Annotated in this window: 45 protein-coding genes (1 of these 45 running past the window's edge); 24 read left to right on the top strand and 21 right to left on the bottom strand. The window is 36.3% G+C overall.

The genetic code is table 11. The annotated features are described in order from the left end of the window. Positions 1-2,379, top strand: the 3' portion of a protein-coding gene (locus ACLMCG_RS19115; protein WP_413960866.1) for a methylmalonyl-CoA mutase family protein. The gene continues 969 nt to the left of window position 1, outside the view; only the last 2,379 of its 3,348 coding nucleotides appear in the window; the start codon falls outside the window, past its left edge; the stop codon is at positions 2,377-2,379. 51 nt (positions 2,380-2,430) lie between these two features. Here ACLMCG_RS19115 and ACLMCG_RS19110 read toward each other — a convergent pair whose 3' ends face one another. Both ACLMCG_RS19110 and ACLMCG_RS19105 read right to left on the bottom strand, forming a co-directional pair. After that, positions 2,431-3,360, bottom strand: coding sequence for a hypothetical protein (locus tag ACLMCG_RS19110; protein WP_413960867.1), 930 nt, complete (start codon positions 3,358-3,360; stop codon positions 2,431-2,433). 282 nt (positions 3,361-3,642) lie between these two features. Beyond that, positions 3,643-4,017 carry a hypothetical protein gene (locus ACLMCG_RS19105; protein WP_413960868.1) on the bottom strand — a complete coding sequence of 125 codons (375 nt, stop codon included), beginning with the start codon at positions 4,015-4,017 and terminating at the stop codon, positions 3,643-3,645. A gap of 243 nt (positions 4,018-4,260) precedes the next feature. On the opposite strand from ACLMCG_RS19105, the gene ACLMCG_RS19100 reads away from it, so the two are divergent. After that, on the top strand, positions 4,261-4,971 hold the full coding sequence (locus tag ACLMCG_RS19100) for a diphthine--ammonia ligase (protein ID WP_413960869.1): 711 nt from the start codon (positions 4,261-4,263) through the stop codon (positions 4,969-4,971). A 36-nt stretch (positions 4,972-5,007) separates the two neighbouring features. Here ACLMCG_RS19100 and ACLMCG_RS19095 read toward each other — a convergent pair whose 3' ends face one another. After that, on the bottom strand, positions 5,008-6,417 hold the full coding sequence (locus ACLMCG_RS19095; protein WP_413960870.1) for a pyridoxal phosphate-dependent decarboxylase family protein: 1,410 nt from the start codon (positions 6,415-6,417) through the stop codon (positions 5,008-5,010). 172 nt (positions 6,418-6,589) lie between these two features. Between ACLMCG_RS19095 and ACLMCG_RS19090 the strand changes: the two genes are divergently transcribed. Next, positions 6,590-7,702: a serine hydrolase domain-containing protein gene (locus tag ACLMCG_RS19090; protein WP_413960871.1), complete on the top strand. Its 1,113-nt coding sequence runs from the start codon at positions 6,590-6,592 to the stop codon at positions 7,700-7,702. Between the two features lie 16 nt (positions 7,703-7,718). On the opposite strand, the gene ACLMCG_RS19085 is transcribed toward ACLMCG_RS19090, so the two are convergent. Both ACLMCG_RS19085 and ACLMCG_RS19080 read right to left on the bottom strand, forming a co-directional pair. Further along, a complete protein-coding gene (locus tag ACLMCG_RS19085; protein ID WP_413960872.1) occupies positions 7,719-8,438 on the bottom strand; it encodes a hypothetical protein in 720 nt (239 codons plus the stop codon). Beyond that, positions 8,435-8,758, bottom strand: a complete 324-nt coding sequence (locus tag ACLMCG_RS19080) for a PadR family transcriptional regulator (protein ID WP_142719194.1) — start codon at positions 8,756-8,758, stop codon at positions 8,435-8,437. The genes ACLMCG_RS19085 and ACLMCG_RS19080 overlap by 4 nt, the downstream gene beginning before the upstream one ends. A 78-nt stretch (positions 8,759-8,836) precedes the next feature. Between ACLMCG_RS19080 and ACLMCG_RS19075 the strand changes: the two genes are divergently transcribed. Then, the gene (locus ACLMCG_RS19075; protein WP_413960873.1) at positions 8,837-9,361 is read left to right on the top strand and encodes a 2'-5' RNA ligase family protein; all 525 of its coding nucleotides are present in this window, start codon (positions 8,837-8,839) and stop codon (positions 9,359-9,361) included. Positions 9,362-9,388: 27 nt separating this feature from the next. Here the strand turns inward: ACLMCG_RS19075 and ACLMCG_RS19070 are convergent, their stop codons facing one another. Together ACLMCG_RS19070 and ACLMCG_RS19065 are read right to left on the bottom strand one after the other, a co-directional pair. Further along, positions 9,389-10,747 carry a M64 family metallopeptidase gene (locus ACLMCG_RS19070; RefSeq protein ID WP_223601551.1) on the bottom strand — a complete coding sequence of 453 codons (1,359 nt, stop codon included), beginning with the start codon at positions 10,745-10,747 and terminating at the stop codon, positions 9,389-9,391. A gap of 2 nt (positions 10,748-10,749) precedes the next feature. Further along, positions 10,750-11,241 (bottom strand): hypothetical protein, encoded by a 492-nt coding sequence (locus ACLMCG_RS19065; protein ID WP_413960874.1) that lies wholly within the window; start codon positions 11,239-11,241, stop codon positions 10,750-10,752. 102 nt (positions 11,242-11,343) lie between these two features. Between ACLMCG_RS19065 and ruvC the strand changes: the two genes are divergently transcribed. From ruvC to ACLMCG_RS19040, 5 genes are all read left to right on the top strand, one after another. After that, on the top strand, positions 11,344-11,898 hold the full coding sequence (ruvC, locus tag ACLMCG_RS19060; RefSeq protein ID WP_047424950.1) for a crossover junction endodeoxyribonuclease RuvC: 555 nt from the start codon (positions 11,344-11,346) through the stop codon (positions 11,896-11,898). A gap of 151 nt (positions 11,899-12,049) precedes the next feature. Next, positions 12,050-13,120: a DUF4407 domain-containing protein gene (locus ACLMCG_RS19055; RefSeq protein WP_223601553.1), complete on the top strand. Its 1,071-nt coding sequence runs from the start codon at positions 12,050-12,052 to the stop codon at positions 13,118-13,120. A 173-nt stretch (positions 13,121-13,293) separates the two neighbouring features. Then, positions 13,294-13,887 (top strand): phage tail protein, encoded by a 594-nt coding sequence (locus ACLMCG_RS19050; protein WP_223601554.1) that lies wholly within the window; start codon positions 13,294-13,296, stop codon positions 13,885-13,887. Between the two features lie 5 nt (positions 13,888-13,892). Then, on the top strand, positions 13,893-14,585 hold the full coding sequence (locus ACLMCG_RS19045; RefSeq protein ID WP_413960875.1) for a T9SS type A sorting domain-containing protein: 693 nt from the start codon (positions 13,893-13,895) through the stop codon (positions 14,583-14,585). A gap of 85 nt (positions 14,586-14,670) precedes the next feature. Beyond that, positions 14,671-14,880, top strand: coding sequence for a KTSC domain-containing protein (locus ACLMCG_RS19040; RefSeq protein WP_414136886.1), 210 nt, complete (start codon positions 14,671-14,673; stop codon positions 14,878-14,880). A gap of 53 nt (positions 14,881-14,933) precedes the next feature. On the opposite strand, the gene ACLMCG_RS19035 is transcribed toward ACLMCG_RS19040, so the two are convergent. The 9 genes from ACLMCG_RS19035 to ACLMCG_RS18995 form a co-directional block, all read right to left on the bottom strand. Continuing rightward, a complete protein-coding gene (locus ACLMCG_RS19035) occupies positions 14,934-16,802 on the bottom strand; it encodes a GEVED domain-containing protein (RefSeq protein ID WP_223601556.1) in 1,869 nt (622 codons plus the stop codon). A gap of 346 nt (positions 16,803-17,148) precedes the next feature. Beyond that, positions 17,149-18,609 (bottom strand): IMP dehydrogenase, encoded by a 1,461-nt coding sequence (guaB, locus tag ACLMCG_RS19030; RefSeq protein ID WP_223601557.1) that lies wholly within the window; start codon positions 18,607-18,609, stop codon positions 17,149-17,151. 188 nt (positions 18,610-18,797) lie between these two features. After that, positions 18,798-19,502 (bottom strand): hypothetical protein, encoded by a 705-nt coding sequence (locus ACLMCG_RS19025; protein WP_413960876.1) that lies wholly within the window; start codon positions 19,500-19,502, stop codon positions 18,798-18,800. A gap of 25 nt (positions 19,503-19,527) precedes the next feature. Further along, entirely contained in the window at positions 19,528-20,031 is a 504-nt protein-coding gene (locus ACLMCG_RS19020) for a DUF4252 domain-containing protein (protein ID WP_413960877.1), read from the bottom strand. Between the two features lie 12 nt (positions 20,032-20,043). Beyond that, the gene (locus ACLMCG_RS19015; RefSeq protein ID WP_223601560.1) at positions 20,044-21,330 is read right to left on the bottom strand and encodes a DUF4252 domain-containing protein; all 1,287 of its coding nucleotides are present in this window, start codon (positions 21,328-21,330) and stop codon (positions 20,044-20,046) included. Between the two features lie 16 nt (positions 21,331-21,346). Continuing rightward, the gene (locus ACLMCG_RS19010) at positions 21,347-22,024 is read right to left on the bottom strand and encodes a hypothetical protein (protein WP_413960878.1); all 678 of its coding nucleotides are present in this window, start codon (positions 22,022-22,024) and stop codon (positions 21,347-21,349) included. Further along, the gene (locus tag ACLMCG_RS19005; RefSeq protein WP_124536645.1) at positions 21,999-22,508 is read right to left on the bottom strand and encodes an RNA polymerase sigma factor; all 510 of its coding nucleotides are present in this window, start codon (positions 22,506-22,508) and stop codon (positions 21,999-22,001) included. The genes ACLMCG_RS19010 and ACLMCG_RS19005 overlap by 26 nt, the downstream gene beginning before the upstream one ends. Positions 22,509-22,608: 100 nt before the next feature. Continuing rightward, the gene (locus ACLMCG_RS19000; protein ID WP_413960879.1) at positions 22,609-23,769 is read right to left on the bottom strand and encodes a GlmU family protein; all 1,161 of its coding nucleotides are present in this window, start codon (positions 23,767-23,769) and stop codon (positions 22,609-22,611) included. A gap of 105 nt (positions 23,770-23,874) precedes the next feature. Next, positions 23,875-24,126 (bottom strand): type B 50S ribosomal protein L31, encoded by a 252-nt coding sequence (locus ACLMCG_RS18995; RefSeq protein ID WP_027375398.1) that lies wholly within the window; start codon positions 24,124-24,126, stop codon positions 23,875-23,877. Positions 24,127-24,310: 184 nt separating this feature from the next. On the opposite strand from ACLMCG_RS18995, the gene ACLMCG_RS18990 reads away from it, so the two are divergent. The 5 genes from ACLMCG_RS18990 (at position 24,311) to ACLMCG_RS18970 (ending at position 29,409) form a co-directional block, all read left to right on the top strand. Then, complete coding sequence (locus ACLMCG_RS18990; RefSeq protein ID WP_413960880.1) at positions 24,311-25,720, top strand: hypothetical protein; 1,410 nt, start codon at positions 24,311-24,313, stop codon at positions 25,718-25,720. Beyond that, the gene (locus ACLMCG_RS18985) at positions 25,720-26,046 is read left to right on the top strand and encodes a nucleotide pyrophosphohydrolase (RefSeq protein ID WP_047424924.1); all 327 of its coding nucleotides are present in this window, start codon (positions 25,720-25,722) and stop codon (positions 26,044-26,046) included. The genes ACLMCG_RS18990 and ACLMCG_RS18985 overlap by 1 nt, the downstream gene beginning before the upstream one ends. 70 nt (positions 26,047-26,116) lie before the next feature. Then, positions 26,117-27,337, top strand: a complete 1,221-nt coding sequence (locus ACLMCG_RS18980) for a 3-phosphoshikimate 1-carboxyvinyltransferase (RefSeq protein WP_413960881.1) — start codon at positions 26,117-26,119, stop codon at positions 27,335-27,337. A gap of 75 nt (positions 27,338-27,412) precedes the next feature. Continuing rightward, positions 27,413-28,093 (top strand): hypothetical protein, encoded by a 681-nt coding sequence (locus ACLMCG_RS18975; RefSeq protein ID WP_413960882.1) that lies wholly within the window; start codon positions 27,413-27,415, stop codon positions 28,091-28,093. A 317-nt stretch (positions 28,094-28,410) separates the two neighbouring features. Then, a complete protein-coding gene (locus ACLMCG_RS18970) occupies positions 28,411-29,409 on the top strand; it encodes a phosphatidylinositol-specific phospholipase C (RefSeq protein WP_223601567.1) in 999 nt (332 codons plus the stop codon). Positions 29,410-29,567: 158 nt separating this feature from the next. Here ACLMCG_RS18970 and ACLMCG_RS18965 read toward each other — a convergent pair whose 3' ends face one another. The 3 genes from ACLMCG_RS18965 to ACLMCG_RS18955 form a co-directional block, all read right to left on the bottom strand. Further along, on the bottom strand, positions 29,568-31,400 hold the full coding sequence (locus tag ACLMCG_RS18965; protein ID WP_413960884.1) for an alkaline phosphatase: 1,833 nt from the start codon (positions 31,398-31,400) through the stop codon (positions 29,568-29,570). 74 nt (positions 31,401-31,474) lie between these two features. After that, positions 31,475-32,983 (bottom strand): RagB/SusD family nutrient uptake outer membrane protein, encoded by a 1,509-nt coding sequence (locus ACLMCG_RS18960; protein ID WP_413960885.1) that lies wholly within the window; start codon positions 32,981-32,983, stop codon positions 31,475-31,477. Positions 32,984-33,008: 25 nt separating this feature from the next. Next, positions 33,009-35,897, bottom strand: a complete 2,889-nt coding sequence (locus ACLMCG_RS18955; protein ID WP_413960886.1) for a SusC/RagA family TonB-linked outer membrane protein — start codon at positions 35,895-35,897, stop codon at positions 33,009-33,011. Positions 35,898-36,292: 395 nt separating this feature from the next. Between ACLMCG_RS18955 and ACLMCG_RS18950 the strand changes: the two genes are divergently transcribed. The 10 genes from ACLMCG_RS18950 (at position 36,293) to ACLMCG_RS18905 (ending at position 51,777) form a co-directional block, all read left to right on the top strand. Further along, on the top strand, positions 36,293-37,081 hold the full coding sequence (locus ACLMCG_RS18950) for an SDR family oxidoreductase (RefSeq protein WP_413960887.1): 789 nt from the start codon (positions 36,293-36,295) through the stop codon (positions 37,079-37,081). Positions 37,082-37,231: 150 nt separating this feature from the next. Next, positions 37,232-38,836, top strand: coding sequence for a hypothetical protein (locus ACLMCG_RS18945; RefSeq protein ID WP_413960888.1), 1,605 nt, complete (start codon positions 37,232-37,234; stop codon positions 38,834-38,836). A gap of 308 nt (positions 38,837-39,144) precedes the next feature. After that, complete coding sequence (locus tag ACLMCG_RS18940) at positions 39,145-42,303, top strand: SusC/RagA family TonB-linked outer membrane protein (RefSeq protein ID WP_413960889.1); 3,159 nt, start codon at positions 39,145-39,147, stop codon at positions 42,301-42,303. Positions 42,304-42,321: 18 nt separating this feature from the next. After that, positions 42,322-43,842 carry a SusD/RagB family nutrient-binding outer membrane lipoprotein gene (locus ACLMCG_RS18935; protein WP_413960890.1) on the top strand — a complete coding sequence of 507 codons (1,521 nt, stop codon included), beginning with the start codon at positions 42,322-42,324 and terminating at the stop codon, positions 43,840-43,842. Between the two features lie 82 nt (positions 43,843-43,924). After that, positions 43,925-46,270, top strand: coding sequence for a phosphocholine-specific phospholipase C (locus tag ACLMCG_RS18930; RefSeq protein ID WP_413960891.1), 2,346 nt, complete (start codon positions 43,925-43,927; stop codon positions 46,268-46,270). 176 nt (positions 46,271-46,446) lie between these two features. Next, the gene (locus tag ACLMCG_RS18925) at positions 46,447-47,025 is read left to right on the top strand and encodes a hypothetical protein (RefSeq protein ID WP_413960892.1); all 579 of its coding nucleotides are present in this window, start codon (positions 46,447-46,449) and stop codon (positions 47,023-47,025) included. A 105-nt stretch (positions 47,026-47,130) separates the two neighbouring features. Then, positions 47,131-47,931 carry a WxL protein host-binding domain-containing protein gene (locus ACLMCG_RS18920; RefSeq protein ID WP_413960893.1) on the top strand — a complete coding sequence of 267 codons (801 nt, stop codon included), beginning with the start codon at positions 47,131-47,133 and terminating at the stop codon, positions 47,929-47,931. Continuing rightward, positions 47,924-50,677: a hypothetical protein gene (locus ACLMCG_RS18915; RefSeq protein ID WP_413960894.1), complete on the top strand. Its 2,754-nt coding sequence runs from the start codon at positions 47,924-47,926 to the stop codon at positions 50,675-50,677. Before ACLMCG_RS18920 ends, ACLMCG_RS18915 begins: the two co-directional genes overlap by 8 nt. Then, the gene (locus ACLMCG_RS18910; protein ID WP_223601578.1) at positions 50,674-51,198 is read left to right on the top strand and encodes a hypothetical protein; all 525 of its coding nucleotides are present in this window, start codon (positions 50,674-50,676) and stop codon (positions 51,196-51,198) included. Before ACLMCG_RS18915 ends, ACLMCG_RS18910 begins: the two co-directional genes overlap by 4 nt. A gap of 9 nt (positions 51,199-51,207) precedes the next feature. After that, positions 51,208-51,777, top strand: coding sequence for a hypothetical protein (locus ACLMCG_RS18905; protein WP_223601579.1), 570 nt, complete (start codon positions 51,208-51,210; stop codon positions 51,775-51,777). Positions 51,778-51,917: 140 nt separating this feature from the next. On the opposite strand, the gene ACLMCG_RS18900 is transcribed toward ACLMCG_RS18905, so the two are convergent. Both ACLMCG_RS18900 and ACLMCG_RS18895 read right to left on the bottom strand, forming a co-directional pair. Further along, positions 51,918-53,813 carry a SusD/RagB family nutrient-binding outer membrane lipoprotein gene (locus tag ACLMCG_RS18900; RefSeq protein WP_413960895.1) on the bottom strand — a complete coding sequence of 632 codons (1,896 nt, stop codon included), beginning with the start codon at positions 53,811-53,813 and terminating at the stop codon, positions 51,918-51,920. Between the two features lie 15 nt (positions 53,814-53,828). Further along, positions 53,829-56,726, bottom strand: a complete 2,898-nt coding sequence (locus tag ACLMCG_RS18895) for a SusC/RagA family TonB-linked outer membrane protein (protein WP_413960896.1) — start codon at positions 56,724-56,726, stop codon at positions 53,829-53,831. Between the last annotated feature and the right edge of the window lie 945 nt (positions 56,727-57,671).

Raw genomic sequence — 57,671 nt, 5'->3', positions numbered from 1 at the left:
GCGTCTACACAGCTGGAAAAAATCGACATGTTAGACTACGCGGATCTCGTAGCATTAAACAAATCTGACAAAAGAGGTGCTCTTGATGCTCTTCAGGCAGTAAGAAAACAGTTCCAGAGAAACCACCTTCTATGGGAAAGTCCATTGGAAGACATGCCTGTATATGCTACAAAAGCATCTCAGTTTAATGACCACGGAACAACAGAACTATACAACAGATTAGTTTCTAAAGTAAACGAAAAATTTGCTGATTTAAAACTAAACGCTTTCGTAGAACAGGAAATTACAGACGAAGTAACAATTATCCCTCCGAAAAGAGTTCGTTACCTTTCTGAAATCGTTGAAAACAATAAACAATATGATATCAATATTGAAAAGCAGGCTGAACTGGCCAGAACAATGTATCATATTGAAGGCGTAAAAAAAATAATTTCCAATGAGGTTTTGGATGCTGAATATCAAAAGGCAGAAAAACATCTTCAACAGGAAAATATAGATTTCCTGAATACCTGGGATGATACGAAAAAAGCTTTCCAGGCAGAATTCTACTCTTATTTTGTAAGAGGAAAAGAGATCAAGGTGGAAACTTCCACAGAATCTTTATCCCATTTGAGAATTCCAAAAATTGCATTACCAAAATACACTGACTGGGGTGATCTGATCAAATGGAAAGGACAGGAAAACCTTCCGGGAAGCTTCCCTTACACTGCAGGAATTTATCCGTTCAAGAGAACCGGTGAAGATCCGACAAGGATGTTTGCAGGAGAAGGAGGTCCTGAAAGAACGAACAGAAGATTCCATTATGTTTCTGCAGAAATGCCTGCAAAACGTTTATCTACGGCTTTTGACTCTGTAACGTTATACGGACAGGATCCTGCTTTACCGCCGGATATTTACGGTAAAATCGGAAATGCAGGGGTTTCTATTGCAACCTTGGATGATGCTAAAAAACTGTATTCCGGATTTGATCTGGTGAATGCACTGACTTCAGTTTCTATGACCATCAATGGTCCTGCACCGATGCTACTGGCTTTCTTTATGAATGCAGCCATAGATCAGAATGTTGAAAAATATATCAAAGAAAATGGTTTAGAAGCTAAAGTAGAGGCTAAACTTAAAGAGAAATTTGATGACAAAGGTTTAGAAAGACCAAAATACAAAGGTGAACTTCCTCCATCCAATAATGGTTTAGGATTACAGCTTTTAGGATTAACGGGTGATGAAGTAATTCCTGCAGATGTATATGCAGAAATTAAAGCTAAAACGATTGCTACCGTTCGTGGTACCGTTCAGGCTGACATCTTAAAAGAAGACCAGGCTCAGAATACCTGTATTTTCTCTACTGAATTTGCCCTTAGACTAATGGGTGACGTTCAGGAATATTTCATCAGAGAGAAGGTAAGAAACTTCTATTCTGTGTCCATTTCAGGATATCATATTGCTGAAGCAGGAGCAAACCCTGTTTCTCAATTAGCATTTACACTGGCCAACGGCTTCACTTATGTGGAATATTACTTAAGCCGTGGAATGGACATCAATGATTTTGCACCAAACTTATCTTTCTTCTTCTCCAACGGTATCGACCCTGAGTATTCAGTAATCGGACGTGTAGCAAGAAGAATCTGGGCAAAAGCTATGAAATTAAAATACGGAGCTGACGAAAGAAGCCAGATGTTGAAATACCACATCCAGACTTCCGGACGTTCTCTTCACGCTCAGGAAATTGATTTCAATGACATCAGAACAACTCTTCAGGCACTTTATGCAATCTATGATAACTGTAACTCACTTCATACCAATGCCTATGACGAGGCAATCACGACTCCTACTGAGCAATCGGTAAGAAGAGCGATGGCAATCCAGTTAATCATCAATAAAGAATTAGGATTAGCTAAAAATGAGAATCCGCTTCAGGGATCATTTATCATTGAAGAATTAACGGATCTTGTGGAAGAAGCTGTATATACGGAATTTGACAGAATCACTGAAAGAGGTGGTGTTCTTGGAGCAATGGAAACAATGTACCAACGCTCAAAAATCCAGGAAGAATCTATGCATTACGAATGGCTGAAACATACAGGTGAATATCCGATCATCGGGGTAAATACTTTCTTAGGAAAAGATGGCTCACCAACTGTTTTACCAGGAGAAGTTATCCGTTCTACAGAAGAGGAAAAACAAGCACAGATTGAATCTCTGCACAATTTCCAAAAAGCGAATGACAGCAGATCTGAAGAAGCTCTGAAACAACTTCAACATGCAGCCATCAACCAGCAAAACTTATTTGAAGTGATGATGGATGCTGTAAAATACTGTTCTTTAGGACAAATTACCAATGCTTTATTTGAAGTGGGTGGTAAGTACAGAAGAAACATGTAATATGAAACACATAGAAAAAAAGGCTGTTCAGGTGAACAGCCTTTTTTCATTTTATGAAATTTCTAAAATTAGTTTAATTGATATTTCAACAAATTTCCCTAAAGGAATTTCTCCTCTTAAACTTTCATTATCGAGCATAGATGTAATGTCAATTTCCGACCTAATCTTTGACTTATCCTTCACATAAAATGTTTTAGTAACCTTATCAAGATAAAATGTAAATGAAACTTCATCATAAAAATTCCCGTCAATTTCAACTTGTTCATCACCTGTATAATTTTTATTGTAAATATTATACAAAACTTGTTTAAAATTATCCTTTACCGCTATTTTATTAAACTTCAATTGAGTAATAGTTGTTCCTAAATTAGAATCATTTTCACCTTCGAAAAGCCCTGTAAAACTATCCGGTATAACATTTCTTTCAAGATTTATTTCCTTCAATTCCCCTGCATCCATCATTCTTTTCATTAATTTTACATTGGGGGCATGTGAAAGCTTAATATTGATTCTATTCTCACCTTCAAAACCTTTCCTAACTAAAAAACTATTAAAACAGTCTTCTAAACTCTTTTGAATACTATGGGTGGATTTTCTTTGCAGTATAATAAACCCTTCTTGTCTGTTTTTGGGAACTTTAATATAAAAATTTAAAATTCTCGATTGAAGTTCATCAGAACTCACAGAATAATTAGTTTCATTAGTTTCTGGGTCATTAATATTTACTGGGTCACCTGTAGTCCCTGCATCAAATTTCCCAAAGATTTGTCTATTATCTTTATCAAATCTGTGAGGTTCTCTCAAAGTAAGACTTTTGTCTTTTCCATTCTCATTAAACTTTTTAGGATTTGAAAAGATTTCTTTACAAAACTCGTCAAATAAATCTTGAAAATCAATGTTCCCAGGTAGATTAGCTAAAAAGTGTTTTTCTCCATTTTTATTTAAGATGGAGAATTTAAAAGTTGATACTTTATAATTCATAGTTTTTGTTTCTTTTTTTTAAGTTAAATTCTGTATTAAATAATATTATTCTCATTTTTTAATATTATAATTACTCTAACGCTTGTGAGTGTTAAAACGAATTTTATTCTTGGAAAAAAGAAACAGTTATTGTACTTTTGCACAATAAAAGGAGATGAGCTAATCTCATTATCCTTAAGTTTAAAATTTCTTTAAAAACCACTTCCCCAAGTATTTTTAAGAAAACTTATAAATTTCCAATGGCTGTTTATTCAGCCTTTTTTATTTTCTCTTCTCTATATATTATTTTTTTCTTTTAGTTAAAACAAAAAATTCTGTTGTTTCAGAATTCTCTTTCTTTATATCATATATATAACTTTTATTTTTATAGTCAATTCCTCGTTTATCAAAAACATTTTTCAAATTTATATAATAATACATTCCTGCTTTTGACACTTTAAAAGCATTATTTTCATCGTCAGATTTAACCATATATATACTATCATCTGTAGTATCAGTATTATTAAATCCGACCATAAAATATGACTCTTCTTTAATACCCATAAAATCTTCAGCTCCAGAAGAAAATCCAAGCTTACCGGTTTTGTGTATAGTTGCTTTAATAGAACCACCAACTTTATTCGGGTCTTCGAATGAAATAAAATCTAAAACACCCATGTTAATATTTTTTTACAAATATATAAATTTCAATCAATATATCAAAATACATAAAATTATTTATTAGATTCACATCTTCAAAATTACGGTTTCCCATAAATCAAATCTTATCACTTGTATAATTTCTTACACGGTTACTTAAACAATCACCCTTATGAAATCATATGAGAAATAATGCAATATTGAAATTTAACATATGTTATTATTTATAAAGTATTTATTTTTGACAGATTTATTTTTACAATGAAACCAAAAGCTTTATTCAACTGGAGCAGCGGAAAGGATTCTGCGCTTGCCCTTTATAAAATACTACAGGAAGATCAATATGAGATTTCTACACTGCTTACAAGTATTAATGAAGAATTCCAAAGGATTTCCATGCATGGAGTTCATGTTTCTCTGTTGGAAAAACAGGCCGAAAGTCTCGGAATTCCATTGATTAAAATGGAGCTTCCTAAAGAACCGTCAATGGAAGAATACCAGCAAATCATGAGTACAACAATGGCCGGAATTCAAGCTCAGGGTATTACCCATTCTGTTTTCGGTGATATTTTCCTGGAAGATCTGCGAAAATACAGGGAAGACCAATTAAATGCGATTGGTATGAAAGCCATATTTCCCCTGTGGAAACAAAATACATCCAACCTCATCCATGAATTTTTAGATCTTGGTTTTAAAACCATTGTAACCTGTGTGAACGGAACTTATCTTGATAAAAGTTTTGCAGGACGGATTATTGATCAGAAATTTATTGATGATCTTCCTGAGAATGTAGATCCATGTGGAGAAAACGGAGAATTTCACACCTTTACTTTTGATGGGCCTATTTTCAAAAATCCGGTTCAATTTGGAATCGGGGAAACCGTCAAAAAGACTTATCCTAAACCTAAAACAACTCCTGAAGAAGAAGACAGCGAATATGTTTTCTGGTTTTGTGATCTGCTGATAAAATAAGCCTGTGAATATTAATCCACAGGCTTTTTCAATATATTATTTTATTTCAGCAATGATTTCATTCATGAGATCAAATACCTGTCTGATATCTTTTTCACTGGTCATCCAGTTTACAAAAGCAGCTCTTATTCCTTTATGCTGATTATAAAAAGTAGGCGTCATAAAGACTTTTCCTGTGTCATTAAGTTTTTCAAGAAATTGTTCTACCTCATTCTGTCTTGTATCATCTTTTAATGTAAAACAGACCGTATTCAATCTTACCGGAGCCAGCAGTTTAAAATCATGACTGTTCTCAATCAGCAGACCAAACTGTTGTGCCCATGCTATATTATTATCTACAATCTCCTGGTAACCTTTCTTCCCATAAGCCATGAGAGAAAACCATGCCGGAAGAGCCTTTAATCTCCTTGAGTTTTCTGGAAGGAAATTTAAATAGCTGAAATTTTCCAACGGATCGCCCAGATAAGGAGCATTGGAGTTCTGAAAAGTTTCTACCTGTAAAACTTTATATTGCTCTTTAATAAGAAACACTGCACTTTCATAAGGTACATTCAGCCATTTGTGGCAATCCACTGTAATACTGTCGGCATATTCCCAGCCTTCCACAAGATGTTGATGCGTTTCCGAACAAGCTGCAAAACCACCGAAAGCGGCATCAATGTGCCACCAGAAATTGTATTTCTCCTTTAATCTGCTGATCTCTTTAAAATCATCGAAATCCACCGTATTTACCGTTCCTCCACTTGAAATCAATATAAATGGCTCACCATTAAGCTTCAGAATATTTTCTTCCAGATCTTTGATATGAATTGCTTCCCGGTTGCCTTCTTCCGTCTTAATCTTAACGATATTACCGCTGCCAAGTCCCAATAGTGACAAGGATTTTATAGAAGATGAGTGAGGTGTAGCCGTAAGTACCTTTACTGTTCCCGAAACGCCTTCTTTCGCAATATCTCTCCCCTGCTCTTTTCCCAGCCATTGACGACCAACAGCCAAACAGGTAAAATTAGACATCGTAGCTCCCGATACAAAACCGCCCAGAAAACTTTCCGGAAGCTGAAGAAGTTTCAGTAAAAGCTGTATGGTTTCCATCTCTATTTTTGCGGAAGCATCTCCCTGCTCTGTTACTGACTGGGGATTCTGATCATAAACCGTCGTCAGCCAATCCCCAGCTATTGATGCCGGTGTAGCGCCCCCCGTTACAAATCCCCAATATCTCGGCCCGCCGGAACCAACCATGATGGGCTCAAATTTTTCATTAAAAATCCTTAAAGCTTCTTCTGTTCCGAAGCCCAATTCCGGAAGCTCCTGCTTTTCCGATATATTATTATTGATTACTGATGTTGATCTTTCTTCAATAGAGCTCAGGTAATCTGTTCCCTGTTCTTTGATGATATTCAGCAGATTTCTGATGTTTGCTGAATCATTTTTCAAGTGTTCATTCATATTTTGTGATACATTTTCTATATCAAATGTATTAAATGTGTATTAAAGAATCCATTAAATCCAGATAAAATTGATTCAAAACCCTTCCTAGCACGCAATTTGCATCCCTTAATGCTCTTGGATATTTTAGTATCTTTAAGAGTAACAACCATCATTTAAAAATACAACACCTGTGATCAAAAATTTAGTATTCCTGGCCCTATTCTGCTTTTTATTTTCCTGTACAACTACTGAAGCTCCAAAAGCCTCTCCCGTTGATAAAAAAGCAATTGTTGATTCTACTATTGCAGCTTTTCAGAAAACAATTTTAGAACAACAGATTGATTCTACTTTTAAAAAGTACCATTTCAATGGAAGCATTGCCGTTTTTAAGGACACCATTCCTCTTTACAGAAGAGAAAACGGATATTCTGATTTTAAAAAGAAAACTAAAATTGACAGCAATACTATTTTTGCCATAGGTTCGGTAAGCAAGCAGTTTACAGCTGTTTTGGTCTTACTCCAAATGGAACAGGGAAAACTGAATGTGACAGATAAAGTTTCAAAATACCTGAAGGAATTCCAGGGTAAAGAATATGAAAACATTACGATTCATCAGTTATTAAATCATACTTCAGGATTGAATATGGTGGGAGGAAAGCTGATGTTCAAGAGCGGTTCTGATTTCTTCTACTCTAACGATGGGTTTAATACTCTTGGAAAGATTGTGGAAAAAGTTTCCGGAAAGTCCTATGCTGAAAATGTTCAGGAACTCTTTAAAAAAGCAGGAATGCTACATTCTTCAACGGGAGAAACTTTTAAAGGAAATAATTTTGCCAGTGCTTATTTGGGTACTCCTGCTAAATTTCAGGAAGTTCCCAACATGCCGAAAAGATTAGGCGGTGGAGAAATAGGAACTCCGGCTGGCGGAATATTATCTACCATTCAGGATCTTCACTCGTGGAACAACGCTTTGTATGGCGGAAAAATTTTAAAGCCGGAAACCCTGAAGCTATTCATGGCAAAAAGTGCAGAAAGACGTCATGCAATCTTTGGAAAAATGGGCTACGCTTATGGTATCATGCTTAATATCGGGAAACCCAACTCTTATTTCCACAGCGGCTATATAAAAGGTTCTCCTTCATTAAATATCTATTATCCGGACACGAAAACATCCGTGATTATCCTGTCTAATATTGCCGATGAAGAAAAAGGGAAAGGAGTAATCTTCAGACCTCATATTGAAGTAAAAAAGATCACCGATCATCTGGAGAATACTCTTATACAGCTTAGATCACAACACTAGTTGAATGGTGTATTATTTATGCGGGTTTAAGGAATTCCTGCATTTTCATCAAACTCTTTTTGTGTTCCATAAAATTGAATACAGCAAAAACAAGTGCCGTCTGTAATATAAACGGCAAAATCAAGGTCACTAAAGTAAGAAACACTTCAGAATGGTTGTGTTCTCTGAAAAACTGATAAGCATAATCTCCGTTTTTCATAACAACCTGAGCCATTGAAGAAGCGCACACAACCATCAATCCAATATTCTGCTGATACATTGTATAAAGGCTTTTTCCCCTGTATTTAAAATCTGCTTTGAGGTATTTCCAGATCTTATAATTAAAAACCAATATCAATACCGAACCCAATAAAAAAGATCCGTTAAGCAGTTTGAAAAACAGATTATAATCGTCCTGATTTTTTGATATAAAAATCAACAATAAATTAATTATTAAAGCCAGCAGCCCTATCATTAGAGATTTTCTGAAAAGTCCGGCATATTTTTCCTGTATAATCCTTTTGGCAATCAAAGGAATTGCTGTTGGGTAGAATAGCAGATAATTAACTAACTTAAATTCTCCGTTCCAAGATTCTTTTGTCTTTAAAAAAGCATCCTCGAAACTTATATTCTCCTTATTCTGAAGATCTGAAATCTGACTGATCATATGATCCCTGATTTCTACCAGAATATCCAATGAAAGCTGCTGGGCGATCAGATAATCTGTAATTTTACTTTCCTGTTCTCCGGTTATCATAAATTGAATATGGTTTGTAGGTTTAATAAGTAACTTTTCATCTCAGTTTCTTTTTCTGCCTGTTGTGTTTTTCCTTTTTCAGTCAGCAGATAATATTTACGGTCTCTTCCGTTGATCTTTTGAATTTCAGAAATAATCATCCCATCACTCTCCAGTTTGTGCAGCAATGGATAAAGTGCTCCTTCCGTCATTTCAAGTTCACCTTCCGTGAGTTCTTTCGCCCTTTGGGTAATCTGATATCCATACATTTTAACTTCTTTGGAAAGAAGTTTCAAAATAATATTCTGCAGGGTGCCTTTATAAAGACTATTCTTTTTCATTGAATGATTTATACCTTACAAACATATGCATAATTTTCTTATGTATATAAGTTTAATATAAAAATTTTAATTTGCTTTATGAAAAAAATGTACTTCATAGCGATTTATCCTTCTCAGGAGATTATTGAAGAAATAAAAATATTTAAAGAAGACCTGGCAACGAATTATGCCAATTCAAAAGCTCTGAAAAATGAAGCCCATATTACATTATTTCCTCCCTTTTCCAGAGAAATAGAACTGGAGAATGATATTCATGTTGCTTTTCAGAAGATCAATACGGAAATCATGCCTTTTGAAGTAGAACTGGATGGCTTTGGAAGCTTTGCTAATCCTAAAAACCCTGTACTCTATATTCAGCCAAAAGAAAACATTCATTTAACTGAGCTTTATTATAAGGTAAAAGAGTACTTTAATTTTGCTCCGTATTCTTTTAGTCCTCATGTGACTGTAGGATTCAGAGATCTGAATTGGGAAAATTACCTTAAAGCCTGGGAAAAATATGAAACAAAGGAATACAAAACTAAATTCTTAGTTGATAAAATAATCCTTCTCCGTCACGATGGACAATGGGTACCTATAGCAGAGAAAAAACTGGAAAAATAAAACCGGCTGCTGGAGCCGGTTTTCAATTTATTCTTTTATGATCTTCTGAGAGAGAATCAGATTTTTATTTTCTTTCACATTCAACAGATACGTGCCTGTCGGAAAGTTTTTAATATCAATCTTAATTCCGGCATCTTTTAATTCAAATCTGGATGGGATCAGTTTTCCGGAAGTATCATAGATTTCTACTTTTACATCTTTTGAAAAATCCTGTTTCCCTTTAATGAAAAATTCTCCGTCTGTAGGGTTCGGATAAACACTGAAACGTCTTTCTTCAGCTTTTACTTCTGAAAGTTTAAGAGTAGATTTACTCAGAGTCCATGAAACAGTAGTAACATGCAGAGTACTGTGGTTATCAACTTTCAAAAGCGGATTATTATCTACTACAGACAATGTTAAGGTATTATTTCCATTATTCAGCTGCGCAGGAGTAATGGTAACACTGCTGCCTGTTGAGCCAAGTGTTGTTCCATTCAATATCCAGGTGTTGACTAAAGTATTAGGATTGGGAAGAATTTCAGTAGCTGTAAAAGTGACATTAGATGTAGCATCTACCGTAGTATTATTGGCAGGTGTATAGGAATCTATAGGGGATACTAAACTATGGATCTTTTCGATAATTGCCTCTTTACATACGGAGCAGAACTGCTGGTTAAGATACCTCATCTCACAACTCTGATGCGGACGGAACCAGCTAGGGCTTTCAGCATGAGCATATACCCCTACCCCATTTAATCCTACCCAATTTTTCCATTTGATCGTTGCAGGATTAGAATTCTGTGTTTTATTGGGAGATTCCAGTGAACCTGAGAACCAATATTCATCTGCTAATTTTCCAAAGGAATGCCCTAGCTCATGTACCACAATTTCATTTGAAGATCCATTTAATGAAGCAAAGGCATAAGTTCCTCCACAGCCTCCATATTCCGTAGAATTTCCCAAGATATAAGTAATATCGTAATCAGGAATATTAGCAGCCAGCACTTGTCCTACTTTATTGGTTGTATTACTGTATATACATCTGTGAACTCCTACATCAAAAGTAGAGCCCAGATAGTTGTTCGGATTGGTAACCGGGATTACAGGCTCAGTAACATCTGTTGCTGTTCCTGGATGCTTCACTCCTGATTCTGTGGAAATTACTTTTACAGCATAAGCATTAAAGTAATTTTTATATTCTGTATAGGGGCTTTTTGTAAAAAGATAATTGACCGTATTCTGAGCTGATGTTGTAAAAGCTGCTTGCTGTGCAGCGGTAAATCCGTCTCCTAAAACAGCAATAATAATCCTTTTGCTGTTGTCTCCGTTCTGTAAAAGCGGAACTGTATCGAATGTCTGGGCAAAGCAGCTGCTTCCAACTAAAAGGGATAATAAAACTTTTTTCATAATTATAGTTTTTTGGTGAATAATAGCTGTACTCCATCATCAGTTGCCTTTTCAACCTTTACCGTCTGAACATTTTCAGAATAGGAAAAGCGGGCACTGAATTCTGTGCTTTGAAGAGAGGCTTTATGTCTGGAAATCCCTTCTTTCTCGTATACTTCCAATTCAGGGTTAAAAGGATCTCTTACAAGCTGTCTGGCAACTTCTTTCCCACTAGACTCTGTGAGCGTAATAATAAAGTCTCCTTTATGAGCTTCATTTCTTTCAAAAGAAGAGATCTGCTTCAATCTTCCATCTGTAATTTTACTGCTCTGAAGGGCAACTTTTGCATTTCCGGATTGATCTTTATCTGCCTTGAAAAACAAATAAATAATACGATCGCTTTTTTTTGTCAAAGTTTCAGAAAGCGATTGCCTTTTTTGTGTTAATCCATTTTCTTTCTGAAAGCTACAGAACAGAAAAACAGGAACAATGAGTACATTAAATACATTTTTCATAATCATTTTTGTTTAAAGGTACTAAAGTTTTAAATATAAATGAAAGTCATTTCCAATACTTTTCACTCTTAAAAAAACTTAGAAAGTCCTATCTTTGAGGCAATGATTTCAGAGAAAATAATTTTAGGTATTGACCCGGGAACAACTGTGATGGGGTTTGGCATTATCTCCGTAAAAAAAGGAAAAATGGAGATGGTTTCTATTCATGAACTGATCTTAAAAAAATATCCCAATCACGAAACTAAGCTCAAATATATTTTTGAAAGAACACTGTCTCTTATCGATGAGTTTCATCCTGATGAAGTTGCTCTTGAAGCTCCTTTCTTTGGAAAAAATGTACAGAGTATGCTTAAACTGGGCCGTGCACAGGGAGTAGCCATGGCTGCCAGCCTTTACAGAAATATTCCTATCACCGAATATTCTCCGAAAAAAATCAAAATGGCCATCACCGGAAACGGAAATGCCAGTAAAGAACAGGTAGCAGGGATGCTTCAGAATCTTCTTAATTTAAAAGAATTCCCTACCAAATATTTGGATGCCTCCGATGGACTTGCCGTTGCGGTATGTCATCATTTTAATTCCGGAACTATAACGGATACAAAATCGTATTCCGGATGGGAAAGCTTTTTGAAGCAGAATCCGGATCGATTGAAATAATTTTGATCTTTTCTTACATTCTTTCAAAGTACTGTTTTAACCCTCTAAAAAACAATATTTTACAAAAACACGTACAATTACTTGGTAAAACATAATACTATCTTTTACATTGGTATGATTTTTAGTACTACCTTTGTATAAATTTTCAGTTATGAAAACAAACCAACAAACTATAAATCAAGGGACTCATAAAATAAACTGGTTCCAAAAATTTCTGATGGTGTGTTCCGGCGGGAACATCCATATCTTAAGAAAGACCCCAAGCGAATGGAATAAATTTTCAGGGATTGGGGGGATTGTACTTTTTACTGCAGTATTCGCTACTTTATCTGCAGGCTATGCCATGTATACGGTATTCGACAATATCTGGGCTTCCATAGGATTTGGAATTCTTTGGGGGCTGATGATCTTTAATCTTGACCGTTATATTGTTTCTTCTATTAAAAAAACAGGAACCTGGTGGAATCAGATTCTGATGGCTATTCCCCGTCTTATCCTTGCTACATTTTTAGGGATTATTATTTCAAAACCATTAGAGCTTAAAATTTTCGAGAAAGAGGTAAATAAGCAGTTGAATACAATTATTCAAAGGAATAAAAAACAACTTCAGGGTGAAATGAGTGGAAGGATTCTTCAACAGAGCGGCCCCTTTGAAACTGAAAAACAACAGATTTCAGGAAAAGTAGCACAGTATCAGAAAGCCTATGATTCCGCATCAGTAGAACTTGAAAAGGAAATTCTGGGAAAACAGTCGGGTTTAACCAGCGGAAAAGAAGGTTACGGACCGAATGCTAAACGTAAACAGGAATTAAAAGAGCAGCGCAGACAAGATCTTGAGAATTATCAAAAACAAGCCGCTCCCAGACTGGAATATCTGGATAAAGAAATATCCAAGGTATATACGAACCTTGAAACTGAAAGAAAATCTACAGAAACTTTTGAGGATAAATTCAATGGATTTGCAGCAAGGCTTCAGGCATTGGATGAACTGGGTAAAAATTCGGCAATTATAGGATTGGCAGCAGCTTTTATCATGGGATTGTTTATATGTCTTGAGATATCTCCGGTTCTTGTAAAATTAATTTCTCATATAGGGCCGTATGATTATCTTTTAGAAAAAACAGAAAATGATTTCAGATTGTATTCCAAGGAGAAAATAGAAAAGGGAAATGCTCTGACAGATTTCAGGATTGAAGATTTTAAGGATAATTTGAAAAATTAATGATCCTCTGCATTGACTATTAAGCGATTTAAACATTAGAGAAAAAATCTATAAAAAACTAATATTTAATTAATAAAATCTACCTTTCGTTAAATTAACGAAAGGTTTTTGCTTTTATCATTGATTATATATTAAATATTTTCTAATTTTATATTACTTAAAACCTTGTCATCATGAAAAATTTATTTCTTGCATGTACACTGCTGATCTGCAGTGCATTTGCCCCTGCCTTAAAAGCACAGGCATCAGAACCTTTTTTAGGGCAAATAGCCTTTGTACCTTATAATTTTGCACCAAAATACTGGGCAGAATGTAATGGGCAGATCCTGCCTATCGCTCAAAATCAAGCACTTTTTTCATTGCTAGGAACCACTTACGGAGGGAATGGAACAACCACATTTGCTTTACCTGATATGAGAGGAAGAGTACTTGTTCATAACGGACAGGCTCCGGGAGGCCCTACTACGTATAGCATGGGAGAAACCGGAGGAGCTGAAAGTGTAACACTATTGATAACACAAATGCCAGCCCATAACCACACGGTAAATGCCGTAACAGCGGAAGGAAATCAGAATTCTCCAACAAATAATCTTCCGGCAGACACCAAAGTTCTTGATAAGGAATATTCCGATGCAGCCGCTAACACCATAATGAAAAGCACAATGGTAGGAAACACAGGAGGAAATCAGCCTCATGAAAACAGACCTCCCTTCATCACGTTGAAATGTATCATTGCATTGGCAGGAGTATTTCCATCACAAAATTAATAGTTATGAAAATTCTTTACGTTCTATGTCTTGCTATGGGAAGCTCAGCTTTTACGCAGACAATAACTTTCAGCGGATGTCCTAATCTGTTTGATAGCCCGCCTAATACTTATGTCTTTAACAAAACGGGAGTGGACGCTTTTAGTAAGAACATTTATATGACTACTCCTATTGATGGAGGGCAAGATTGTAGTGGATTAGGCACCTGTGAATTTAAAATCCAATGGAACAACACCCTTACCAGATGGGAATTTCTTGGTGATGAAGGAAATGGAACTTTTACGACTCCTTATCTGATTTATTATAATTCAACGGGAAACAATTCTGTTCCGATACCTCCAGGCAACAGCGTTGGAACATGGGTTGAGAATACTGTAATGACTAACGGGCAATGCGGTGGAAATCTTACTGCAGTAAATTCTACCATGACGGGTGACGTACAGACTACAACATTGGGAACTTCAGATCTCTCTAAAAATAAAATCCAGATTTTTCCAAATCCTGTAACAGATTTCATTCGTATTTCCGGTATTGATGACGGGCTGTCTGTTCAAATTTACAACATGGATGGACGCCTTATAAAATCTGAAATGTTTGATTCAAAAATTGATGTCTCACAACTTATTTCAGGCGGTTATATATTAAAGATAAATACCCGGAATTTTCAAACTCATCAATTTAAATTCGTGAAAAAATAACAGATCATTTTAACAAGAAAAAAACTTTGAAGCTTTCGGAATTTCCGGAAGCTTCTATTCTTTTCTGACAAGGAACATTTTTTGTATGAACTGTAGTATGCCTTCAAGTGTTGTACATCATTTCATTTATTTCCCGGATACTGAAATATTACGAATTATATATCAGTCAGGAGCTGTTTATGATTATCTTAAAGTTCCGTCCGACATTATTGAAAAGTTTAAGGAGGCAAGATCCAAAGGGCAATTTTTAAATAAAGTCATTAAACCAAGATTTAAATATATTAGAATTAAATAAAAAATGTCTCCATCGAAATGGAGACATTTATAATATATTAAACTTTGATCAATTTATTTGATGATCAATTTTGAAGTTTTAGAATCTTTTCCGTTAGAAACCTGAATCATATATACTCCTTTTTCTAATTGCTGCTCTACTTTGAAAATACCATTTCCTTCTTCAGTTGCGGATGGACTTGCGATCAATCTTCCTGCCATATCAGAAATAGAAACTTTCAGGTTTTTACCATTTTTAGCTTTAATGAAGATCTTATCTCCGGTTGCAACCGGGTTAGGATAAACAGTTAAATCATTATTATCCGCTTTCACCTCGTTTGTTCCTAAGTTCGTAACAAATTTTACAGTATAGTCTTCAACCTGTCCGTACATTAATTGTCCACAAGGAGTCATGTTAGGATTCTCATCATCTACAAGAACTCTCATTCTTAGCGGAGTGTTAAGTACCACTGAAGCAGGTGCCGTAATAGTAGTATTGTAAGTACCTATTTCTGTAACCGGATCTGCTGCAATATTATCAGCAGTACCCACAAGTTCAGAGGCTTCAAATGTTCCATTATTATTATAGTCAATCCAAACTCTCACATCGTTATTTGAACCTGATAAATTTACCTGAAGGTTATGTGTTCCTGTGGAAGAAAGCTCAGTAGCTGTAGCTTTCAGACAGTTTGCTCCTGTATAGTCTTCATAAAAACTAGTATTATTATGCCAGTATCCTGTAGTTGCATTATTAATACTTCCTAATTTCACAAGAGTTGGGCCAACAAAATAATCATCTGGTGTAGAGATCCCTGATGGATTACATGTTGCAGCAATAGGCGTTCCAATCGCAGCAGCATTAGAAGGGGCTGTTCCACCTAATGAAGTACTCAAAGATCCTCTCATTAAAAAGAAATAAAGAGCTGCTCTGTCATGCTGTCCATTGGTAAATTTGAATGCTATTGGGTTGGTATAGTTCATCATGTTATACTGTACTCCCTGATAGTTTGCTCCTGTACAATAATTCATATCATTGTTAGTAGGTGCAGGATCATTCAGCAAGCTTCTTGATCTTTCTGTATCGCACACCTGGTCATCATCCTTATTACAATCATTATTAGTCATCGCTGGACAGTAAGTAGTAGAAGTAGTCCCTTGCGGCGGTTGAGCGTTAGCATTTCCAAAAGTATGAAGTAATCCCATACTATGTCCAAACTCATGAGCCAAAGTAATATCATCCTGTAGTGTAACCACAAAAGATTTCATAAAGGATTCGTAGTTAGCATCAGCATTTTGAGGCAGTCCAGCCCAGCCCATAATACCATAGGTTCCACCTCCATCTACTTTGTTCATAATATAAATGTTAAAGTAAGAAGCTTCTGGCCAGTGCGGAGCAATTGTCTTAACCTGATCTGTACTAACACCAGATGTCCCACTACGGTTTATCCCATTTGCATCATATCCTGGAAGAGTACCACCATTATATCGAACAATCCCAGTAGTTGCATTACAGTTAGGGTCTCTTTTCGCCAATACCAACTTAATCGGCATTGTAGCAGCTGTACCAAAATCTGCAGGAATTCCCTGAGCCCACTGATAAGTACCTGCATACATTTGATTACAATGATCCAGCCAAGCCTGAATTTGAGCATCACTCTTATTGTAAGCAGTACCAATAGCAGCTCCTGTAGGTGCTATTATGTGTACTACTACAGGAATTTCATAAACTCCATTTACAATTTTGTATGCACTTCCTCCTTTAGCAGTAGTATTTTGATTACCGCTAATAATTTTGTTACGCATATTGCGAACCATTTCATCAATTTCCGCATTTTGTTTTTGGTGTACTCTCTGTTCATTATCAAAGTCACACCAATCTTTTTTTTGCTGTGCTGATACTGAAAGGGATAGTAGCAATGCCCCACAAAGGATAGTTTTCTTCATTACAATATTTAAAAAAATTAATAGATTTAAAATTTATAATTTCAAGCATCAATTAACAGTATTTATTATCAATAATCAGCACAAAATTTAAAATTTTATTACAGTTAGTAGAAAAACATTTATAATTGTTACATTTTAAACCAAAAATAAAATTAACGTAATTACAAACAGCATTCGATTAATTTATATTATTCCTAATAAAAAGCAATAAAAATAACAAAACAATAAATTAATAAAAATAAAATACAAAACTAACCCACTACTAATCAATACATTAATCTAAAATTATAAAATAAAAAAACCGCACTAATTGTGCAGTTTTTAAAATATAAATCCAATAATGATTTTATAAAGAATAATTTGGAGCTTCTTGTGTGATAATTACATCATGCGGGTGAGATTCTTTCAATCCGCTTCCTGTAATCATTACCAGTTTAGAATCTTTTTGAAGTGTTTCAATATCCTTAGATCCACAATATCCCATACCAGCTCTTAAACCTCCTGTCAATTGGAAAATTACATCTTCCAATTTTCCTTTATGTGGAACTCTTCCTTCAATTCCTTCCGGAACGAATTTTTTAGCTTCACTCTGGAAATATCTTTCTTTACCACCTCTCTTCATAGCAGAAAGACTTCCCATACCTTGGTAAGACTTAAATTTTCTTCCCTGGAAAATAATTTCTTCTCCCGGAGCTTCATCTGTACCCGCTAAAAGAGAACCAAGCATTACGGCTCCTGCTCCACTTGCAATAGCTTTAACGATATCTCCTGAAAGTTTGATTCCACCATCAGCAATTACTGTTACATTTTGTGACTTAGCATATTCGTAAACGTTATAGATTGCAGATAACTGAGGAACTCCCACACCTGCAACGACTCTTGTTGTACAGATAGAACCTGGACCCACTCCAACTTTAAGTACGTTGGCTCCGGCTTCAATAAGGTCTTTTGCAGCTTCTGCGGTTACGATATTTCCACCTACAACATCAAGGTTCGGATATGCTTTTCTGATTTCTGAGATTTTGTCTAAAACTCCTTTAGAATGACCGTGTGCTGAATCGATTGCTACGATATCAACTCCTGCCTGTACCAAAGCCTCAATTCTAGCCAATGTATCTTCTCCTACTCCAACTCCAGCCCCTACGATAAGACGACCGTTCTCATCTTTATTAGCGTTTGGATATTCCAATTGATTATCAATATCCTTGATAGTAATTAATCCTACAAGTTTATTATCTTTATCTACAATCGGAAGTTTTTCAACTCTGTTTTTAAGAAGGATTTCTTTTGCCTTTTCAAGATTGGTATCTTTGTCTGAAGTGATCAGATTTTCTTTGGTCATGATCTCTTCTACTTTCATATCAAGGTTTTCCTGATATTTTACATCTCTGTTGGTAATAATTCCAATCAGAACATTATCAGCATCTACTACCGGAAGACCTGAAATCTTATATCTTGACATAAGGCTTTTCGCCTCTCCCAAAGTATGATCTTTAGATAAAGTTACCGGATCAGAGATCATTCCGTTTTCGGAACGCTTTACGCGGTTCACCTGAGCAGCCTGCTCAGCGATTGTCATGTTTTTGTGAATAAAACCTAATCCTCCAACTCTTGCTAGGGCAATAGCCAGATCAGCTTCAGTAACTGTGTCCATCGCAGCGGAAACTATCGGAACATTCAGCGTGATTTTGTCGGTAAGTCTTGATTTTAATGAAACCTGGTTAGGTAAAACTTCTGAATAAGAAGGGACTAGAAGAACGTCATCGAAAGTGATGGCTGTCTCTACAATTTTGTTATGAATAGACATCTTTACTTTCTTTGCAAAATTAGGTTATTTTAGTGAGATATGAAAATCCTTTTTAATAGTTTAAATAAAATTTAATAATCAATAACTTAAATCGAAAAAACCGCTCTTTTATCAGAACGGTTACGGTACAAAATAATTGAATATGTAGAAACTACTTGTTAAGTTTAATCAATATTGCCGCTAGTAGGTTATTTTACCGGGTTTCCATTTTCATCCAATTTCTCAATATGGGTCTGATTATTTTTATCGATGTATACTTTTAATCTTACTTTCCCTTTTGTATCACGGATAAAAATCCCTACATCTCCATTCGCTGTCTTGCCGGCAAAAAATCGTTCATTTCCCAGCTTACCCTTTTCCCGTAGCTGTGCAAATGCTTTTTTTGAATCTTCCGGATTATTAATTTTTTTGATTGAATCTCCAGCCTTAATAATATCTTCCAGCAGAAAATCATCCGGTCTGTCCCAAAGTTTTAAACCATATACTCTTTTTTTATCATTCCCTATTGATTCAGAATATTGCAGCTGCATAATCTGATCTGTATTTCTTTGATCTACAGAATATACCATTCCGGACCCTTCTTCATCAGCATCATATACAAGCCCTCCACATTCGTCACCCATAGAATTGAAGAAAATAAGTCCTGCTTCTCTTTCACGGGGTTTCATTTCTTTGTGATTCACCAATCCGGGGTGTTGGCGCTCCTTATTACTGATAACCATTTTTAAAGTCCCGTCCTTCTCAATGATATTGATGCGTTCTACATCTATTTCTTTAAAACGTTCGTTAGAAGATTGGTTTTTAAATGCGAGAAAGAAAAACATCGCACAGAGTATGGTGAGTACAACGGCATAGATTTTAAGGATACGGACTTCTCTTATCAGTTTTTCCATGCTGTGAATTCTTGGGGATTAATGGTTATTTAACGGAAACAGAATTAATCATTTTTGAGATATCATCAGGAGTAAAATTTCCTTTCACATCTACAAACACCATATCCTTACTATTGGAACCTACAGTGATCAGCATATTTTTAATAGCGTCACCGTCTTGTTTCACCCTTATATTGACATTATTGCCGTCATGCTTTATGGTAGCCCATTCTTCATAATGATTATCATTCAGATATTGAGTATAATCATTCAGCATTTCTTTACTTCCGTTTGTTACGGTAAGAACTTTTATTTTTGAAGCTTTCTTGACCAGATTAATTGTTTCCTCACTTTCTCCGTCTTCTCTTAAAGCCTTCTTAATATATGATTTAGCAAGAACCATCGGTACATTAATACTTGCAAACTGAGCTCCTTTGAAATCATATTTTGAATTCTGGAAAAAGTCAATATTCGGTTTTTCTGAAACGATGCACGATTGAAGCATGCCCAGCACCAAAATAGCGAGAAAAAAATGTTTAAGAGTCTTCATAGGTTAGTTTTCTTATTTGATTTGTCTGAAGCTTCCGCCCGAAATTTTATCTACTTTGGCATCCAATTCAGGATTTCCTCTCAACTTTACGGCTGCTCCGGATGAAACACTTACTTTCAATTTATCTGTTACCAGTAAAGAAAGACTTGCTCCAGAGGTAGATTCTACTACTGCTGTTGAGATCTTAAGATCATCAGCTTTACAAGACGCTCCGCTGCTGATATCAATTACAGCAGATGCTGCCTCTCCTGATAAGCTAATACTTGCTCCGCTGGAAGTATCTAATGCCAGCTTTGGTGTTTTAATATCAATATCTATTACTGAACCTGAGCTTACTTCTACTGCTGCAGACTCTTTTACATTGAATGTTCCTTTAATAATAGAACCAGATTCTGCTTCTATTGCAAGGCTGCTTTCTGTAACAGGGTTCACTGCTGTAAAGACACTTCCTGACGATGTTTTTATAGCACTAATGCTGGGAGCTGAAACATTGACGTTAAGATTTTTAAATCTCAGATTTCGAACACCTTTATTGTCAACATATATCTTTAAAACTCCGTTTTCTACTTTTGTAATCACATACTGAAGCTTATCTGCATCTGCAATAACTTTTACACTTCTTGTATTTTCCTGTTTGTAAGTAACATTTACTCCTACGCTGGCATCTATCTTTGAGAATTCACCCACGTTTCTGTTATCTCCGTTCAGGTAAGATGATGTATTCCCTGAAGTGAGGTCATTTCTCACGGAAGTTGTCACAGAAGAAGTAGTTGTTTCACCGGAATTAATGATCTTGTTTACATCGGATAGCTTCATTTTTCCATTAAGAATAAAAATAATATTCTCTTCTTTGGAATCAACGTTGAAAACAAGATTTTCGAGATAGTTATCTTTCTCATCTTCAGCCAGAAATTTCATAGAAGTTCCATCACTGCTCATAGACATTAATTCATTGAAGTTTAATGAGTTCAATGCATCATTTATTCTCGCCGTTTTATCTTCATTCATTTTTATATTGGCAAGATTCTCATCTTTTAAACGATCTGGAAAGGTAATTTTAGGAATAATTAAAATTTTAAGTCCATCCACATCGTTCAGGATCGGTTTTATTTTTCCGACATAGGCATCATCAACATCAATGGTATTCAATAGCTTGAACATCGGCTTTTTAATATTGATAGATGTCACTCTTCCCTTTTTTTCAAAATCCTGAAAAAGCTTGTCTAATTTCTCAGTCTGTGCAGAATAAGTTGCAAAGCTGCTTAGCATTACGGCTATTATAAAAAATATTTTTTTCATGGGATTGTTCTGATTTTTAGTATTCGCTGTCAAGATTTTCATTTTTTTGAGAGGATGCTACTGTTTTTTTAAACTCGTTTCCTAATTTCATAAAGGAATATTTGGCAACATCTATGGCTTCTTTTTCACTGCTGATTCTTTTGCCGTTTACAATTACATAAGAGTCATTGTACGCAGATGCAGAATCACTTAAATTTTTATTGTTTGAGGCATTGCTTACGTATCTAGGTCTTGTTTCCTTTTTAAGCCTTCCTCTTTTTGGCAGGATTTCATCCATTACATCTTTTTCCGCCACCTGATTGTCCTGAAAAACAGAATCTTTTTTCACACCGGAAATAGAGTCTGTATGATTTACGGCAACCTGTTCCTGGTGATCACTGTTTTCTTCAATGAATCCGGATTTCTGTTTTAAGATTTCATCTTTTACCAGCTTTTCTTTATCCTGCGCATTCTTATTATTGTTATTCAGGAAGAATCCGATGCTGAGGACCAGCATTATACTGGCGGCCATCCAAAACCATTTAGGAAAGGAGGGTTTCTTCTTTTCTTCCAGTGGAATAACAGGCACAATATGCTGTTCAGGCTCCGCACCTTCTGCAGTCTGAAGAAAGTCTTCAAAACTCCAGTCCATTTTTTCTTCCTTAAGATCCTGGAAGACTTCGTTGTATTTATCTTGTAATTGATCTTTTTTCATAGCTCATCAGTTGTGAGATTTGTTCTTTTACTTTTTGTCTCGCACGCATCAGGTTTACCCTTACTGCATTTTCCTCCATTTCCAGCATTTCAGAAATTTCGGAAACATCATACTCTTCTACATCTTTCAAGTGGATGACCATCTTCTGTTTTTCGGGGAGCTGATTGATAAATCCTATAATATGTTCCTTAAGGTTATCAACTTCCATACTGTAAAGCTCCGACCGGTGAAGCTGCATATCCGCAAAGCCGATCTTTACATCGTGATGCTTCAATCTGTTGAGGCATTCGTTCCGGACAGACTTCAGCGCATAGGATTTAAAATTCCCGAACTGCTCAAGCTCATCCCTCTTCTGCCAAAACTTCATCATGAGATCCTGTACTACATCTTCTGCTTCATCACTGCTCATGACAAACCGCTTCGCAAAACGATACATCTCGTCTTTGAGAATAAACACCGTATTCTTGAAAGTTTCTTGGGTCATGAGTTTTGTTTCTTATAGGTAAGACAATTGCCGTTACAGATCTATTACATCAAAAATAAAAAAACTTCAAAAAAAATTGAAGTTTTTTATTATCATCGAATTAATACGTATCAAAAATATGTTTCAAGATTGCTTTATCCTCTTCTGTTAAAGGGATTTTTCTCCTCGCCATAGCTCTTTCTGCTACTTCATATACTTTATCCAGCCTGAATCTTTCATCATCTTTCAATCCACCCCATGAAAAATTTTCCACAAGATTGGGTGGAAAACCTGGTTTGAATATATTGGAGGCCACGCCAATTACTGTTCCGGTATTCAATTGGGTATTGATTGCCGTTTTGGAATGATCTCCCATAATTAATCCTGCGAACTGTAAGCCTGTATCTTCAAAGGCTTTTGTTCTGTAGTTCCACAGTTTTACATGGCTGTAATTATTTTTAAGATTGGAAGAATTGGTATCAGCACCGAAGTTACACCATTCCCCGATTACAGAGTTTCCGACAAAACCTTCATGCCCCTTGCTTGTATAGCCGAAAATAATAATATTATTCACTTCCCCTCCTACTTTACAATGTGGACCGATAGTCGTTGCTCCGTATATTTTAGCACCAAGGTTAAACTTAGAATCTTCCCCAAGAGTGATCGGTCCGCGAAGATGACAGCCTTCCATTACCTCAGCATTTTTACCGATATAAATTTTCCCTGTCTTAGTGTTCAAAGTAGAAAATTCAATTTCAGCACCTTCTTCGATAAAGAGGTCTTTTTTATCTCCTAAAAACCCATTGGTTGAAGATAGTTCCTGTGAAGTTCTTCCTTTGGTAAGCAGATCAAAGTCAAAATCAATTGCGTGATGGTTATAGGTAAACAGATCTTTTGGTCTTTTAAAGAAAATAAGATCTTCCTTGATATCCGTCATTTTTTCAATCTGATGGAGAGAAAAATCTTTCATATTGATTTTAGCGGCGATCAATTCGTCTTCATAAACCAATGCTTCTCCCTGCTTAAGATCTTTAATCTGTTGAATTACGGTTTCTGTAGGAATGAAATTCGGAACTAAAAAAAGGCTTTCTTTTTCCTCCGGACTTTTAAATTTATCCTGAAGGTACGTTTCTGTGAAGTAAGAGATCTCTGTGTTTTCCAGGATTTTCTGCCATCTTTCGGAGAAGGTAAGAATTCCGCATCGCATTGCAGCAACCGGGCGGGTAAAAGTAAGCGGAAGAAAGTCTTCCCAATATTGTGCGTCTGAAAATACTATCTGCATCATTCAGTTTTTTAAGTTTAAAGTTTAAAATTCAAGGTTAACAAATTTACAATAAAAAAAGTCTCCCAAAAATTGGAAGACTTTATTATTTTAAGTGTACAAAAATTACTTAGCGAATTTTTTGTATTTGTTCATGAACTTATCAACTCTACCTGCAGTGTCAACTAGTTTTACTTTACCAGTGTAGAAAGGGTGAGAAGTTGAAGAGATTTCCATTTTGATTAATGGGTATTCTTGTCCTTCAAACTCGATAGTGTCTTTTGTTTCTGCAGTAGACTTGCAAAGAAACACCTCGTCGTTACTCATATCTTTGAAAACAACAAGTCTATAATTTTCTGGGTGGATTCCGTTTTTCATAATACTATTTTTAAAAAAATTAAGTTTGCTTTCGAAATAGTAATGGATATTTCTCTGCTAAATTTTAGGTTGCAAAAATACAACATTTTTTTTAATTTCCAAATACTCGATTCAATATTTTTTTATTGATAAGAAATTCAAAGTATTTTCGTTAAATTTGGAACTTACTTAAACTTTAATTTCAATGAAATTCAAATTATTACTGGCTTTTTCCTTCTGGATGTTACTTGTAGCAGTATCATGTAATAAGGATGATATTACGTTTGACAGTCCTACCCAGCAGCTAAGTTTCTCAAGAGACACTGTATTCTGTGACACGGTATATCACCAGGTACGTTCAGAAACCTATGTAGTAAAAGTATATAATAATGAAGATAAGGATATCATGATCCCAAGGGTGAATCTTGAAAAAGGCGCTGCTTCATTATATAGAATCAATGTAGATGGAAAGCCGGGATATGATTTTAAAAATGTTCCTTTAAGAAAGAAAGACAGTCTTTATATTTTTGTTGAAATTGCCCCGGAAGCTACCGGACCGGAAGCGATTGCTGAGGACAAAGTTCTTTTTACCAGCCCAACCGGACAACAGCATGTCACTTTATTTTCTGTGGTTCAGGATGCTGAATTTTTTATTCAGACTCCCGGCAACCCGAATATCATTACCAATTCCACAACATGGAATAACAATAAAGCAAAGATCATCTACGGAAATCTTACCATCAATCCAAGTGTAACATTGGATATTAATCCTGGAACTAAGGTATACTTCCACAAAAACAGCGGAATGAAAGTTTCTTCCGGAGCTATTTTAAATATTAACGGAACGCAAACCGACCAGGTTATTCTTCGTGGAGACAGAAATGATCCTTATTATGATACCATTCCTAAAAATTGGAATTCTATTAAAATGGAAGCAAATTCTACACTTAAGATGAACCATGCAAGGCTTTTCGGAGGAACAAGAGGTCTTGATATGAAACAAACCAATGCGACTATCACCAATTCATTCATCCATACTTTCTTTGAATATGGAATTTACGCTGTAGGTTCTACTGTGAATGCCAATAATCTTGTGATGAACAATTGCGGTTTATCATGTGTCGGTATTTTCAGAGGAGGAAAACACAGCTATACCCACGCAACGATTGCCAACTATTCAAGAACGATGAGCTCTTTTGACAGAAGCGGAATTTTTGCAGCCAATGAATGGAAGAATGATGCAGGACAATCAGAACAGGGCGCTTTACAGCTGCTTGATATCAAAAACAGTATTGTATATTCTGACAGGGATGATGCTGTTCATTTTGAACAAACGCCAGGGCAGCAGTTTGAATTCTTACTTCAAAATTCATTAATCAAATATACGAGTGCAACAGGATCTGGCTTCACTTTTGACAATAATCCGAATGTGATACAAACAACAAAGAATACCGATCCACAGTTTGTCAATTATTTTATGGCTAAAATGAATTTAAGAGTAAAGCCCGGTTCACCAGCTCTTGGAAAAGGAAATGCAGCTGTTGCAGCAACCGTTCCTTTTGATATTGTGAATGTATCCAGAACCACAAACCCAACTTTAGGAGCTTATCAATAATGGAAATTACTCAGTTACAGAAGCAGGTAGATGAATGGATCAAAACCATTGGCGTAAGATACTTTAATGAACTTACCAACATGGCGATGCTGACAGAAGAAGTAGGTGAAGTGGCAAGAATCATTGCCAGACGATACGGTGAACAAAGCGAAAAGGAAAGTGATAAAACGAAAGACCTTGGTGAAGAGCTGGCAGATGTACTTTTTGTTACGCTATGCCTTGCCAATCAGACCGGAGTGAACCTGCAGGATGCTTTTGACCGAAAAATGAAAATCAAGACGGACCGGGATAAAGACCGGCATCAGAACAACGAAAAATTGAAATAATTATAAATGATGAGTTATAAATAATACATAAATTTGTAACTCATTATTTTTTAAGATAATGCAGATCATAATGAAGCTAGAAAAATCAAAATTATCAGGAGGAAAAACAGTACAGATCAGCGGTTCGAAAAGTATTTCGAATCGTTTATTGATTCTGGAAAGCCTGTTCAGTAATATAAAAATCGGAAATCTATCCAATTCTCAGGATACTCAATTGCTGAAAAAAGCATTATCTGAGGATACCGAAGTGGTAGACATTCATCATGCAGGAACGGCTATGCGTTTTCTTACTTCTTATTATTCTATTCAGGAAGGTAAAACGACAATTCTTACCGGTTCCGGGAGAATGAAAGAAAGGCCTATCAAAAATCTGGTAAGTGCTTTGAGGGATCTTGGAGTAGAAATTGAATATATGGAGAACGAAGGTTTCCCCCCTTTAAAAATTACAGGGAAAAAGATCACTCAGACTTCTGTGAATGTTCCGGCTAATATTTCAAGCCAGTTTATCACCTCTCTGCTTCTTGTTGCAGGAAAACTTGAAAACGGATTAGAGATCAATCTTGTAGGAGAAGTGACTTCAAGATCTTATATTGAAATGACCCTTGATATTCTGACAAAATTTGGCATTGAAAGCAGCTTTGTGGGAAATACAATTAAAGTAAAGCCTTTCACTCCAGACAATAATGAAGTAGTACATTATGAAGTGGAAAGCGACTGGAGCTCTGCTTCTTACTTCTACTCTATCTGTGCGTTGGGAAGAGAAACCATTCATCTGAAAAGTTTTTACAAGGAATCAACACAGGGAGATTCTGCAATTGCCAGCATCTATGAAAAATTCTTCGGGATCAAAACAACGTTCTCTGAAGATGAGCATAAACTAACATTGGAACCTCAGCCAGATTTTTCTTTCCCGGAAAAGATTGTCCTGGATATGAATGACTGTCCTGATATTGCGCAAACCCTTTGCGTAACGGCAGCTACCTTAAAAATACCTTTCGATATTTCAGGATTGGGAACTTTAAGAGTAAAGGAAACCGACAGACTTCTTGCTTTATATAATGAACTGCAAAAACTAGGCACTGCAACAGAAATTACAGATCTGACGATTAAATCCATCAGCTTTGGAGAGCCACAAGACCATATTTCTATTAAGACCTATCAGGATCACAGAATGGCCATGAGTTTTGCACCATTTTGTCTGATCGGAGAACTCAATATTGAAGATGAAGATGTAGTAGAAAAGTCTTATCCAATGTTCTGGAAAGATCTTGAAAGCATACTGACTCATTAATAAAAACTATAAAATGTGGTAATTTGAAGATGATTATTTTTTGGGATTACCACATTTTTAATTATACTGATCATCATGAAATCTGTCTTTCACTTTTTGATATTCTTATCTGTGACGAACTTATCTGCTCAGAAGCTGAAAAATTTTTCGGTTCCGAAAGGTTATACTCAGATTGCAGAAGCCAAAGGCGATCTTGACAAAGATGGAAAAGATGAAACTGTTCTGGTATTTAATACGAATATAAAAGCATCATACGAGCAAAACCCGGAAGGTACAAGTGACTATAAAAGGGTTTTCTATATTCTGAAAAAGGAAAACAACGGCCTGAAAGTATGGAAAGAAAATTCTGACATCATTTTTTCAAGCGGATTCGGATTTTATCCTTCTGACAATACTCTTACAGTCAATATAAAAAATAACTGTCTTATTATTGGACAGCTGTTTTTTACCAATTCAAGGCATACCCAGCAATATAAACATACCTTCAGATTTCAGAACGGAGATTTTTATCTGATAGGTGTGTACGATCATTTTGAAGACACCTGTGATTTCAGTTTTACGAATGAAATCAATTTTTCTACAGGCCAAGTGATTGTTGACAGAGAATATTCATCCTGTGATGATGACAGCAAAGTACCCGAAAACTCACACAAAGAGTTTACTCATAAGTTCCCGGCTCTTATTAAAATGAATGATTTCTTTATCGGAGACCACAAGTTCAGGATTCCCGGTTTGAAGGAGGATTTTGTGTTTTAAGATGGAAATCTTTTCGCTCAATTTTAAACACAAAGTAAAAACAATACTACTGCGTATTAAAGTGAGCAAAAAGGCTGACATCTATCGTTGACGAAGCTTGATTTATACATCCGCTTAGAAAGAATCAATTTCATTGATTACATCTTTGCTCCCTCTCTATTTCCGGAACTAAAAATAAACTTTGCGTTAATAAAAATCTGTCTTCGCTCATCCAACTTCCTGACTTTATAGCAACTTAATTATCTCTTAAAGTTAAATTAACTCCTCATGTTTTGATATATTCTTATTTTTAAGCTGCATTAAAAAATAAAAAAACTATGTTCAAACAAAACATGAAACGCTTTACAGCCATTACTCTTGGAGTTGTTACTGCGTCGATCTTTTTTTCCTGTTCAAACGACAGCATTCTGGAAAGGGATTCCAACGAAAACAGTGTAGCCTCTTTAGCAAAAACAACTGGTAAAGCTTCATTATTACCTATTGCCATGAATAGCTGGATGTCTGGTCTTCAGGATAATATTTCCCTTTCAAAAATCTCAATTCCCGGAACTCATGATTCAGGAGCACGTGTAGATACCCCTGTGGTATCAGGTACGGCTAAAACTCAAGACCTCAGCATTGCAGAACAACTTAATGCAGGAGTCCGTTTTCTGGATATACGTTGCAGACATATTGACAATGCTTTCGCTATTCATCACGGAGCGATTTACCAAAATCTGAATTTTGATGATGTGCTTAATGCTTGCTATGCATTCCTTAACAGCCATCCATCAGAAACAATTATCATGTCTGTAAAGGAAGAATATGATGCTTCCAACACGACCAGAAGTTTTGAGCAGACCTTTGATTCTTATGTACAGAAAAATCCTTCTAAATGGGATCTTGGAGCAAATATTCCTACCTTAGGTTCTGTAAGAGGAAAGATCAAATTGCTGAGAAGATTTTCTTCAGGAACAACTAAGGGAATCAATGCTTCTCCATGGGCGGATAATACAACGTTTGATATCAATAATTCCGGTGTACAATTGAAAGTTCAGGATTATTATAAGGTTACAAACAATGATGACAAGTGGAATGGAATTTCCAGCCTGCTTAATGAAGCTAAGAATGATACGAATGGTAAACTTTTCGTGAATTTCACGAGCGGTTATAAGCCGGGAATTTTTGGGATTCCAAGTATTCCTACAGTATCCAACAATATTAACCCAAGGCTTAAAACATTCTTCCAAACGAATACTCAGGGTTCATATGGAGTAATGCCGATTGATTTTGTGAATGCAGAACTGTCTGAATTAATCGTAAAAACCAATTTCTAAATTATTATTTGTTAGATATATTCAAAGGCTGCCTCTCCTTTGGGGTAGCCTTTTTTATTTTTACCGTGGATTCTAGAGATTATTTTAAAAGAAAAAGGCTGTTTCGTTATTGAAACAGCCTCTCTTTGTAAAAGTAAAAAAGTATTAAAAATCAAAAGTTATTTCTGAATTCCGTAGGCTGCCATTATTTTGTTGAAAATCTCCGTATTTTCAAACAATCCAGTAAATTCTTTAGAATTCGGACCGTAAGCAAAAACACTTGAAGGAATAGAGGTATGATCATTGGTGCTGAAATTTCCAAATATCCAGCCATCTTTCAGACTTCCGTCCAATAGAGTTAATCCCCCTGTTTCATGATCTCCCACTACGATTACCAGAGTTTCTTTATTTTCATCAGCAAATTTCATTGCCTTACCCACCACATGATCAAAATCCAATAATTCTGTAACCAGCTGTTCTATATTGTTACTATGACCTCCTCCATCAGTCTGGGAAGCTTCTATCATCATAAAGAATCCGTTTTTATTATTCTTTAAATCATTTAAGGTGAGATCAAATGCATCAGAAAGCCAGTTTCCTCTTCCGTTGGTTATTCTTTGTGAAGCCAGAGGATCAATCACCAAAGTACGGTTCTTTATTGTATTGACTGACTTCAAATCCTGATAGAGATCAATTTTTGCTTCTTTAAATTTCTGTATATTTTCCTGGGACAATCCACTTGTAGGACCTCCGATCAGAATTTTCGTTTTTGAAGTAACAAAATCTTTCAGAATAGGTTCCGAACTGTTTCTGTTATCTGAATGTGCATAGAAGTCTGCAGGTGTTGCATCTGTGACATCTCCTGTGGAAATCAATCCTGAAACCATTCCTTTTTCAGCAATAATATCCGGAATTTGTGCAATTGCTTTTCCCATATTATCAACCCCTACAAAAGTATTCTTAGTTTTCACTCCCGTTGCAAATGCTGTAGAACCCGGTGCGGAATCTGTAATATAGGCATTGGATGAATTGGTTTTGGAGAGTCCTGTGGATTTCATGTTGAAAACATTCAGTTTCCCTTTGTTGGCTGTAAAAGCAGCATAGTACTGCGGCAGAGAAGTTCCATCTGGTATAAGAAGGATAACATTCTTTACTTTTTTACGTACTCCATCTGATGCATAAGTCGGCGTATATGTGCTGTATTCTTTTGTATTTTTATAAAAGTTTTTCGGAATAGCGTTCATGAATTTTTTAAGATCAGGAATATGATCGGTATTGATATAATCCACTCCTATATCCATAAGATTTACCCATGCATTTGGAAAATCCGGAGCTCCGTAAAAACGTATTGGCTTTTGCCGGGAATGTGCTTTTTCAACAGCAGTTTTAATTTTTTCCGTTTCTTCATCTCTTGGAATTCCTTTTCCATTCCATTTTACCAATCCGGGAAGGTCTGCACTGAACATCCCTACTCTTTTTAACTGATCTTCAGAATAATTTTTATCAAGGTCACCATCAAAGTAAAGATAGTTTGGATAGTTTTTAAAATCTGCCGGCTGAGGTCTTCCTCCGGTAATTACAATTTTAATTCCTGTATTTCCTGTAATCTCAGGGTATTTCTTTAATGTACTGACCAAAGCGGACAATGATGTTTTATAATCCTGTTTAATGTCAATCAGAAGCTGAAGTTTCTTACTGCCATCCGGATAGATATTTCCCTTATTCAGTTTAATCTGTTTTGAAATATTATCGAGATAAAGATTTTCCAGTGTCCTGTCTGCAGAAAGTTCTTTTTCGGTATGAGCTACCCAAAGATTACCCTTCACTAAAAAGACATCAGCTTCTATGGAGCCAAAGTTAGCATAATACGCTTGCCAAAAAGGGATCTCCTGCATATAATCATTATGTGAATGTGCATTGCCAACATTGTAGTTTAAATAATTCTGAGCATGATTTTCAGAAAAAACACCCAGGGCCAATACAGCCAAAATTTTTGATAGTTTCCGTTTCATAATTTCTGTAAAAACTATATCATCACAGAAGTTTTTGCAATGATATAGTGAACTTATATATAAAAGATTAAAAATTACCAGCCTTCATTTTGTTTAATGATCCCATGACTGTTTACGATTTCAGCCTGCGGAACTGCCCAAACATTATGTACAGCCGGATTAAAGTTTCTTGCTGCCCAGACTACCTGTCCGTTGATACCGTGCAGAGGCTTCGCATAAGCTGCCTGTGCATCTCCCCAACGTACAAGATCTCTGTGTCTGTCTGCCCATTCACCTGCCAGTTCGCAACGTCTTTCATGTTTCAGATCGGCCATTGTACATCCGTTTTTCGGAGATAAACCTGCACGTACTCTGATCATATTGATTTCCTGATCTGCAGATTTTCCCTGCATCAATGAAGCTTCTGCTTTAATAAGGATTACCTCAGCATAGCGCATGATCGGAACGGCAAGATCCGTACATGGATAATCTCCGTTGGCACTCACATGGCCACTGTTCAGCTGATATTTGAAAGCATCCATATATTTATTGAACTGATATCCGGTAAGGGAGTTGGTAGAAGCATATATTCTTTCTTTCCCGTTAAAGGTAAATTTGTCACCTATTTTCAGGATGGAAGCACTTCTTCTAAGATCTCCTGTTTCATATTCGTCATAAAGTTCTTTTGTCGGTTGGAAATATCCCCATCCGTTGTACTCTCCCCATCCTTTATTTTCAAGCATTACGCCCGGAAGAATACTTCCCCAAGCTGTAAACTTAGGCGTTCCGGGAATAGACCAGATATATTCTGAACTGTAGTTATTTTCTGCTTTGAAGACATCAGCAAAATTTCCCAGCAAGGCTCTGTTTCCTTTTGTCATGACTTCGTTGGCCCAGAATTCCGCATTCTTCCAGTCTTTCATAAACAGGTATACTTTTGCTAAAAGTGCCCATGCTGCAGCTTTATGTGGTCTTCCGTAATCTTTTGCAGGAAGTTCTGCCTGAGTAGGTAACAATTCTGCCGCTCTTTTAAGGTCATTCACAATGTAAGTGTAATTCTCCATTACATTGGCCGCTCTTGGAATCGGGTTTGGATCCGGATCTTTTGAACGGTCGATAATAGGAACTCCTGCTTTTTCATTTCCGTAAGAATAGGAAAGTTCAAAATACATTCTGCTGCTCATGAACAAAGCTTCCCCTAGGTATTTGTTTTTCGTGGCCTGTGAAGTCTGGATGTTATCAATATTACGGATCACACGGTTAGCGACTCCAATTACATTATATCTTTTATTCCATTGAGTTTCAAGATCTCCTGCCGCGATGTAGTTACTGCTGAAGTTTTTTGCGTTATCCGCTTCACTTTTTGCTCTTCCGGTTACCATATCATCACTGGCATTGATAAACCAAAACAGGCCTCTTCCGTAAAATTCACCATCAAACAATGGCTTGTACATGGCATTCGCTCCGGTAACAAGATCGTTTTCTGTTTTCCAGAAACTGGCTTCAGTAGGTGTTCCTTCCGGCTGAACATCCAACTCTCCTGTACACGATAAAAGCATTACGGATATTCCTGATACTAAAAATATTTTATTGAAAAATTTCATTTTTTACTTTTTTGTTAGTTAAAAATTATAAACCGATCTCCACCCCAAAGATGAATGAGCGTGCCTGAGGATATCTTCCGGTATCTACACCATAAGAATTCATCCCTACTTCAGGATCAAATCCTGTATATTTCGTTATCGTAAACAGGTTGTTGGTGGTAACGTAAATTCTTACTTTATTCACATCCAGCTTACTGTAAAGCTCTTTTGGTAATGAATACCCGATGGTAAGGTTCTTCAGTCTTAAGTAAGACCCGTCTTCCACATAGAAATCAGATACTTTGGAATAATTACCGCTTGGATCACCGTGTACCAGTCTTGGAATATCAGTGTTTGTATTCTGAGGCGTCCATGCATTCAGAATATCTTTATCCATGTTATAGTTTTGTCCTGTTCCGCCTGGATTTAAAGAAATAAACTTCATCCCGTTGAATATTTTATTTCCGTATACTCCCTGGAAGAATAAGTTCAGATCAAAGTTTTTCCATGTCATGTTGTAAGAGAATCCGTAAGAGAACTTAGGGTATGGACTTCCAAGATTTACAAAATCGTTATTATTAAGCACTCCGGTATTTCCTTCTTTTTTCAGGAATTTAATATCTCCGGGTTTTGCATTCGGCTGAATAAGATTTCCGTTGGCATCTTTATAATTGTTGATCTCTTCCTGAGTCTGGAAAATCCCTCCGGTCTTGTATCCATAGAAAGAGTATAGAGGATCACCAACTTTTACCCTGGTTGGTTTCAATACGCCTCTTACTCCATTATCGTTGATAAAGATCTCATCTACATTGGCAAGCTGTTTCACCGTATTTTTTAGTTGACTCATAGTAGCGCCCACTGAGAAAGTGAAATCACCTGAAATTACTTTGTTGTAATTGATTCCCAATTCGTATCCTTTATCCTGGAATAATCCTGCATTCACATACTGATTATTATACGTTGCCGTACTTGGTAAGCTTACATTGAAGATCTGGTCTTTGGAATTCTTTACAAAATAATCAAACTGTAAGGAAAGGGTGTTGTGAAGGAATGAAGCATCTACCCCGAAGTTAGTCTGTTCAGATTTCCCCCATTTCAGATCCGGGTTCGGACGTGTGGTAGCATAATACGCAATATTCTGAGAAGGATCCTGCCCGAAAATCACATTATTATCTCTGGTCATCAATGGATTAACAGCTTGAGGAGAAATTCCTCCAAGGTTACCCAGAATACCATAACTTCCTCTTAATTTCAGACTTGAAAGCCATGAAATATCCTGCATAAAGTTTTCTTTAGAAACTACCCATGCACCGGAAACTGCATAATAATTTGCAAATCTGTTCTGTTTTGCTACAAGTGAAGAACCATCACGTCTTCCCAATACACTTACAATATACTTTCCGGCATAGTCATAGTTTACTCTCGCAAGGTAAGAAACCAAAGACTGCTTGTATCGGTAGCTGGAAACATCTTTATTGGTATCTGCAGCATTTTGAAGGTGCTGGAAAACCTCAGCTTCACTTCTGAAATCATAGGCTTTTGCTACAAAACCATCATCAACGGTCTTTTGGAAAGTAAACCCTCCCAGGAAATCAAAATTATGTTTTCCGGCAACAATTTTATAGGTAAGCAACTGCTCTGCAAGTGCTGTAGATGAATTGTTGGATTGATATTCTAAATTATTGGTATCAAAAATCTTCCCGACTTCCAATACTCTGTAGGTAAAGTTTTTTACATCACCCAGTTTAAAGGTCTGTGAAAAGTTGGAACGGAATTTTAAATCTTTGGCCAAGGTAATTTCCGCATAGGGATTGATCAGGATCTCATGAGTAGGGTTTCTAATGCTGATCCTTTTCAGGTAAGCCACCGGGTTGATCATATCTCCATAACCTCCAGCCACATCAATTGGTAATCCGGAAAAAGCTCCGCTTGGTGTGTATACCGGAACATTCGGCGGATAGTACATCGCAGCTACTAAAGCTCCTGTATAACCACTTTTTGTATCTGCTGTATTTCCGTCAGAGTAATTATAGTACATATTTTCTCCGATCGTTAACCAGTCTTTTACTTTATGTTCTGAATTAACTCTGAAATTGTATCGTTTTGCCTGTGTATTCAGTAAAATTCCTTCCAGGTTTCTATGGTTCATTCCCACAAAATATCTGGATTTATCGCTTCCTCCACTTAAGTTAACATTGTATTCCTGAATCGTTCCTGTTCTGAAAATTTCTTTCATCCAGTCTGTTCTGGTAATTCTTCCGTCCGGATATTGATTAGGATTAAAAGCTATTGGTAAGCTTCCAAGTTTTCCGGCGTTTTCATACGCTTTGTACATTACATCCTGAAATTCGGCTGCATTCAGAGATTCTTTTAATCTCCATGCCTGATTCACCCCGTATTTCACATCAAAGTCTACTGTAAGATTTCCTTTTTTCCCCTTTTTAGTGGTGATCAGGATAACCCCACCGGAAGATCTTGCCCCGTAAATTGCTGCAGAGGCATCTTTAAGTACAGAAATATCCTGGATATCATTTGGATTAATAGAGGGTGTTCCATTGAAAACGACTCCATCCACAACATAAAGAGGAGTTTCTCCATTGATCCCTCCCAAACCACGAATATTTACTTTAGGTGAGCCGTTAGGATCTCCACCTTCATTCACTACAGTTACTCCGGGAGCCTTACCCTGAAGAACTTCTCCTACACCAGACAGTGATCTGGAAGTAAGCTTATCCAGCGAAGCCTCCGAAACGGCGCCGGAAACTTTACTTTTTTTCTGTGTTCCGTATCCGACAACAACAATCTCGTCGATGGATTTTTCTTTTAAGCTGTCTTTTTTCTGAGCGAGGAACATCGGTGAAGCTGATATTGCACCAATAAGTAATACCCTACCCGTTAAATAAGTTACGGATACAGGGATTTTAAATACATTCATGATCTCCTTTTTGATTAGGTGCAAAATTAGACCAGTCCGCTCCCATGCCTCATTAAGGTTTTCTTATGTTTTTATTAAGAATTTTTAGCTTTTTTTAAGCACCACCTACCATACAAATAAATTAAATAACTGTATTTCAAATATATACATCATTAAAAGTAATCATTCCAAAAATATCTCATGCATGATTGAGATTAACTTTATTTTAAGTTTGTCATCAACAGATAGCAATAGATCAAGAAATCATTAAAATTATTTCAGGAATAATAAATAACTGAGTTCATTTTTCTTTTTTTACATTTGCTGAAAATAGATTTTACTTTTGAACATAGACCTGTAAAAACGTCTCCCTGGCATCAGAAGAAAAATAAAAACAATAAAATCAGACAAATTCAATGACCATCATTATTACAGGAACCTCATCAGGAATCGGGTTTGCATTGGCCGAATATTTTGGTAAAAAAGGACATAAAGTATACGGATTAAGCAGAAAGCATACAGAAAGTGAGTATTTCAAATCTATACCCACTGATGTAACCGATAACACGGCTGTTCAGAATGCTGTCGCTGAGGTTTTAAAAACAGAATCCAGAATTGATGTTCTGATCAATAATGCCGGAATGGGAATGGTAGGTGCCGTAGAAGATTCCACAAAAGAAGATATTCTTAAACTTTTCAGCCTGAATCTTGCCGGACCTGTACAAATGATGAGTGCCGTTCTTCCGAAAATGCGTGAGCACAAATTTGGGAAAATCATCAATGTTTCCAGTATCGGAAGTGAAATGGGACTGCCTTTCCGTGGATTTTATTCAGCTTCAAAATCTGCGCTGGATAAGGTAACGGAAGCGATGAGATATGAAGTATATCCATGGAATATTGACGTTTGTTCTCTGCATCTGGGAGATATCAAAACCAATATTGCGGATAACAGGGTTATTGCCCAGGTTTCCCAGCCTTATAAAAATGTTTTTGATAAAGTATATGCTTTGATGAATTCTCATGTGAATGACGGAACAGAGCCGTTAGAAGTAGCAGAATACATTGAAAAACTTTTAGCAAAAAATAAATGGAAAGCTCATTATTATTTTGGTAAATTCGGACAGAAAATCGGCGTTCCTTTGAAATGGATTCTTCCACAGGGAACTTATGAGAATTTGATGAAGAAATATAATAAACTGGATTAGTTTCAGTTGTATAGAAAGCTATTTGATAATAAAATTTTAAACCATTAAGAAGAATTAAGTTGTAAAGAATCATTAAGATAAGTTTCGCTTTAAGTTTTATCTTAATTACACTTAATTTCATCGCTACCTATGGTGTAGATATATTTGGGATTGAAACTGTTTCTGAAAATATTTTTTGTACTGTTCTGCGTTTTTACACAAGCGCAGAAGAAACAATATTGGCTGATTGATACAGAAACCAAAGTCAGGAAAAAAGTAAAAGATTCCACTACAGCGGTAAAATTTCTGGACTCATTGGCTCAGAATAATTATTTCTTTACCAAACTAAAGGATGTAAAAGTAAAAGGTGACAGCACTGAAATTTTCTTTGATAAAGGCAAAAATTTCAATGAAACTTATGTAAACCTTACTGATTCTCTTGTTCAGAAACTGAAGATTCAGAAAGATTTTTTCACTAAAAATTTAGATTCCACTAAGAAGAGCATCAACAAAACTTATATTGATGACGGATATTCTTTCAGTAGAATCAAATCCAAATACAAGGGACAGAAAAACGGCTACCCCATCGTAGAGCTTGATATTAACAAGAACGATAAAAGAACGATCAATAATTTCGTTGTTAAAGGATATGAAAAAGTTCCTAAAAGATTCATCAAAAATCTTGAAAAAGAATTTAAAGGTAAAAACTACGATGATAAAAACCTTCTGGCCATCAATAAAACCTTCCAGAGTCATCCTTTCCTGACGCTCGAACGGCAGCCACAAACTTTATTTACAAAAGACTCTACAAGCATTTATCTGTTTCTGGAAAAGAAAAAGACCAATACTTTTGACGGAGTTGTCGGTTTTGGAAATGACAAAACCTCCAAATTTACGCTAAACGGGACAATGAACGTCAATTTCAGGAATATGTTCAATGGTTTTGAAACGGTCAATTTATACTGGCAGAGAAACCCGGACAGAGGACAGACTTTCGATCTTCAGGTGGATATTCCGTACCTGTTCAAATCCAATGTCGGAATGAATGCAAAAGTGAATATCTACCGACAGGATTCTACGTTTGCTAATGTAAAGTTTCTGCCTGCTTTCTATTACCATATCAACAACCGAAACAAAATAGGTTTAAGAGCCACCTTAGAATCTTCTACGATCATCGACACACTGTATGTTCAGGGAAAAGATTATAACAAAAAGGGAATCGGGGTATGGTTTGAAATGACTGAGCCTACTGATATTGATCTGTTCCTTTATAAGACAAAGGTCACTGCAGGCTATGATTTTTTAACAACAACTTATTCCAAAGATAATATCAAAGCCAATCAAAACCAGTTTTATTTCTTCGGTGAACACAATTATCATATCTCCGGGAATCACTTCCTGAACATTAAGGGAGAAGGTGCCATGATGGATTCTAAAGTAGAGTTTACCACCAACGAATTATACCGTTTCGGAGGATGGAATTCCATGCGGGGATTCAATGAGAAGTCACTCGCCGCCGATTTCTTCTATTATGGAAGTCTGGAGTACCGGTATCTGATCGGCAGTCAGGCCTTCTTCGACGTCTTTGGGCAATATGGACAGCTCAATAATAAATCTTTAAATGTAAGGCCCAAGCTTTATAGTGTAGGACTCGGTTTCAACTTCTTTATCCCAATCGGTCTGATGAGTTTTCAGCTGTCTAATGGTAATGAATTTGGAAATCCGTTCAAATTTAATGATACGAAAATTCACTGGGGAATCCTGAGCAGGTTTTAAAAAAGAAAAGAAGAGGGAAGCTGGAAGATCGAAGTTATTAAGGTCCCGGCTTTACTATCCTACTATTTTTATAGAAATATTTTCTGCAAAATTCTATAATGCAACGGTAACTTTCTGCCTCCTGTTTTGCGCTTCCTACCTTATATTAATATCTATATATAATAAAGCAAAACTCAATATATAAAGGATATTTTTCACTTTACCTTTCTATTAATTCTTTATGTTAAAAAATATTAAATCGTATTTTTATTTTAATACATCATTAAAATACTGGTAACAGTGCTCTGCTAAATTTGCCTTCAAAAAAAATGAAGAAAACTTTAGCTACTTTTGCCGTTTTTTTACTTCCATTATATTTTTCTGCACAGGAAATCAATATTTCAGGAAATGTAAAATCAGAAAACGGCTCTAGTGTTTCCGGTGTAAACATCACCGACAAAAACACAGGAAAGACTGCTACTACAGATGAAAATGGTAATTTCACCATTTCTGCAAACCCGAAAGACATTCTTGAGTTTTTTGCTCCTGATTTTTTTGTTTATACCGTTGAGGTTTCTTCAAAAAAACAGTATTCCGTTGTCTTAAAAAAACAAAACGAAAAGCAGATTGAAGGAGTTGTCATTACCGCATTAGGTATTGCCAAAAAGAAAGAAAAAATTGGTTATTCTACTCAGGAAGTGGGAACCAAACAGTTTGAAACCATTACCACTCCAAGTATTGGTAATTTATTCTCAGGACAGGTTACCGGTCTGAATGTTTCCAACCCAACAGGAATGCAGCAGGCACCACAGTTTACCTTGAGAGGAAATTCAAATGTGGTTTTTGTGATTGACGGAGTGATTGTGGAAAAGGAAGTTTTCCAGAATTTAGATCCCAATAATATTGAAAATATCAACGTATTAAAAGGAGCTACCGCTTCTGCATTGTATGGTTCACGAGGCCGTTACGGAGCCGTTTTGATTACAACAAAGTCAGCTAAGAAGAAAGGATTCTCCGTAGAGTTTTCACAAAACACCATGATTACAGGAGGATTTACCAATCTCCCGAAAACCCAGACTGAATATGGAAACGGATCTCACGGAAAGTATGAATTCTGGGATGGAGCCGATGGTGGTGTGAATGACGGGGATATGATCTGGGGACCAAAATTTGTCCCGGGTTTACAGATTGCCCAGTGGAACAGTCCTATCAGAGATAAAGTAACCGGACAGGTAGTTCCATGGTATGGAGCTGTGACGGGAACTCAATATGATGATAAATCAAGGTATGAAAGAGTTCCAATTGACTGGAAATACCACGATAACTTAAGCACGTTCTTAAAACCTGCGGTTATCAACAATAATAATTTCGCCATCAGCTATAGAGATAATAAAGATATATACAGGTTTTCAGGAAACTTCATGAACTATGATGACAGAGTTCCCAATTCTTATCTTCAAAAATATGGACTGAACTTTTCGTCTGAAAATCATTTGGGGGATAAATTAATCTTTAATACGAAATTCAATTTTAACCAGGCTTTTACTCCTAATATTCCAAACTACGATTACAACCCAAGCGGACACATGTACACCATCCTGATCTGGATGGGAGGTGATGTTGACGGAAATGCCCTGAAAAACCACATGTGGATTCCTGGAAAGGAAGGGAGAGCACAGGCCAACTGGAACTATGCGTGGTACAATAACCCGTGGTTCGGAGCAGAATATTATAAAAATCAGAACAGAACGAATATCATCAATGCACAGACTGGTTTAGAATATAAAGCTACCCAGGATCTTTCGGTAAAAGGGAAAATATCTCTTGTGGAAAACCACAGCAAAACGGAAATATTAAGCCCTTATTCTTATTTCAATTACAGCGCGCCAAGAAGTGGTGGCTATATTCTGAAAGATAATAAAACATGGAATCTTAACTACGATGTTTTGGCGACTTACAAGAAAAAGATATCTGAAAATTTTGATTTTACCATCAATGCCGGAGGTTCAGCTTTTTATTTTAAAAATAATAACAATGAAAGATCTACGGACGGATTGAGAACTCCTGAAGTATATACGTTTGAAAATTCAATCGGAGCACTTAAAAATTACACCTATCTGAAGGAAAAGTTGATCTATAGTGCTTATTCCACCATTGATATCGGGTTGTATAATGCTTTCTTTATCAATATTTCAGGACGTAATGACTGGTCTTCTACGCTTCCTAAAGCTAACAGATCTTACTTCTATCCTTCTGCATCCATCAGTGCTGTTATTTCAAACCTGGTAAAATTACCGGAGTCTATCAATATGCTGAAGCTTTCTGCTTCATGGGCTAAAGTAGCGTATGATTTCCAGCCTTATTCCATCAGAAATTATTATCTGAATAACCAGGGAATCACTTTCAATGGAAATCCTACGTATTATTATCCTACCACTCTGAATGTAGAAAACTCTCTGAAACCTGAGCAGACAAAATCTTACGAATTAGGATTAAGTGCAGGCTTCCTGAATAACAGAATTACATTAGATGCCACTTATTTCAGAACACTTGATTATAATAATATTCTTCAGTTTCCAGCGGCAGAATCATCAGGATTCACATCACAATATGTAAACGGAAATGAATACACTACCAAAGGATTTGAAGTTTCTCTTGGTTTGGTTCCGGTAAAAACGGCCGATTTCAGTTGGAAAACTTTAATCAACTGGAGTACTTATGAACAAAAACTGACTTCCATTTATGATAATATGCCCAACTATCAAAACATTAAGCTGGGTGAAAGAATGGATAGCTATTATGACTACACATGGCAAAAATCTCCGGACGGAAAAGTAATTCTTGATGCCAATTCTGGAATGCCAACGAGAGCCAATACTCCAAGTAATTTAGGACATTTCAATCCGGACTGGACTTTCGGTTTCAATAACACCTTTAAATATAAAAAATTTACATTAAACATCGGGATAGACGGCAGTATCGGAGGTGTGATGAGGTCGCAGGTTGTTGAAAAGATTTGGTGGGGAGGAAAACATCCTAATTCTGTAGCCTACAGAGATCTTGAATATGCAAATCCGGGAACGTATTATTTTGTACCGGATGGTGTTAATTACAATTCTGCAACCGGACTTTATACTCCACACACCAAAGCAATCAGCTTCCAGGACTGGGCACAGAATTATCCATATCAGGCAAGAGTAACACAAGATGAAAGTGAAGAGTTTGCAAACGTTTTTGACAGAACTTTCATCAAGCTGAGATCTGTAGTATTGGAATATGATTTCTCATATCTGCTTAATCCAAAAGGAATGGTAAAAGGTTTCACCGCCAATATTTCTGCCTACAACTTAGCCATGTGGAAAAAATCAAAGAACCTTTACTCCGATCCTGATTTCCAGATCAGATCAGGGAGAAGTGGAGATATCGCTAATGATATCCAGGATCCGTCCAGCAGATGGTTCGGAATCGGGTTTAATCTTAAGTTTTAACTAAAAAGTACGTCAACAATGAAAAATAATATCAATAAAGTGAAAGGGCAAAAAGGTAAAACGGCAAAATGGCTGATGAAATCTATATTTGCAGCAGGGCTTCTGACATTGGCTTCATGCGAAACCAGCCTTGATACCATCAATGAGAACCCTAATGACCAGGCCAGCATTGATCCTAAAAACCTTCTGACTTACGTTGAAAAATATACATTCCAGGTAAATGGTGATAATATGTATGCTTCAAGAATGATGATTGGTACCGATGGTGAGAATGCCTATCAGTATATGAAATGGAATGATGCCTCTTTTGAAGTGTATACAAAAGGACTTCTGAATACAGGAAAAATGATGCAGGAAGCGGAAAAAAGAGGAAATAAAAATTATCTGGCCATTGGTAAGTTTTTAAGAGCTTATCATTTCTTCAATATCAGCTTAAAGGTAGGAAGTGCCCCGTATTCTGAGGCTGCAAAAGGTGAATCCGGGATTACCCAGCCTAAATATGATAGTCAGGATGTGGTTATGGCCGGGATTTTATCAGAATTAAAGGAAGCAAATGATCTGATTAATACCAATGATAAAATTGAAGGTGACATTGTATACAACGGAGATGCTTTGAAGTGGAAAAAGTTAATCAATTCTTTCCGTCTGAAAATTCTGATCACTTTATCTAAGAAAACCTCGGTAGGAAGTTATAATATTGCCACAGAATTTGCTTCTATCGCAGGAAGCCAGTCTCTGATGACTTCTATTGCTGACAATGGTGAACTTAAATTTGTAGATGCTGCAGACAGCAGATACACCATGTTTAACAACAGCGGATATGGTTCCAGCTTATATATGGCAGATTATTTCATCAACATGTTCAAAGACAGACATGACCCGCGTCTTTTTACTTTTGCAGCACAAACTACCGGAGCTAAGGAAGCAGGAAAAGCCATCACAGATTTTACAGCCTATAACGGAGGAAATCCTACTTCTCCTTATTCTGACAATGCTGCTCTGATCACAGCTAAGAATATCTCTAAAGTAAACGACCGTTTTTATAAAGATCCTACCAATGAACCCGCTTCCGTATTAAGCTACTCAGAACTTGAGTTTATCCTTGCAGAAGCTGCTGCAAGAGGCTGGATTTCCGGATCTGCAAAAACCCATTATGATAATGCCATCAAGGCCAGTTTCAGTTTTTATCAGACCTATGTAAAAAATCAGGTACAATATTTCTCAGGATTTGATGTGAATCAGTACCTGGCAACACCTTTGGTTGTTTATAACAGTGCTGATCCTTTACAGACACAGCTGGAAAAAATCATGACTCAAAAATACATGACCATGTTCCATCAGGCACAATGGACTTCTTATTATGATTATTTAAGAACCGGATATCCAAATTACCCTCTGAAAACCGGAGTTCCAGCTCCTTTCAGATTCAGATATCCACAGTCAGAATACAGTTATAACAGCAACAATTTAAAAGCGGCGCTGGCTGCCCAGTACAGTGGAAATGATAACATCAATTCTAAACCTTGGTGGTTGCAGTAAAAATCTGATTATTTTTATATAAAACAAAGAAATCGCAGGAAAATCCTAGTAACTTGCGGTTTCTTTCTTATTACGATTGAACATGAACAGAAGAGAATTTTTAGAGAAATCAAGTCTTTTATTAGCAGGATTAGGAACATCAGGTGTTCTACACCCTTCCATTTTAAAAGCTCTGGCCATTGATCCGGCTGCCCAGTCTACATTTTATGATGCAGAGCATGTAGTCATCCTGATGCAGGAAAACCGTTCATTTGATCATGCATTCGGTGCGCTCAAAGGCGTGAGGGGCTTTTTGGATAAAAGAGCATTTGTAAAACAGGATGGGCATTCTGTTTTCTTTCAAAAGAATGATGACGGAAAATATGCATCTCCTGCCCGACTGGATTTAAGAAACACAAAATCAACATGGATGAGCTCACTTCCTCATTCATGGGCAGATCAGCAAAAAGCACTGAACAAAGGAAAATATGACCAATGGCTTCAGGCTAAAGCTTCAGGAAATAAAGATTACAAAAATATTCCGCTGACATTAGGATATTATAACCGTGAAGACCTTCCGTTTTATTATCAGCTGGCAGATGCATTTACCATCTTCGATCAATATTTCTGTTCTTCACTTACCGGGACTACTCCCAACAGATTATTCCTTTGGTCCGGAACGTTGAGAGAGCAGCAGAACGGAAAAGTAAAGGCCAATGTTGTGAATGAAAATATTGATTATGACAAAGCAAGACAGGCCAAATGGAAAAGTTTCCCGGAAATTTTGGAACAGCAGAATGTTTCGTGGAGAATTTATCAGAATGAAATCAGTCTTCCAAAAGGAATGTCCGGAGAGCAGGAAGCGTGGTTAAGCAATTTTACGGATAACCCTATTGAGTGGTTTTCCAAATTCAACGTTAAATTTTCAAAAGGGTATTATCAGAATATTCCTAATATCATAGTGTATCTGAAACAGGAAATTGAAAAAAATCCTCAACAGAAAGAAAGGCTGGAAAGCATGCTCGCAGAAGTTCAGGAAGATCAGGTGAAATATCATCCGGATAATTATTCAAAATTATCAAAAGAAGAAAAAAACCTTCACGAAAAAGCTTTTACTACCAATGTAAATGACCCGGATTACTGGAAACTGGAAATCGGAAAGGATGAAAACGGGGAAAGACTGGTTGTTCCTGAAGGTGACGTATTGTTCCAGTTCCGAAAAGATGTGGAAGAGAAAAAACTTCCGCTGGTTTCCTGGCTGGTAGCTCCTGAACATTTCTCAGACCACCCGGGATCACCATGGTACGGTGCATGGTATATTTCTGAAGTTTTAAATATTCTTACAAAAGATCCTGAAACCTGGAAAAAAACAATTTTCATTATCAATTACGATGAAAACGACGGATATTTTGATCATGTTCTCCCTTTCGCACCCCCTGTGAATCCGAGCCAACCTGTTGATATGAACGGAAAAGAAGGCGTAGAATATGTAGACAGATCCCAGGAATATATGTCGAATCCTTCTTTAAAAAATTATGAAAAAATAGAAGGAACGGTTGGATTAGGCTACAGAGTTCCCATGATTATTGCTTCACCATGGACAAAAGGAGGTTTTGTAAATTCTGAAGTATCAGATCACACTTCCGTCCTGCAGTTCCTGGAAAATTTCATCATGAAAAAATATAAGAAAAATGTTCATGTTGACAATATCAGTGACTGGAGAAGAGCAATATGTGGCGATCTTACGTCTGCTTTCAATTCTTCCGGTGTAAAAGCTCCACAGATGAATTATCTGGATCAGAAAGAGTATGCTAAAACCATTAATGCGGCTAAAAATAAACCTGTTCCGGATCTTAAATGGTATTCTGAAAATAATCTTAACGGTAATTTACTTGAGATTCAGGAAAGAGGTCTGAAGCCATCAAATCCGCTTCCGTATCATTTCCATGTCAATTTAGAAGGTGAACAGATTAAAATGACCAATTTTAAAGAAAATGGAGTTCCATTGTTAATCTATGACAGAACTCAATTCAACAATAATAATTATCATTTCTCATACGCCTTATATTCAAAACAAGAACTATCCCATCCTGTACATTCAGGAGCTTATGATTACGAAATTTTCGGTCCCAATGGCTTTTTCAGGAAATTCAAAGGGAATAATACTCCTGAATTAGAGGTAAATTTGGTAAATGTAGATTCAAAAAATCAGGTTGAACTTATTATCCGAACTCATAAGAAGAAAAATATTTCCATTCATCTGGAAGATTTGTATTTCAAGACTCAAAAGACAATCAAAGTACAAAAGCCAGAAGAAAAAATTATTATCGATCTTGAGAAATATAAAGGCTGGTATGATTTGAAATTAACGGCAGATGAATGTCTGTGGCATTTTGCCGGAAGAGTAGAAACGGAAAAGGTTTCTGTTTCTGATCCACACTGGGCATAGAAAAACGCTTACAATATTGATAAAAACCTGTACCAAAAACGTACAGGTTTTTTTTGAGTTATTCTTCAAATATAATGCATTACATAGTGCAAATAAGCAATAATATAAAAATTATAATATATTTTTTTCACAATGTACTGAATTTTGTTATATTCACTTAACTAATTATTTACATCATGAAAAAATTAAATTTAACGATTGCCATGTCTTTATTTGCGTTTGCTCTATCCGGAAATCTGAGCGCGCAAGACCTCGCTACAGATAACCATACGGTTACCATTTCTATTCCCGAAGTTGCTTTGGTAGATATTGAACCATCTGCCACAAAAAACATTACTCTTGGATTTACAGCACCTACTGAAGCAGGAAATCCTATCGTTCCAGCAACAGCCAACACTACTTTATGGCTTAATTATTCGTCCATTAAATCTGTTGCAGATCCTACCCGTAATATAAGTGTAACAATGAATGCTGTCATTCCCGGAGTTGATCTTCAGGTAACAGCAGCAGCACCTACCGGAGCAGGAGCAGGAACATTGGGAACATCTGCAGGTCTGTTGACTTTAAGTGCTGCCAACCAGACTATCATTTCAGGAATCGGAAGTGCTTATACAGGAAATGGTGCCAATAACGGTCACAATCTTACCTATGCACTTGCTGCAGGAAGTGGTCCTGGAGGTGTAGCAGCGTACGCAGATTTACAGGCAACAGCCACTGTTACAGCTACCGTTACTTATACAATATCAGATAATTAGAATTTAAAATAAAATTCTTTTCTACCTGTCAAAAACAAGAAGAAGTTGTCATTCAGTTTCTTCCTGTTTTTGTATTACTCATCATTTAACTCCAAACTTTACAAAATGATAAAGCGTATTCTTCTTTTGATCGCCTTGATTTTGCAGTTTAGCTTTTTACATGCGGGCATCGTGATTCTCAACGGGCTTACGCATTCTTACAACATTGAAAACGGAAAGGTTTATAAAGGAAAAGTTGCCATTGAAAACACAGGCAGTAATCCTCAAAGTGTAAAAATATTTTTACAGGATTATACCTACCATGCGGACGGAACGATCAATTATACAGCATTACATACCAATACACGCAGTAACGGCGAGTGGCTAAAGCTCAATACCAATCTTGTTACGCTTAAAGGTAAAGAAAAGACTGAAATATTCTATGAAATAACAGTTCCCAATCAAGCAATGGATCCCGGAAGCTATTGGAGCGTGATTATTGTAGAACCGATAGAAGAGATAAAGCCCAGCGACAGTAAACCAGGAGTGAGTATCACTTCTATTATACGATATGCCATTCAGGTTATTACAGATTTTGAAACAGAAAAGGCCAAACCGGAGCTTAAGTTTGAAAGTGTAAAGGTGGAAAAAATGGAGGGAAAACAAACCGTAAAGGTAGCAATTGCCAATAACGGTAATCTTTACTGTAAACCTACAGCTTCCATTGAAATTTACAATCGTAAAACGGGTGAAAAGGTCGGTACCTATTCAAGTTTAACAATGGGGCTGCTCCCAGGCACCTCCAAAACATTTTACATTGATATCAGCAAATTACCCCCTGCTCAATACAAAGCAGCGATCATAGCGACCGATGAAGAAGAGAATGCTTTTGCACTCAATGTGGAATTAGAAGTAAAAAATGATTAGAACTTGGACTTTATTTATTATCCTATTACTATTCCCGATATTTATTTTTTCTCAACAGCAATCCAACAGATTGTCCAGTAAAAAAGATAGTATATTACCGGGAATGTCTACTTCTATCCCTTTTACATTAGAAAATAATTCGGATGAAAACAGGACGTATGAGATATCAGTCACTACTTCAAGCCAGTCTATTACGCCCATTTTAGCAAAAGGAGAATTTCAGATTGCGGCCCATGAAACATCAGCTTATCTGGTACCTTTGCGTATTGCAACGGAAACAAGCCAGGGCAGTTATTCTGTAATACTGAACATTATTGACCGCAATACCGGGATATCCTTCACCAAAACATCAAAAATAACAGTTTCAGGAAACAGAAATATTTCCGTTACTCCTTTGGATTCACCCGAGTTTGTAAGGGCCGGAGAAACTATCAGAGCTTCTTTTCTTTTAAAAAATAATGGTAATATAAGAGAGGATATTCATCTTGAAAGTAAAAATGCCATTCTTGATAATGAGCCCTCTTTAGTACTGGAACCCAATGAGTCAAAAATCATTACGATACACAAAGTAACCAACCCTGAACTCAGTCAAAATGAATTCCAGAACCTTAATCTTTCGGTATACTCAAAAGGTAATCTTAAGGAAGATCAAAGCGTTTATGTAAGTACTCAGGTTATATCCGTAAAACCATCTGAGAACGACATTTATCACAGACTTCCTGTTGCTCTTTCATTATCTTTCATCGGAATGCAGAATATGGGAGTTTATAATGATGGTTTCCAAGGAGAAATTTACGGAAAAGGAACACTGGATAAAGACAACAAAAACCAGATTGAATTTCGGGCGGTTACCCACAATCCTATAGATCTCAATACATTTACTCAATATGAAGAGTATTTTGTGAATTATAAACGGGATAACTTCTTTATTCATCTGGGTGATAAAACGTATTCTTCATCTTATTTAACCGAGTTTGCAAGATATGGCCGCGGCGCAGAAATCCGTTATGATTTTAATAAAGTAAGTTTGGGCGGTTTCTATAATCACCCAAGGTTTTTCAGAGATATTAAGGATGAATTTAATATTTATTCTGCTTTCAAAATCAGGAAAGAATCAGAAATTTCGGTCGGATACCTTTACAAAACTCCGAGAAAGGAGGAAATCCGATACGGAGATATAAGACTGGATTCTGATGCGCATCTTCCTTATGCCAAAGGAAAATTCAAGATCTCAAGAAACATTAATATTTCCGGAGAATTAGCCTACAGTACTACAAAAAAAACGGATGGAACAGCTTATATGCTTCAGGCTGAGGCTATTTTTGAAAAGTTCAACGGAAGTTTAATGTACGTAAAAGCAAGCCCTGAATTTGCAGGATATTTTACAAATACAAATACTTTTAACGGGAACGTTAACTACAAAATTTCCAGAAAGCTCAGTGCGTTTGTCAACTACACACAGGATGCTAAAAATTTCCAGAGAGATACGCTGTTTTTAGCAGCTCCTTACAGACAGTATCTGCAATATGGAGTACAATATAAATACCGGTCAAATGGATCTATTATTCTTAATAGCGGGTATCAAAAGTATCAGGATCGTCTGGAACCCAGACAATTTGATTACTATGAGCGTTTTTTCAAAGTGAGTATTGATCAGCAGGTCGGAATGTTTCAGGTGAATCTTGAAGGACAGTTTGGTAAAACAGACAATTATCTGACGGGGTTTAGCGGTAATTCAAGTTTTTATTCTGCCAATCTTTCATTTCAAAAATTCAGAACCTATTTTAATGTATTCGGAAGCTATGCGATCAGCTCAAGATATCAGCTGCAGAATCAGAAGCAGCTCTATTACGGAGCAAGAATTTACAGCCGCTTTTCTGATAAGACTACTTTAAGTATTTTTTATCAGAACAATTATATGCCGGAAGAATATTTTAAAGACAGAAATTTGTTTGAACTTCTCTTCCATCAACAGCTATTTCCCGGAAATGAAATTGATCTTTCCGGCAGATATTCACTACAGAGAGGAGAAATCGGGGATAAAGATTTTATATTCTCTATGCGTTATACATGGCGTCCCAATGTGCCGGTACAGAAAACTGCTGAATATATTTCGTTATCCGGAAATATCAGTAATCTTGGGATAAAAAAGACGGAAGGGGTAAGATTAATGCTGGGAAGTTATCTGTCAGTTACCGATCAGAATGGAAATTATGTATTCAAAAATGTGATTCCTGGAAATTATTTTCTGGAAATCGACCGGTCAACAACAGAGATCAATGATATTCCCACCTTAGCTCTTCCCGCAGCCCTTTCTCTGAGTAATAAAGAAAATATTTTTAATTTCGGGTTAACAACAGCCGCTAAGGTTGAAGGTCACATTCAGTTTGTAGAAACAGAAGATAAAAATCAGACTGGATTTACTGAACTGCTTGCCAAAAAAGAGAAAAAGAAAAAAGAAAGTATTATTATAGAAGCTACGGGTAAGGACCAAACTTATCGCAAAATTTGTTTTATAGGTGAAGATTTTGATTTTACTTATCTAAGGCCTGGAGACTGGACTGTTAAAGTTTACCGCAATGGTCTTGATAAGCGTTATAAAGTCTCAAACGATAAATTTCAGTTTACTCTTAACCCTTCAGAAACAAAAAAATTAAAGATTCATGTTGTCAAGCAGCAAATAGAAATAAAATACCAGCAGGAATCCTTAAAGGTAGGATATAATGAAATAAAAAAGAAGAAATGATTTTGATCCGTTCCCTATTATTATTAGTGTCTTTTATTTTGTCAGGAGTTGTATACTCCCAGACTACTGTCTCCATGACTTTACCTACCGTAACTTTAATGGATATAGAGCCTACAGGAAATTTTACACTCAATTTTACTGCTCCTACCGAAGCAGGAAATCCCCTTGGTAATCCCACTCCCAATACTTCAAAATGGGTCAACTATACTTCTGCAATTGCACCCGGAGGTCTTACCAGAAAAATCACAGCATCTGTGAATAAAATTATTGATGGAGTTAATATAAGATTACAGGCAGCTGCCGCTTCCGGATCAGGAGGAGGAGCATTGGGAACTTCTTCAGGACAGGTTACTCTTACCACGACTCCTGTCACAATTATTAGCGGAATTGGAGGTGCCTTTACAGGAAATGGGGCTAATAACGGCCATAATCTCACTATTTCTCTAACGACCAATACGTATGCTAATTTATTAGCACAGGCTAATACTGCTATTGTAATTGTCTACACCATCACAGAATAAAATTGAAAAATGAAAATCAACAGTTATTTTTTCAGAGAAATCCGTTTAAAAAAATATGTAAGCAGTATCCTTCTAACAATAAGCTGCTGTCTCGGAGCGCAAACTATAAATGTTGGTGGCAGTAACTGGACTGTAAGTGTACCCACTATAACAGAAGCAGGCACAAACTATGCAGGAACTTATCAGAGTGCTACTAATCTGATAACATTATCCGGTACACTGCCAGGATCTTTTCTAAATCTACTCACAAGCGGAGCGGCAAGAGTAAGTGTACATCATACCCCTACTACCTGGAATAGCAACCTGCACCTTTATGCCAAAAGAAGTGGTGGAACAACCAGCATCAGTGGACTTTGTCTTGGCTGTACTGCAACGATCAATGGTGGGACAACCTATGTAGAAATACCACAAGCCGTAGCTACAGCATTCTTTACAATAAATTTTACCGGAGTTCTGGGACTGGGTAACAGTGTCACCTATTCGTCTATTAATGGACAATTACAGATAAGCGGAGTTTCTGTAGCCATTCCTGCAACTACATATGCTACACAGGTAGTTTTCACAATTGGAGCAAATTAAAAATACACCAAAGCCAGTCCAGGTTTGCTTCATAATTTAATTCAACAATTCACCTAAAGAGATATTCGGTGACTTTGTATCTATAAAAACAATCCTTTTCAAAATCAGAAAAGGATTGTTTTTTTATTATTTAAAATTAATTAATGTTTGGCCCACCAAAGAGGAGTAAGTACAGCATCTGCACCTCCAAGTAATTGTATAGCTTTATCATATCCAGGCTGATCCGTATTTCTGAAAGTGCTAGGATATCTTAATCTCTGAGGAAAATTCTGAATAGAATTCGTCATATAATTCCCTGAGCTCAGATTAGGAAGATTTGGCAATGGAGCTTCTATAGCAGGGTTTTCAAAAAACGGCAGCCCGAGTCTTCTCTGATCATTCCAGGATTCTAATGGTAACCAAGGCATATTGGCAATATATTTCTGGGTAATAATCTTTGTCAGTTTATCATTCTTTACCGATCCATTCTTATAAATGGTATTTACAGGATATTTAATTTCTACAGAAACTAAGTTCCCGCTTACAGGATCTTTATATTTCATCGTGTGGCTTACTCCCGGCTCTGTAATATGACTGTAAGAAACCGAAGTTCCATCACGGTTATAATCTGTTGAAGCAATATACTGACCATAGAATTGTGAAACTCCATTATAAGCAAAACTTTCCTGAATTCCTTTATTATAGGCAGCTTCATCGCTCATTGGAACTGCCCAGCCTTTCAGTGCAGCTTCCGCCAAAAGGAAATAAGTTTCCCAGCTTGCAAAAAATATTCTAGAATTTTTACTTTCCCGATACTGCTTACCCAAAGCCGGCACACATCCTACTACATTTCTCAAGCCGTTTCTCTGTCCTTTTACCCCCCAGTTTCCAATAGTATAGGCATTCCAGGTATTTACGGTACTTATTGTTATTTTAGAATTATCTTCAAAGGTAAGATCTCCATGATTGGTCGTTGCCTGATTGGTATACGTGGGATACAATGAGTAAACCGGGCTTGTAAGATCCCCCGGAATATAGAATGTTTTATATGCTCTCGGATCAATTTTGTTGGGTAATCCGTCTAACCAATATCCTGCACTTGGGTCATTGGTCATTGTAGTGAACTGTTGATCATATTTTATCCCAATATAATCAGATGCCTTTACCTGTGTATGTTGAGCTGTTGGTAATTGGTCTGTAGAATTTACTCCTCCTAAGCCAATGTATAAATTATTAAGGGTTGCTGATAAGATCTGAGAGTTCCATTCTCTGGACATTACGCCTGTTAGCGCATCCCATCCCGGTTTTTCAGCAACTTTAAAATTATCTGCACTTGTAGCGATAAACATATTTGAATTAGCCGCTGCTTCAAATTCTGTTTTTGCTTTTGAAGGATCTACTTCGGCAATTCTCATGGCAATTCTCATCCTCATAGAGTTGGCATACTTTACCCATTGAGCCCAATTGAACCCATACACCATATCATAGGCATTAGCATTTGATGGTACTCCTTGGGTTGTGTCCATCTTTGCGACTGCATCTTTTAATTCTTCCAAAATAAAATAATACACTTCTTTTTCAGAATTGAAAGTAGGATTCGTTCCCTGAAAAGCCTGAATAGGCTGTGGTCCGAAATTATCCGAAAATTCACTCATTAAATAAGCTCTCCAAATTCTGGAAATCTGAATGACATTGTCATAATAAGGTTTTCCCTGCCCGGCCGCCTTTTTTTCATTAGCCAATTGAATGGCCGCATTCGCATTATTCAGCCAATCTGAAACGTATTTCCAGTATTCGGAAGTCCAGGAATCGTCGTAAGTTCCACCTGCAATTCCTGTCGATAAATGCTGTCTTGCTGCTGTTTTCCAGTATAAAACAAAAACACGTTCTGCGATATTAGGATCCTGCTGAGCACCAAGAATTGAGTTATTTAAGAAATATTCAGGTTCTGCCTTATTAGCGTCTACGGCAAACGGATTATTATTGATGTCTTCAAAATCATTGCATGAAGTACATAGTAAACCGATAGTAAAAAATGATAAGATATATTTTTTCATTGTTTCAGTTGTTAATTAAAAGCCTAAAGTGATTGTAAATAAATAAGATCTTGAAGTAGGAAAAGCAAGGTTTTCAAATCCTGTAGCATTAGAATTAATTGCGAATACAGATTCCGGATCAATTCCTTTTGCTTTGCTATAGATCATCCATACGTTATTTGCCGTAAAAGCAACCTTAGCACTCTGTAAAGCTAGTTTCTGGAAAATACTTTTAGGGAAACTGTAGGTCAGCTGAATATTTCTTAAACGAATATTGGTAGCATCATAAATATTTTGTTCTGTAATTCCTAAATTTCCAGCTGTTACAGCTCCCCAATAATCCTGTTGAGTAATTTCTTTGGTATTTGCTGTATAACCGCCATTTCCCTCCACTACTGCATCTAAAATCATATTATCACGTTTTCCTCCGGGTGCAGTGTCCGCAGCAAGTCCATTCGCTTGTAATGCAGCTTGCGTAGCAGAGAAAAATTTACCTCCGATTCTTCCGTCAATTAAAAATGAAAGTCCAATATTCTTATAAACAAAGCTGTTTGTAAAACCAAACAAAGCTCTCGGCGTTTGATCTCCAAGATAATATTGATCAGGAGTAGCCTGTGGTAATCCGTTTTGATCCACAATAAGCTTTCCGTAATGAGGACTGCTGGTATCTTCTACTCTTAAGAATTTTGTTCCATAAATCGCTCCGTAAGGTTTTCCTACTTCTGCAAAAAAAGCAACATTATCAAAACCTGATAAAGGATATTTTGAAACAATACCATCAATTTTATCGATGTTGCTTTTTAGGGTTGAAAAATTAGCGTTGACATTCCATACAAAACTTTCCTTCTTAAAGATATCCGTATTCAATACGAATTCAAACCCTTTGTTATGCAGCCCTCCTGAATTAATTTTCTTTTTCTCATATCCTGAAAGAGGATTTATTGGTAAATCTATCAGTTGCTCTGTTGCATTATTACTAAAATAACTTACATCCAGAGATACTCTGTCAAAAAACTTCATATCTGCACCGACTTCAAAACTTTTAAGCTTCTCGGCATGAAGATTTGAATTAAAAAGAATTTTATTTCTTGTAAGCACTATATGTCCGCTTGGATCTGTGGAAGCGGTATAGGTATTATATAACTGTTGGGGTGGTAAAGAATTTCCTGTAACTGCGTAAGCCGCGCGAAGTTTAGCAAACGTTAAGGCATTTAAAGTTGTACCATTTAATTTTTTCAGCATATCTGTCAAAACTAATGAAGTACTCACAGAAGAATAAAAATAAGACCTGTTATCTATATTCAAAGTAGAAGACCAATCATTTCTTGCCGTAGCATTCAGAAACCAATATCCGTCATAATTAATTTCAGCAGCAGCAAATACTGAATTAATTTTTTTCCACATATCAACTTCAGTTGTCGTAACAGAAGCAAGATCACTCGTATTAGATGTGCTAAAGACATTGGCAAGAATAAGATTTTGTGTGGAAAAATATAGTGCCTTATCTCTGCTTTCCATCATTTGCCCATAAACAGAAAGCGATCCTCCCCATTTACCAACAATATTATCTTTTTTAGCATTAAGACTTATAATATAATTATTCTCATAAAACTTTTCCTGACCGGTAGAGTAAGAATTATTACGGCCAGATCCCGTCCAAACCCTTGCATCAGTATTTAAAGAATAGAAATCTGTCCCTAGTCTTACATCTGCGCTCAGCCAGTTATTAAATTGATATTTAAGATAACCGTTTAATAAAAACCTGTCTTTTTTATCAGCGTTCAATGCATTATAAGCTGTCCAATAAGGATTAACTCCATTGGGCGTTATCCAGCGCGACATTACTTCATTTTGCATCTGCCCCTCACGATAATCTCTTACATCAATATTTTGAGGCATCAGAAGGATTCTTGGGTAGTAATTAGCATCACCTTGCCCCGCAGAAGGTCTATTTGTACCTTTAACACTCATATATTGAGCTTTCACCTCACTTGTCCATTTTTTATTAGCTCCAAAATTAGAATTCATTTTTGCTATAAAATTGAACCTCTCGTATTTTGAGTTTGGAATCTGGTTATTATTGTTTAAATAATTAGCAGAAGTGTACAAGCTTGATCCTTCGCCTAAGGTCTCTTGAAAACTCAATGTATGCTGTGCGGTAGTTCCTGTCTTAAAAAAGTTTTTTAAGTTATCATGAACCGTCATATTTGATCCTTCAAAAGTGGGTCCCCAGGAAGTTGTATTGTCGGTCCCTGGTGGATTGACCAACCCATTACTTCCTTGTGCGAAACTATGCTGCAAATCAGGCTTCATAAAAATATTTTCAAAGCCTAAGCTTGTAGAATATGTAATTCCTAATCCTCCTTTTCTTTTACCGGTTTTTGTAGTAATCAAAATAACTCCGTTTCCTCCTCTGGAACCATAAAGAGCAGAAGCAGCACCACCTTTTAAAACGGAAAGACTTTCAATGTCGTCCGGATTGATATCACTTAAACCATTACCCATATCAAGATCCGGATTCCAGAAATCGTTATTAGAATCTTTTCCATTCTGCTTAACCTTTGACCCTAAGCTATTACTTAACGGAATTCCATCCACTACAATAAGGGGCTGATTATCTCCGGTAAAAGAATTAAACCCCCGCAGGTTAATTTTGGAAGAAGAACCAGGTCCAAAACCTCCTTTAATAACTTGTAATCCGGCAACCTTACCTGCTAATGCATTGGTTATGTTATTTTCTTTAGCATCGACAAGGGTTTGGCCTTTCACATCCTGGAAAGAATATCCAAGCGCTTTTTTTTCTTTTTTTACACCATAGGCTGTAACAACTACTTCATCAATCTTTGACGCTTTAGTTGAATCACTTTGTGCATACAATCCACCGAAAAAGAATAAGGATTGGAGCAGTCCAACCTTAAAAATGGTTTTTTTCATAAAAATTAGATTTGGTATATATTTAATAATATCACAAGATATTTCAACAAATAAACGTAATTCTTATTAAATTAATATACAATCATTAATTATTTATGCTAAATACATTAATAAAAGCAACCAAATCTTTCTAACTTAAACATATTAAATCATTAATATGAGTTTAAAACTTTTGATACTTAAATGATTAAGTAAAATTTAAGTTAGATGAGCTATAGTCTAAATCTAGTACTTCGTAGGGATTGAATTGAAGAAAATAATGGCTTGTTTAAACTCCTTCAGAGTGACAATGGAGTATGTACTCTGAATAATAAATGATCAATTTTACATAGTGATCTAATACTTCCGACTATGTCATTCCGTAGGAATCCAGCCACACTATTAGAGTCTAAAGGATTAAAAGGAGTAGCACAGAGTTTTTAATATTTAAGTGATCTGATAATTTTAGATATACTTGATGATAGAATTTAAAATGGCTTGTTTAGACTCCTGCGGAGTGACAAGGGAGTATGTACTCTGAATAATAAATGATCAATTTTACATAGTAATCTAATACTTCCGACTATGTCATTCCGAAGGAATCCAGCCACACTATTAGAATCTAAAAGATTCAAAGGAGTAGTATAGAAGATTTTAATACTTTAAGTGATCTGATAATCTAAGCTATACTGGATGATATAATTTAAAATGCATTGTTTAGACTCCTTCGGAGTGACAAGGGAGTGCTATCAATGATAAGTGATAAATAATCAATGATGAATGATCTCTGGTATTGGATGAAACAGGAACCATTAATCATTATTGATTACTCATTGCTCATGTTTGGAGTTGTTTGGATTGGAGTTGTGCTGGGTTTGCTTTGGATTGAAGTTGTGTATAAAGCAAAAAAAATCCTTTATCATAAGATAAAGGATTTTTAAAAATAAAATAAAAACTGGCGGCGGC

This window comes from Chryseobacterium sp. S90 (genome assembly GCF_047444895.1).
In the GTDB taxonomy this organism is placed as follows: domain Bacteria; phylum Bacteroidota; class Bacteroidia; order Flavobacteriales; family Weeksellaceae; genus Chryseobacterium.
The sequence above is the reverse complement of the archived record's forward strand: the minus strand, read 5'-3'. Positions and strand labels throughout refer to the sequence as shown.

Coding starts and splice junctions, on each gene's coding strand:
- ACLMCG_RS19015 (WP_223601560.1), bottom strand. CDS start 21,330: ATGAAAAAAATATTTTTTATAATAGCCGTAATGCTAAGCAGCTTTGCA.
- ACLMCG_RS18925 (WP_413960892.1), top strand. CDS start 46,447: ATGAAAAAATTAAATTTAACGATTGCCATGTCTTTATTTGCGTTTGCT.
- ACLMCG_RS18965 (WP_413960884.1), bottom strand. CDS start 31,400: ATGAAACGGAAACTATCAAAAATTTTGGCTGTATTGGCCCTGGGTGTT.
- ACLMCG_RS19000 (WP_413960879.1), bottom strand. CDS start 23,769: ATGCAGATAGTATTTTCAGACGCACAATATTGGGAAGACTTTCTTCCG.
- ACLMCG_RS18910 (WP_223601578.1), top strand. CDS start 50,674: ATGATTTTGATCCGTTCCCTATTATTATTAGTGTCTTTTATTTTGTCA.
- ACLMCG_RS19025 (WP_413960876.1), bottom strand. CDS start 19,502: ATGGAAAAACTGATAAGAGAAGTCCGTATCCTTAAAATCTATGCCGTT.
- ACLMCG_RS18915 (WP_413960894.1), top strand. CDS start 47,924: ATGATTAGAACTTGGACTTTATTTATTATCCTATTACTATTCCCGATA.
- ACLMCG_RS19105 (WP_413960868.1), bottom strand. CDS start 4,017: ATGGGTGTTTTAGATTTTATTTCATTCGAAGACCCGAATAAAGTTGGT.
- guaB (WP_223601557.1), bottom strand. CDS start 18,609: ATGTCTATTCATAACAAAATTGTAGAGACAGCCATCACTTTCGATGAC.
- ACLMCG_RS19110 (WP_413960867.1), bottom strand. CDS start 3,360: ATGAATTATAAAGTATCAACTTTTAAATTCTCCATCTTAAATAAAAAT.
- ACLMCG_RS18900 (WP_413960895.1), bottom strand. CDS start 53,813: ATGAAAAAATATATCTTATCATTTTTTACTATCGGTTTACTATGTACT.
- ACLMCG_RS19065 (WP_413960874.1), bottom strand. CDS start 11,241: ATGAAAAATGTATTTAATGTACTCATTGTTCCTGTTTTTCTGTTCTGT.
- ACLMCG_RS19080 (WP_142719194.1), bottom strand. CDS start 8,758: ATGAAAAAGAATAGTCTTTATAAAGGCACCCTGCAGAATATTATTTTG.
- ACLMCG_RS18970 (WP_223601567.1), top strand. CDS start 28,411: ATGTTCAAACAAAACATGAAACGCTTTACAGCCATTACTCTTGGAGTT.
- ACLMCG_RS19075 (WP_413960873.1), top strand. CDS start 8,837: ATGAAAAAAATGTACTTCATAGCGATTTATCCTTCTCAGGAGATTATT.
- ACLMCG_RS19100 (WP_413960869.1), top strand. CDS start 4,261: ATGAAACCAAAAGCTTTATTCAACTGGAGCAGCGGAAAGGATTCTGCG.
- ACLMCG_RS19035 (WP_223601556.1), bottom strand. CDS start 16,802: ATGAAGAAAACTATCCTTTGTGGGGCATTGCTACTATCCCTTTCAGTA.
- ACLMCG_RS18995 (WP_027375398.1), bottom strand. CDS start 24,126: ATGAAAAACGGAATCCACCCAGAAAATTATAGACTTGTTGTTTTCAAA.
- ACLMCG_RS19045 (WP_413960875.1), top strand. CDS start 13,893: ATGAAAATTCTTTACGTTCTATGTCTTGCTATGGGAAGCTCAGCTTTT.
- ACLMCG_RS19095 (WP_413960870.1), bottom strand. CDS start 6,417: ATGAATGAACACTTGAAAAATGATTCAGCAAACATCAGAAATCTGCTG.
- ACLMCG_RS19055 (WP_223601553.1), top strand. CDS start 12,050: ATGAAAACAAACCAACAAACTATAAATCAAGGGACTCATAAAATAAAC.
- ACLMCG_RS19085 (WP_413960872.1), bottom strand. CDS start 8,438: ATGATAACCGGAGAACAGGAAAGTAAAATTACAGATTATCTGATCGCC.
- ACLMCG_RS18955 (WP_413960886.1), bottom strand. CDS start 35,897: ATGAATGTATTTAAAATCCCTGTATCCGTAACTTATTTAACGGGTAGG.
- ACLMCG_RS18905 (WP_223601579.1), top strand. CDS start 51,208: ATGAAAATCAACAGTTATTTTTTCAGAGAAATCCGTTTAAAAAAATAT.
- ACLMCG_RS19070 (WP_223601551.1), bottom strand. CDS start 10,747: ATGAAAAAAGTTTTATTATCCCTTTTAGTTGGAAGCAGCTGCTTTGCC.
- ACLMCG_RS18930 (WP_413960891.1), top strand. CDS start 43,925: ATGAACAGAAGAGAATTTTTAGAGAAATCAAGTCTTTTATTAGCAGGA.
- ACLMCG_RS18990 (WP_413960880.1), top strand. CDS start 24,311: ATGAAATTCAAATTATTACTGGCTTTTTCCTTCTGGATGTTACTTGTA.
- ruvC (WP_047424950.1), top strand. CDS start 11,344: ATGATTTCAGAGAAAATAATTTTAGGTATTGACCCGGGAACAACTGTG.
- ACLMCG_RS18975 (WP_413960882.1), top strand. CDS start 27,413: ATGAAATCTGTCTTTCACTTTTTGATATTCTTATCTGTGACGAACTTA.
- ACLMCG_RS18920 (WP_413960893.1), top strand. CDS start 47,131: ATGATAAAGCGTATTCTTCTTTTGATCGCCTTGATTTTGCAGTTTAGC.
- ACLMCG_RS18895 (WP_413960896.1), bottom strand. CDS start 56,726: ATGAAAAAAACCATTTTTAAGGTTGGACTGCTCCAATCCTTATTCTTT.
- ACLMCG_RS18980 (WP_413960881.1), top strand. CDS start 26,117: ATGAAGCTAGAAAAATCAAAATTATCAGGAGGAAAAACAGTACAGATC.
- ACLMCG_RS18950 (WP_413960887.1), top strand. CDS start 36,293: ATGACCATCATTATTACAGGAACCTCATCAGGAATCGGGTTTGCATTG.
- ACLMCG_RS19005 (WP_124536645.1), bottom strand. CDS start 22,508: ATGACCCAAGAAACTTTCAAGAATACGGTGTTTATTCTCAAAGACGAG.
- ACLMCG_RS19020 (WP_413960877.1), bottom strand. CDS start 20,031: ATGAAGACTCTTAAACATTTTTTTCTCGCTATTTTGGTGCTGGGCATG.
- ACLMCG_RS18940 (WP_413960889.1), top strand. CDS start 39,145: ATGAAGAAAACTTTAGCTACTTTTGCCGTTTTTTTACTTCCATTATAT.
- ACLMCG_RS19040 (WP_414136886.1), top strand. CDS start 14,671: ATGAACTGTAGTATGCCTTCAAGTGTTGTACATCATTTCATTTATTTC.
- ACLMCG_RS19050 (WP_223601554.1), top strand. CDS start 13,294: ATGAAAAATTTATTTCTTGCATGTACACTGCTGATCTGCAGTGCATTT.
- ACLMCG_RS18935 (WP_413960890.1), top strand. CDS start 42,322: ATGAAAAATAATATCAATAAAGTGAAAGGGCAAAAAGGTAAAACGGCA.
- ACLMCG_RS18960 (WP_413960885.1), bottom strand. CDS start 32,983: ATGAAATTTTTCAATAAAATATTTTTAGTATCAGGAATATCCGTAATG.
- ACLMCG_RS19010 (WP_413960878.1), bottom strand. CDS start 22,024: ATGAAAAAAGATCAATTACAAGATAAATACAACGAAGTCTTCCAGGAT.
- ACLMCG_RS18985 (WP_047424924.1), top strand. CDS start 25,720: ATGGAAATTACTCAGTTACAGAAGCAGGTAGATGAATGGATCAAAACC.